The organism is Candidatus Venteria ishoeyi, assembly GCF_030378065.1.
GTDB classification, from domain to species: Bacteria; Pseudomonadota; Gammaproteobacteria; order Beggiatoales; family Beggiatoaceae; genus Venteria; species Venteria ishoeyi.
In genome coordinates this window covers 1-57,240 of sequence record NZ_JAUCGJ010000024.1, presented here as the reverse complement: position 1 = coordinate 57,240, position 57,240 = coordinate 1, and the positions used below count along the sequence as shown (strand labels likewise).

The 57,240-nt window shown below is 44.8% G+C and carries 59 protein-coding genes and 1 tRNA gene (1 of these 60 only partly in view); 30 read left to right on the top strand and 30 right to left on the bottom strand.

The features are described 5' to 3' along the window. Nucleotides 1-16, top strand: the end of a protein-coding gene (locus QUF61_RS09935; protein WP_289681501.1) for a TetR/AcrR family transcriptional regulator. It extends 587 nt beyond the left edge of the window; only the last 16 of its 603 coding nucleotides appear in the window; its start codon lies off the left edge, out of view; the stop codon is at nt 14-16. Nucleotides 17-30: 14 nt separating this feature from the next. On the opposite strand, the gene QUF61_RS09930 is transcribed toward QUF61_RS09935, so the two are convergent. After that, nucleotides 31-681 carry a class I SAM-dependent methyltransferase gene (locus QUF61_RS09930; protein WP_289681500.1) on the bottom strand — a complete coding sequence of 217 codons (651 nt, stop codon included), beginning with the start codon at nt 679-681 and terminating at the stop codon, nt 31-33. Between the two features lie 218 nt (nt 682-899). Here QUF61_RS09930 and QUF61_RS09925 point away from each other — a divergent pair, with 218 nt between their 5' ends. After that, nucleotides 900-1,193 carry a hypothetical protein gene (locus QUF61_RS09925; protein ID WP_103922645.1) on the top strand — a complete coding sequence of 98 codons (294 nt, stop codon included), beginning with the start codon at nt 900-902 and terminating at the stop codon, nt 1,191-1,193. Between the two features lie 478 nt (nt 1,194-1,671). On the opposite strand, the gene QUF61_RS09920 is transcribed toward QUF61_RS09925, so the two are convergent. The 7 genes from QUF61_RS09920 to QUF61_RS09890 form a co-directional block, all read right to left on the bottom strand. Beyond that, nucleotides 1,672-2,046 (bottom strand): hypothetical protein, encoded by a 375-nt coding sequence (locus tag QUF61_RS09920; RefSeq protein WP_103922643.1) that lies wholly within the window; start codon nt 2,044-2,046, stop codon nt 1,672-1,674. 317 nt (nt 2,047-2,363) lie between these two features. Then, nucleotides 2,364-4,187, bottom strand: coding sequence for a type VI secretion system baseplate subunit TssF (tssF, locus tag QUF61_RS09915; RefSeq protein ID WP_289681499.1), 1,824 nt, complete (start codon nt 4,185-4,187; stop codon nt 2,364-2,366). Between the two features lie 46 nt (nt 4,188-4,233). Then, the gene (locus QUF61_RS09910) at nt 4,234-5,058 is read right to left on the bottom strand and encodes a cytochrome C assembly family protein (protein ID WP_177428718.1); all 825 of its coding nucleotides are present in this window, start codon (nt 5,056-5,058) and stop codon (nt 4,234-4,236) included. Nucleotides 5,059-5,537: 479 nt separating this feature from the next. Continuing rightward, a complete protein-coding gene (gene dcm, locus QUF61_RS09905; RefSeq protein WP_103918307.1) occupies nt 5,538-6,812 on the bottom strand; it encodes a DNA (cytosine-5-)-methyltransferase in 1,275 nt (424 codons plus the stop codon). Continuing rightward, nucleotides 6,805-7,827: a restriction endonuclease gene (locus tag QUF61_RS09900; RefSeq protein WP_103918306.1), complete on the bottom strand. Its 1,023-nt coding sequence runs from the start codon at nt 7,825-7,827 to the stop codon at nt 6,805-6,807. Before QUF61_RS09900 ends, dcm begins: the two co-directional genes overlap by 8 nt. A 299-nt stretch (nt 7,828-8,126) precedes the next feature. Further along, on the bottom strand, nt 8,127-8,366 hold the full coding sequence (locus QUF61_RS09895; protein WP_103918305.1) for a hypothetical protein: 240 nt from the start codon (nt 8,364-8,366) through the stop codon (nt 8,127-8,129). 42 nt (nt 8,367-8,408) lie between these two features. Beyond that, nucleotides 8,409-9,299: a phosphoribosylaminoimidazolesuccinocarboxamide synthase gene (locus QUF61_RS09890; RefSeq protein ID WP_289681498.1), complete on the bottom strand. Its 891-nt coding sequence runs from the start codon at nt 9,297-9,299 to the stop codon at nt 8,409-8,411. A gap of 90 nt (nt 9,300-9,389) precedes the next feature. Here QUF61_RS09890 and hemE point away from each other — a divergent pair, with 90 nt between their 5' ends. Next, on the top strand, nt 9,390-10,454 hold the full coding sequence (gene hemE / locus QUF61_RS09885; protein WP_289681508.1) for a uroporphyrinogen decarboxylase: 1,065 nt from the start codon (nt 9,390-9,392) through the stop codon (nt 10,452-10,454). 223 nt (nt 10,455-10,677) lie between these two features. Here the strand turns inward: hemE and cysZ are convergent, their stop codons facing one another. Both cysZ and QUF61_RS09875 read right to left on the bottom strand, forming a co-directional pair. Further along, a complete protein-coding gene (gene cysZ, locus QUF61_RS09880; RefSeq protein WP_289681497.1) occupies nt 10,678-11,424 on the bottom strand; it encodes a sulfate transporter CysZ in 747 nt (248 codons plus the stop codon). Nucleotides 11,425-11,580: 156 nt separating this feature from the next. Beyond that, nucleotides 11,581-11,886, bottom strand: a complete 306-nt coding sequence (locus QUF61_RS09875; RefSeq protein ID WP_146066935.1) for a hypothetical protein — start codon at nt 11,884-11,886, stop codon at nt 11,581-11,583. A 209-nt stretch (nt 11,887-12,095) separates the two neighbouring features. On the opposite strand from QUF61_RS09875, the gene tgt reads away from it, so the two are divergent. The 9 genes from tgt (at nt 12,096) to QUF61_RS09830 (ending at nt 20,516) form a co-directional block, all read left to right on the top strand. After that, the gene (gene tgt, locus QUF61_RS09870; protein WP_103922637.1) at nt 12,096-13,205 is read left to right on the top strand and encodes a tRNA guanosine(34) transglycosylase Tgt; all 1,110 of its coding nucleotides are present in this window, start codon (nt 12,096-12,098) and stop codon (nt 13,203-13,205) included. A gap of 402 nt (nt 13,206-13,607) precedes the next feature. Then, on the top strand, nt 13,608-14,714 hold the full coding sequence (locus tag QUF61_RS09865) for an Lcl domain-containing protein (protein WP_289681496.1): 1,107 nt from the start codon (nt 13,608-13,610) through the stop codon (nt 14,712-14,714). A gap of 37 nt (nt 14,715-14,751) precedes the next feature. After that, nucleotides 14,752-15,036, top strand: coding sequence for a BrnT family toxin (locus tag QUF61_RS09860; protein ID WP_286019619.1), 285 nt, complete (start codon nt 14,752-14,754; stop codon nt 15,034-15,036). Beyond that, nucleotides 15,023-15,250: a BrnA antitoxin family protein gene (locus QUF61_RS09855; protein ID WP_103922635.1), complete on the top strand. Its 228-nt coding sequence runs from the start codon at nt 15,023-15,025 to the stop codon at nt 15,248-15,250. The genes QUF61_RS09860 and QUF61_RS09855 overlap by 14 nt, the downstream gene beginning before the upstream one ends. Before the next feature lie 112 nt (nt 15,251-15,362). Beyond that, nucleotides 15,363-16,010, top strand: coding sequence for a V-type ATP synthase subunit D (locus QUF61_RS09850; protein ID WP_103922634.1), 648 nt, complete (start codon nt 15,363-15,365; stop codon nt 16,008-16,010). Nucleotides 16,011-16,013: 3 nt separating this feature from the next. Continuing rightward, nucleotides 16,014-17,306, top strand: coding sequence for an efflux RND transporter periplasmic adaptor subunit (locus QUF61_RS09845; protein WP_289681494.1), 1,293 nt, complete (start codon nt 16,014-16,016; stop codon nt 17,304-17,306). Nucleotides 17,307-17,334: 28 nt separating this feature from the next. Further along, nucleotides 17,335-19,143, top strand: a complete 1,809-nt coding sequence (locus QUF61_RS09840; protein WP_103922632.1) for an N-acetylglutaminylglutamine amidotransferase — start codon at nt 17,335-17,337, stop codon at nt 19,141-19,143. A gap of 174 nt (nt 19,144-19,317) precedes the next feature. Beyond that, nucleotides 19,318-19,680: a response regulator gene (locus QUF61_RS09835; RefSeq protein WP_103922631.1), complete on the top strand. Its 363-nt coding sequence runs from the start codon at nt 19,318-19,320 to the stop codon at nt 19,678-19,680. Between the two features lie 419 nt (nt 19,681-20,099). Next, nucleotides 20,100-20,516, top strand: coding sequence for a bacteriohemerythrin (locus tag QUF61_RS09830; RefSeq protein ID WP_103922630.1), 417 nt, complete (start codon nt 20,100-20,102; stop codon nt 20,514-20,516). A gap of 23 nt (nt 20,517-20,539) precedes the next feature. On the opposite strand, the gene QUF61_RS09825 is transcribed toward QUF61_RS09830, so the two are convergent. Beyond that, entirely contained in the window at nt 20,540-21,109 is a 570-nt protein-coding gene (locus QUF61_RS09825) for a hypothetical protein (protein ID WP_289681493.1), read from the bottom strand. A gap of 232 nt (nt 21,110-21,341) precedes the next feature. Beyond that, nucleotides 21,342-22,457 carry a tRNA epoxyqueuosine(34) reductase QueG gene (gene queG / locus QUF61_RS09820; RefSeq protein ID WP_289681492.1) on the bottom strand — a complete coding sequence of 372 codons (1,116 nt, stop codon included), beginning with the start codon at nt 22,455-22,457 and terminating at the stop codon, nt 21,342-21,344. 213 nt (nt 22,458-22,670) lie between these two features. Between queG and pcnB the strand changes: the two genes are divergently transcribed. Further along, nucleotides 22,671-24,107 (top strand): polynucleotide adenylyltransferase PcnB, encoded by a 1,437-nt coding sequence (gene pcnB, locus QUF61_RS09815; RefSeq protein WP_103922627.1) that lies wholly within the window; start codon nt 22,671-22,673, stop codon nt 24,105-24,107. Nucleotides 24,108-24,271: 164 nt separating this feature from the next. On the opposite strand, the gene QUF61_RS09810 is transcribed toward pcnB, so the two are convergent. The 3 genes from QUF61_RS09810 to QUF61_RS09800 form a co-directional block, all read right to left on the bottom strand. Next, nucleotides 24,272-24,712, bottom strand: a complete 441-nt coding sequence (locus QUF61_RS09810) for a DUF29 domain-containing protein (RefSeq protein WP_289681491.1) — start codon at nt 24,710-24,712, stop codon at nt 24,272-24,274. Nucleotides 24,713-24,805: 93 nt separating this feature from the next. Further along, complete coding sequence (locus QUF61_RS09805; protein WP_103922625.1) at nt 24,806-25,081, bottom strand: BufA1 family periplasmic bufferin-type metallophore; 276 nt, start codon at nt 25,079-25,081, stop codon at nt 24,806-24,808. A gap of 203 nt (nt 25,082-25,284) precedes the next feature. Then, complete coding sequence (locus QUF61_RS09800; RefSeq protein ID WP_289681490.1) at nt 25,285-26,031, bottom strand: sulfite exporter TauE/SafE family protein; 747 nt, start codon at nt 26,029-26,031, stop codon at nt 25,285-25,287. Nucleotides 26,032-26,114: 83 nt separating this feature from the next. Here QUF61_RS09800 and QUF61_RS09795 point away from each other — a divergent pair, with 83 nt between their 5' ends. Continuing rightward, nucleotides 26,115-26,756 (top strand): adenylate kinase, encoded by a 642-nt coding sequence (locus QUF61_RS09795; protein WP_289681489.1) that lies wholly within the window; start codon nt 26,115-26,117, stop codon nt 26,754-26,756. 111 nt (nt 26,757-26,867) lie between these two features. Here QUF61_RS09795 and QUF61_RS09790 read toward each other — a convergent pair whose 3' ends face one another. Then, nucleotides 26,868-27,617, bottom strand: a complete 750-nt coding sequence (locus QUF61_RS09790) for a hypothetical protein (RefSeq protein WP_103922622.1) — start codon at nt 27,615-27,617, stop codon at nt 26,868-26,870. A gap of 241 nt (nt 27,618-27,858) precedes the next feature. Here QUF61_RS09790 and QUF61_RS09785 point away from each other — a divergent pair, with 241 nt between their 5' ends. From QUF61_RS09785 to QUF61_RS09775, 3 genes are all read left to right on the top strand, one after another. Beyond that, complete coding sequence (locus QUF61_RS09785) at nt 27,859-28,860, top strand: endonuclease/exonuclease/phosphatase family protein (RefSeq protein ID WP_289681488.1); 1,002 nt, start codon at nt 27,859-27,861, stop codon at nt 28,858-28,860. Nucleotides 28,861-28,932: 72 nt separating this feature from the next. Next, nucleotides 28,933-29,601 carry a Crp/Fnr family transcriptional regulator gene (locus tag QUF61_RS09780; RefSeq protein WP_289681487.1) on the top strand — a complete coding sequence of 223 codons (669 nt, stop codon included), beginning with the start codon at nt 28,933-28,935 and terminating at the stop codon, nt 29,599-29,601. A gap of 118 nt (nt 29,602-29,719) precedes the next feature. Next, nucleotides 29,720-29,947: a YgaP family membrane protein gene (locus QUF61_RS09775; protein WP_177428717.1), complete on the top strand. Its 228-nt coding sequence runs from the start codon at nt 29,720-29,722 to the stop codon at nt 29,945-29,947. Nucleotides 29,948-30,142: 195 nt separating this feature from the next. On the opposite strand, the gene QUF61_RS09770 is transcribed toward QUF61_RS09775, so the two are convergent. Further along, nucleotides 30,143-30,940, bottom strand: a complete 798-nt coding sequence (locus QUF61_RS09770) for an enoyl-ACP reductase FabI (RefSeq protein WP_289681486.1) — start codon at nt 30,938-30,940, stop codon at nt 30,143-30,145. A gap of 184 nt (nt 30,941-31,124) precedes the next feature. Between QUF61_RS09770 and QUF61_RS09765 the strand changes: the two genes are divergently transcribed. Continuing rightward, entirely contained in the window at nt 31,125-32,162 is a 1,038-nt protein-coding gene (locus tag QUF61_RS09765) for an Rpn family recombination-promoting nuclease/putative transposase (RefSeq protein WP_289681485.1), read from the top strand. Nucleotides 32,163-32,329: 167 nt separating this feature from the next. Here the strand turns inward: QUF61_RS09765 and QUF61_RS09760 are convergent, their stop codons facing one another. The 7 genes from QUF61_RS09760 to QUF61_RS09730 all read right to left on the bottom strand — a co-directional run bounded on the left by QUF61_RS09760 (nt 32,330) and on the right by QUF61_RS09730 (nt 41,809). Further along, on the bottom strand, nt 32,330-33,043 hold the full coding sequence (locus QUF61_RS09760; RefSeq protein WP_103922619.1) for a metal-dependent hydrolase: 714 nt from the start codon (nt 33,041-33,043) through the stop codon (nt 32,330-32,332). Nucleotides 33,044-33,125: 82 nt separating this feature from the next. Then, nucleotides 33,126-34,154 (bottom strand): chemotaxis-specific protein-glutamate methyltransferase CheB, encoded by a 1,029-nt coding sequence (gene cheB, locus QUF61_RS09755; RefSeq protein WP_103922618.1) that lies wholly within the window; start codon nt 34,152-34,154, stop codon nt 33,126-33,128. 1 nt (nt 34,155) lies between these two features. Beyond that, complete coding sequence (locus QUF61_RS09750) at nt 34,156-37,041, bottom strand: response regulator (protein WP_289681483.1); 2,886 nt, start codon at nt 37,039-37,041, stop codon at nt 34,156-34,158. Further along, nucleotides 37,038-37,730 carry a chemotaxis protein CheW gene (locus tag QUF61_RS09745; RefSeq protein ID WP_103922617.1) on the bottom strand — a complete coding sequence of 231 codons (693 nt, stop codon included), beginning with the start codon at nt 37,728-37,730 and terminating at the stop codon, nt 37,038-37,040. Before QUF61_RS09745 ends, QUF61_RS09750 begins: the two co-directional genes overlap by 4 nt. Before the next feature lie 11 nt (nt 37,731-37,741). Continuing rightward, nucleotides 37,742-39,025, bottom strand: coding sequence for a CheR family methyltransferase (locus QUF61_RS09740; RefSeq protein ID WP_289681482.1), 1,284 nt, complete (start codon nt 39,023-39,025; stop codon nt 37,742-37,744). Between the two features lie 178 nt (nt 39,026-39,203). After that, the gene (locus QUF61_RS09735) at nt 39,204-39,689 is read right to left on the bottom strand and encodes a chemotaxis protein CheW (protein ID WP_103922615.1); all 486 of its coding nucleotides are present in this window, start codon (nt 39,687-39,689) and stop codon (nt 39,204-39,206) included. Further along, nucleotides 39,689-41,809: a methyl-accepting chemotaxis protein gene (locus tag QUF61_RS09730; protein ID WP_289681481.1), complete on the bottom strand. Its 2,121-nt coding sequence runs from the start codon at nt 41,807-41,809 to the stop codon at nt 39,689-39,691. The genes QUF61_RS09735 and QUF61_RS09730 overlap by 1 nt, the downstream gene beginning before the upstream one ends. 179 nt (nt 41,810-41,988) lie before the next feature. Between QUF61_RS09730 and purT the strand changes: the two genes are divergently transcribed. Continuing rightward, nucleotides 41,989-43,167: a formate-dependent phosphoribosylglycinamide formyltransferase gene (purT, locus tag QUF61_RS09725; RefSeq protein WP_103922613.1), complete on the top strand. Its 1,179-nt coding sequence runs from the start codon at nt 41,989-41,991 to the stop codon at nt 43,165-43,167. Nucleotides 43,168-43,257: 90 nt separating this feature from the next. On the opposite strand, the gene QUF61_RS09720 is transcribed toward purT, so the two are convergent. The 3 genes from QUF61_RS09720 to QUF61_RS09710 form a co-directional block, all read right to left on the bottom strand. After that, nucleotides 43,258-43,992 (bottom strand): ComF family protein, encoded by a 735-nt coding sequence (locus QUF61_RS09720; RefSeq protein ID WP_289681480.1) that lies wholly within the window; start codon nt 43,990-43,992, stop codon nt 43,258-43,260. Nucleotides 43,993-44,372: 380 nt separating this feature from the next. Continuing rightward, nucleotides 44,373-44,930: a DJ-1 family glyoxalase III gene (locus tag QUF61_RS09715; RefSeq protein ID WP_103922712.1), complete on the bottom strand. Its 558-nt coding sequence runs from the start codon at nt 44,928-44,930 to the stop codon at nt 44,373-44,375. A 32-nt stretch (nt 44,931-44,962) separates the two neighbouring features. After that, nucleotides 44,963-46,417: a PhoH family protein gene (locus QUF61_RS09710; RefSeq protein ID WP_103922610.1), complete on the bottom strand. Its 1,455-nt coding sequence runs from the start codon at nt 46,415-46,417 to the stop codon at nt 44,963-44,965. Nucleotides 46,418-46,553: 136 nt separating this feature from the next. Here QUF61_RS09710 and gspG point away from each other — a divergent pair, with 136 nt between their 5' ends. Next, nucleotides 46,554-46,979 carry a type II secretion system major pseudopilin GspG gene (gspG, locus tag QUF61_RS09705; protein WP_103922609.1) on the top strand — a complete coding sequence of 142 codons (426 nt, stop codon included), beginning with the start codon at nt 46,554-46,556 and terminating at the stop codon, nt 46,977-46,979. 304 nt (nt 46,980-47,283) lie between these two features. On the opposite strand, the gene QUF61_RS09700 is transcribed toward gspG, so the two are convergent. Together QUF61_RS09700 and QUF61_RS09695 are read right to left on the bottom strand one after the other, a co-directional pair. Further along, complete coding sequence (locus tag QUF61_RS09700; RefSeq protein ID WP_103922608.1) at nt 47,284-47,655, bottom strand: DUF5615 family PIN-like protein; 372 nt, start codon at nt 47,653-47,655, stop codon at nt 47,284-47,286. Then, nucleotides 47,639-47,881, bottom strand: a complete 243-nt coding sequence (locus QUF61_RS09695) for a DUF433 domain-containing protein (RefSeq protein ID WP_103922607.1) — start codon at nt 47,879-47,881, stop codon at nt 47,639-47,641. The genes QUF61_RS09700 and QUF61_RS09695 overlap by 17 nt, the downstream gene beginning before the upstream one ends. A gap of 322 nt (nt 47,882-48,203) precedes the next feature. Here QUF61_RS09695 and rplM point away from each other — a divergent pair, with 322 nt between their 5' ends. The 10 genes from rplM (at nt 48,204) to QUF61_RS09645 (ending at nt 56,844) form a co-directional block, all read left to right on the top strand. Beyond that, a complete protein-coding gene (gene rplM / locus QUF61_RS09690) occupies nt 48,204-48,632 on the top strand; it encodes a 50S ribosomal protein L13 (protein WP_103922606.1) in 429 nt (142 codons plus the stop codon). Nucleotides 48,633-48,670: 38 nt separating this feature from the next. After that, nucleotides 48,671-49,057 (top strand): 30S ribosomal protein S9, encoded by a 387-nt coding sequence (gene rpsI, locus QUF61_RS09685; RefSeq protein ID WP_103922605.1) that lies wholly within the window; start codon nt 48,671-48,673, stop codon nt 49,055-49,057. Between the two features lie 149 nt (nt 49,058-49,206). Then, nucleotides 49,207-49,280 (top strand) — tRNA-Gln (locus QUF61_RS09680). Nucleotides 49,281-49,409: 129 nt separating this feature from the next. After that, entirely contained in the window at nt 49,410-50,021 is a 612-nt protein-coding gene (locus QUF61_RS09675) for a flavin prenyltransferase UbiX (protein WP_103922604.1), read from the top strand. Further along, nucleotides 50,018-50,533 (top strand): FKBP-type peptidyl-prolyl cis-trans isomerase, encoded by a 516-nt coding sequence (locus tag QUF61_RS09670; RefSeq protein WP_103922603.1) that lies wholly within the window; start codon nt 50,018-50,020, stop codon nt 50,531-50,533. The genes QUF61_RS09675 and QUF61_RS09670 overlap by 4 nt, the downstream gene beginning before the upstream one ends. Nucleotides 50,534-50,583: 50 nt before the next feature. Further along, complete coding sequence (locus tag QUF61_RS09665) at nt 50,584-51,444, top strand: ethylbenzene dehydrogenase-related protein (RefSeq protein WP_289681479.1); 861 nt, start codon at nt 50,584-50,586, stop codon at nt 51,442-51,444. Nucleotides 51,445-51,502: 58 nt separating this feature from the next. Then, entirely contained in the window at nt 51,503-52,981 is a 1,479-nt protein-coding gene (locus tag QUF61_RS09660) for a GAF domain-containing protein (RefSeq protein ID WP_289681478.1), read from the top strand. 177 nt (nt 52,982-53,158) lie between these two features. After that, complete coding sequence (locus tag QUF61_RS09655) at nt 53,159-54,052, top strand: Rpn family recombination-promoting nuclease/putative transposase (RefSeq protein WP_289681477.1); 894 nt, start codon at nt 53,159-53,161, stop codon at nt 54,050-54,052. A gap of 156 nt (nt 54,053-54,208) precedes the next feature. Continuing rightward, nucleotides 54,209-55,678 carry a class I SAM-dependent DNA methyltransferase gene (locus tag QUF61_RS09650; protein ID WP_289681476.1) on the top strand — a complete coding sequence of 490 codons (1,470 nt, stop codon included), beginning with the start codon at nt 54,209-54,211 and terminating at the stop codon, nt 55,676-55,678. Beyond that, nucleotides 55,675-56,844 carry a restriction endonuclease subunit S gene (locus tag QUF61_RS09645; protein WP_289681474.1) on the top strand — a complete coding sequence of 390 codons (1,170 nt, stop codon included), beginning with the start codon at nt 55,675-55,677 and terminating at the stop codon, nt 56,842-56,844. The genes QUF61_RS09650 and QUF61_RS09645 overlap by 4 nt, the downstream gene beginning before the upstream one ends. A gap of 129 nt (nt 56,845-56,973) precedes the next feature. Here QUF61_RS09645 and QUF61_RS09640 read toward each other — a convergent pair whose 3' ends face one another. Then, nucleotides 56,974-57,129, bottom strand: a complete 156-nt coding sequence (locus tag QUF61_RS09640; protein ID WP_289681473.1) for a hypothetical protein — start codon at nt 57,127-57,129, stop codon at nt 56,974-56,976. Nucleotides 57,130-57,240 lie beyond the last annotated feature (111 nt).

The following is a 57,240-nucleotide window of genomic DNA, read 5'->3' as shown; positions in this document are numbered from 1 at the left end:
TGTGAAAACCGCTTAAGCTATTAATTTTATTCAACGGCTATAACGTAGAATATACCCCTTAAACGGTTGTTTGAAATGCTCGGTATTTTTGGGCTTGCTCTGCTGGTGTGAATACCCCAGACTCACCATTTTTTTACTGAAACGCGCATGTTGGCGACGTCCCGGATCAATAATAATAACTTCACAATGCGGGTTGGCATGTTGATTAATAAAACTGGACAATAATTCGATATGTTCCTGCTCATACAGCAAATCGCTGCCGATAATGAGATCAAACTTGCCCAGGCCGCTATCCTCATCAGCCCAGCCAGTGCGCACGAACGGTATGACCTTATCTTTATTAAGCTGTGTATTTTCCAGCAGAAAACCTTCCACTTCGGGATGATAGTCTGTGGCTGTGATATCAGCCAGCCGGTGATTCAATACCAGGCTTGCCAGTGCAATCCCGCAGCCCACTTCCAGGATTCGCTTTCCAGCAATCTCATAATCAAACATGAGATGTGCCAACACTTGACTCGAATCCCAGATAATACCGAACAAAGGCCAGGTTGCTGAAGATATGCCTAATTTTAAGGCCACATCGTCCACATCCTCAAACTGCTGCTTATCTCTTAAAGTGCGGATATGAATATCCACATCATCAAATTCAATGGTTTGGTAACGGACGCGTAACGAAGACATAAAACCCTATCTGGTTGATAATACGCAACATACCGGGGGAAACTTATACACTGCGCAAAATGACCACTATACAGGTATTTTGCCCAGTGAGGTTTGGAAATCAATCATTTATACAAAACTACTGCGATTGCAACATCTTATATAATGGCTGTATGCTGTATTTTCCGTAAGCTTCAAATGTATAATCTTAAAACTTTAACAACAAGGCAGGGCAAGTCATGAATCCAAAATACCAACAAGTAGCAGATATGCTGTATCAAATGCTGGGTCCCAGTATAGGCAAGTTACGTGAAGACTTGAGCGCGCAAGGCGTTGCAGTAGAGCATATTTCCAAAGAAACCATGAGCGTGGAGCTAATTGCGCAAGTTTTGGTTCAAGCCCTGGCACAAGAGCGTCTGGCCTTTTCCGAACAAGGTGATTTAGAAACTGCCAGTCAACAGGCACTCAAGGTTGTGCGTGATAGCCTTATTCAATATCGCCAGAGTAGCGTGCAAGATGAGGTGCGGCATTAAGCAATGGATGTTACGCACTATCAATGATTTAGTATGAGATAGAAGTGGTTTTTAGCGGTACAGCCGCTAACAGAAACTTAACTCAGATTAATAATATTGGAATAACCTGGTATGCAATTGCTGGTGCGCGAAATAACCGCAAATCGCATAAGCAAGCCCCGCGCCGCCATATTCTATATAGCGATGACACCAGGGATGCAGCAACCACAATAAAATAAATAAAAATAATAATGCTGCCAGGATAGATCTGACAGCGCATAAATGTAAATAATAACAATTTGACCAAAATCCTTGTCTTAATGGTTAATTATTATTATCGGTATTTACCGATTGCTGTACTAGGAGGCTGTCCGAGAATAGCAAAATTAAATTATTTTGCTAAATTTAACCCCTTATTTATCAATAACTTAAAAATCCAGTTTTTTGAAAAACTAAGTTCTCGGACAGGCTCCTAGTAGCGTCCCCATTACCAAAACAACTATAGTGGAGAACATATTTTTTCCATTTTTTTCTTTAGTTTTCTCAATTTATTCTGAGTTTTGATCAATTCTTTATCTTTATTTTTCCAATTTCTAAATGCGGCTGTTTGTGCGGCATCAAATGCAGCAAGTACTTTATTTTCAGCTCCAGACATTACTTGATCTTCATATTCTTTCGCCTTTTTAGTTGCCATTTCTAATAAAGGTTGAGTTTCTTTGTTTAAGTTAAACGCTTTATAGGAAATGTCTTGTAACTTCTGTGATGCCTCAACACAATCAGTAAGGTCATCTATGTCATCAGCCTGTGCAGGTATTGCTGCAAAAGTAAGACCAAATGTTAATGAAAGGATGCCCGTTATGGTTAAAATACGCATGGCTTAATTACTCCTGAATATTATTAAAATAAGATAGTTACATCTATATGATGTGATTTTCAGTTTAACTATAAATCCTGCATATAACAAGTAATTTCAGGAAATTTTCTAAATGAAGTTAATTTTTTTTCTATCTGTCCAAATTGTGATTATAACTGCATTGTAGAATTAGCAAATGAACACCGCAATTTATGTCTAGGGGTTATTGTATAAAGGGATTTGCGGGAATTGCAAAACCAGTAAGAGTGCCTTTATGTTTATGCAAGTTGCAGAACTGTTATATTAAAATAAAAAAAGCACGTTTCGACGTGCTTTTTTTATAATAAAGTTTTTTCTCCCGTTCTTGACGGCCACTTTTTCCAGATACCTTCTTTGCGCGTATTTTTAATGACCAGACGTGTAAATGAATTCGCCGAAGTATACAGCGGGAAGAAGTGATTTAAGACGCTGGCCAGCAAAAACGCGCTGCTGCCCACATACAACTCATCATCAAATTCCAGGGTGATTTCAAACCCCCTGACAAACCCCCGCCAGGCATCCGGGCCAAGGCGCTCAACACTTTGTTTACAGGCTAAGCTGCGAATGCCTGCAACCTGCCGATCAATGGGTTTATGTGGCGCGGCAAACTGATATAAACGTAATAATTCCCGCAATGCCAATAAACTTTCTTCACTGTTTGCAGTTAAAGACAAATGATTTAAAGATAAATGTGAAACCAAACGCCATACGCTGTCACCGCGCAGTGGCGGGTCAAGTTGCGGTGTGGGTTTATTTAAACAGGTGATATGGGTTAAAGGCGCAACTGCTTCGATTTGCAAAGAAGCATTAGCAGGCACCTGTTCAGCCAAATGGCGATTGGTGCATAAGGTGTGTGCAAACACCGTATCCTGCGCGGGCTGGTTGGGCGTGAAATCCAAATCCATAAACGTGATCAGTATTTCCGTACCGGGCAGATCCGCACGTTCTGAAAAAATTCTGCACCCGGACCAGAAACTGCGGTGTTCTTTGCCCTCCATATCGTGACGGAAGGAAAAATAAGGTTGAATATCCCGGCTGGTATCGGACTCATCACTGATTGCGGACAAACGACGAATACTGTGGATTTCCGTGCTGTGTTCACGGCGTAAATCCGGGATCAGGCGATATTCAGTCTGGCGCTGATGGATGCGTAGCGGCTCGGTGAGTTGGTTAAATAAATTAATAATCGGCGTACAACCCAGACGGAAATTCTCGGCATCAATTAACAGCTTTTCACCAGGGCGCTGATTAAGCATAAATAATAAATCAAAATATTCATCGCCTTCTGCGGCATTGAGTTTATCGAGCTGCGCGATATCAAAAAATAAAAATTTCTCTGGAAAAGCAAAATATTCCTGTAGTAAACGATAAGCCGGGTGCGCGTGTTCAAACGCCGGTAATACCTGATCGTGAAACCCTACCGGGGTCAAAGCATCTAAAGGCAAACACACCGGTGTGGTTTGATCTTGTTTGAGCAAAGCAATCTGGCAGACATTACAGAATAACAACTCATAAAGCTGGCTCATGTCCGCCCATTGCCCGTGCAAATGAAAACGTAATTGCTGACATAACAAGGTACTGAGGTTGACGCCATCCATCACCTGCAAACGCAAACGCAAGACCGTCGTGACACTGGTATTGCTATCCAGGAAATCATAACGATTGGTTGGTTCAAAACCGGCAAATTTCACCGTAAACGGCCACAGTTGCACCGGATAACAGGTACGAAAACGGCAGGTGATTTCTTCTGTGGACTTGATAAATAAAGGCGTGTGTTTTGGCAGATTAAAGCCTTCCACCAACAAACCCTGCTCGGCATCTACATCAAACTGCGCAATCGACATGGAAGGAATCGGAGCCAGATAATGTGGATATAAATTTTCCATTAAAGCGGTGGTAAAAATGGAAAACTCACTATCGATATTATATTGAACCCGTCCGGTCAGCAGCGCAAAACCTTCCAGCAAACGCTCAACATGCGGATCAGGGGATTCATTTTCCCCCAGTTCCAGGCGCGCGGCAATTTTGGGATAACGCTGGGCAAATGACATACCACTGCGGCGCAAATAAGCCAGCTCCTGCATGTAATAACGCAATAAGGCTTGATCTTCGGTTAATTTCATAAAAACCTCCTTATTCTGGAAAGTATTTCCAATACTGATATGTATTTTATACGACGAACTCCAGCACCAGTTTACTGCCAAAATAGCCCAGCATCAGCACAAACACCCCACCAAAAATCCAATACAGCAGTAAACGCCCACGCCAACCATAACGTCTGCGTCCCCACAATAAAACAGCAAACAGCAGCCAGGCGATAATTGATAATAGCGTCTTATGTACTAAATGCTGCCCAAACAGGTTTTCAATAAATAAACCGCCTGTCACCAGACTGATAGAAAGCAACACCATCGCCACCCAGATGACTTGAAGCAGCAAGTTTTCCATGACTTGTATCGGTGGCAGATGGGTCATGATTTTCATGGGTTTTTTGTGGTGCAGATAATATTCTTGTACATTAAGAAACAACACCAGCAAAGCTGACAGGCAAAATAAACTATAGGCCAAAATAGAGATTAAGACATGCAGGGTCAGGCCCATGCCGGGATGCTCGGGTAATAAGCGGGTATCGGGCAGCAATAAAGTAAAAACGACCATTAATATGACGAAGGGAAATAAAACCAGCGCCAGGTTTTCCAAAGGACGCGAGAAACTCATTATCAGCAAAGCCAGGGCAATCAACCAACTCACCATAGAGGCGGCGTTAAAAAAGCCCAGGCTAATTCCAGCACCTGCATGAATCTGGAAATACAATAAAATCGTGTGTAACAGCACGGCTATGCCGCCCAGCCAAAGAAACTGCACATGCAGCCTGTCTTTTTGCAAGGCCCATTGCGGCAACCAGGACTGAAAAATACTTTGGAATAACGACAGACGAGTACTTGCTGCCAGATATAAAGCAATAACGATAAAACCAATAATCAGATTGTCCATAGCAAGTCTTTTATTTCGCCTATTCAAGGCTGTTGTTATTTCATTGTAGAGACGTAGCAATGTTAAGTCTCTACGTTAGTTATTTCCACGTTTTATCTATCAAAATCGTTTCCATCTATTCATCCCGGGAAATAAAAATAGTCGCCCTGAATACTTCATCGCGCCTGTTTTTACGCCTTAAAGATGAATAAAAATTCTGTGTGCTCTAGGTACATTGTTGCGTAGAGGCGGTTTGTTTGACCAAAAAGATCAATATAGCCAAAAATGAAGCCTCTGTGTAATACATGATTTTATTAAAATCTTTCACAGTCAATACATCATGACAACCCTTTAATTCTATTGCATTCAATTGACGAAAATGCGCAAAAGGCATACATGCCAAGCTATCTTGTTTATTATCGTCTAGCATCAGCGGAAGATAGAAGCTGCATAGCGAGGCATGAGCGGCACAGCTTTTGGCTGTCCGCTGGATACTTTTGTTAGCTATTTTTTATATTATGCTCAATGAAATCTTGTAAGACGGCTTTAACAACTGGAACTGATACACCATTTCCCATTTGCTTATAAACGGCACTATCGTTCTCTAAAAGTTTATAAGTATCTGGATAGCCTTGAAGTCTCGCACATTCTCTAGGAGTGATACGCCTAGCAACATTATTCTGGACTATACCTAGTCGATTAGAATCAGATGCAGTTAGAGTAATTGAGATTCCTTCAGGATCTAAAAACTTAAATACCTCAAAGGACATATTCCCACAGACGGGATTATATTGACCATCATAACAGCTTAAATAGCCTTTTTTTATAAGTGATAAAGTAACTTTATTAAAGTCCTTAGCGTGATAAAAAGTTTCAATTTGATCTCTAGTTAAACGCTTTCCATCTTGATGTGTGCCAAATATTTTTTTTCTGCGATTGGATATAAGAAGATTCATAAACTCTATTTCGTTAGGGGTACAAATACCTTTCACACCTAATTCCCATGAATGCAATGAATTACCACCGCGATAATCTATCAACCTACACCCATTAAGTTGGGTGAAATCACTGCCGACTACATTTTTAAGCTTGCTTGTGAAATCGGGGGAACAAATGTATTTAGAATCTGGATTTTTTTCCAATATATTTTTAACAGTTTTGGGTTTTATTTTTTCTTCTTCAAATAGTGATGCCTGAAAATTATCTGTACTTAATTTGAATTTATGAGTATCAGCCGCACCAAGATCACTATTTAAAGTAATATTTAGTTTTCTATTCATTACACCAAGAATATATATTCTCACTCTATTCTGCGGAACATCATAATTACTAGAGTTTAATAAAAGATAATCAACGGAGTACCCAATAGCTTCTAGTTTCTCTTTAATTGTTTGATAAGTTCTTCCTTTATTGTGAGTAGTCAACCCTCTCACATTTTCCAATAAAAGATAGTTAGGTTTTTTTTGATTTAGAATTCTTTCAATATCGAAAAAAAGCGTTCCTCTAATATCACCAAACCCTTTTCTTTTTCCAGCATATGAGAATGATTGACATGGAAAGCCAGCTAACAAAAAATCAAAATCAGGAAATTCATTAACTTCTTTAATATCTGAATAAGGATTTTCACCAAAATTTAGTTCATAAGATATACAAGCATTTTTATCTATTTCAGAACTAAATACACATTCGGCATCTATTCCAAGCTCTAAACAAGCTTGCTCCATTGCTAGTCGTATACCACCAGTGCCAGCAAATAAATCAATAAATTTAATCAAGTGTTTCACCTATCCACTTTGAAAGAGTATCAAACTCTTGATTTGAATAAGCGACTGTACAATCACTATTAGCACAAATATTAGATATGGCTGATTTTCTTTGGAAATTACCTGCACCATCTAAAACGTAAGCAATTTTATGACCGTTTGAATGCATAAGATTTATACGATCTGCTGCTTGCCCTGATTTTCGTTCAATAGTGCTATTTGTTGTAACTTGAAAACTAACTTCTATTCCTACTTTTCTATCTCCTTTTTCCACAACTATATCAAAGGGCATACCACTTTCTTTTTTATATCCATCTAATGCAATATATCCATTACTGATCACACAATAGTTATAACCCAATGATTCTGATAAATGTTTTACTATTTCTTGTTGGGCAAGCTGACCTAAAGAATTTGCAGTCGCACCACCTGTTATACGGCTTACATTTATATAACGTTCTTTAACATATTTTTCTAAAACTTCTGCCTCCCCTAATAATGTGCCAATTTCACAAGCTAACAAGCCAGCCTCTTCATTAACAGTTGATGTTGAACCAAACATCAATAGGATAATCATGTCTCTGTACAGGTCAGATAGTATTTTTACTTCAATTAAACCTTCGCCATCTATAAATAGTTTTTTGTTGCCAAGACCACGTACTGGAAGGCATTTAAAATCGTAAATATAATTATTTGAGTTCCATGAGAATTCTATGGAATGCTTGCTTTTTCCAGACTGAAAAATTGAGGAAAAAGCTCTACCAAGCCTTTGTATTGGTTCACCACCATAATCAGCGAGAACACATAGATGTTTTAGAAATAAGTTGGCTGGGAATTCAGAAGCCTCAAGAAGATCAAAAACTTGATATGGATTTTTCTTTGAGAGTGAGATAATTTTTAAGAAATCGTCTTGAGTTTGTAGTAGCTTTGGAATAACACTAATTGCTGCATTTGCTTTATTCAGGTGTTCAGGCCACCACAAAATAGCATTTTCTTCTAACTCTCTAATATTTCTATTAAATTTCATCTGTGATCCTGAATTTTATAAATATACTTATTTTCTCATATTTTACTAAAAGTTGCCTCGGTATTTTTCCAGGAATTCCCGGTTGCCTTGCAAGTCATTGATAAACCAAGTTGTATTTTTACAACTTAGTGAGCACTAATATTCTAATATACATTCAATATCAGTGTGTTACATGATTCTGACCGGGAACTGCTGGTATTTTTCTGACAGCTAACTTTACGTATCACCCTGAAAACTCTGAAACAGTCCATAAGTTATTGATTTTAGGCGGCACATATCCATGTAAGACATTGATTTCATTAGAGGCAAAAAAGTTCTTCGGAGTTTTCAGATATCGCCACTAAATCAATACTACACGCATGAGAAAAAACTTCCCGCTCGGTTTCTACCGCAAACCCCCAGCGTTTAAATAAATCCCCATAAAATGTTTTGGTTGTGGCATCAAAGCTGTTTTTTTGTTGCGTCATAATAAATTTTGAAAAATTTTTATCTATTTCGGGAATGCCTACAGAGCTTTCCCGAAATACCGGATTAAGCACTTTGGGAAATCCGCTATACCTCATTCCCAAAGCTATTACTGTTCAGATGTTCTCGATTAAGCGCGTCTGCGCTTCACGATATTTTGCCGCCGTTTTTTCCTGGATATCAGCAGGTAATGCAGGGCCGGGCGCTTGTTTATTCCAATCCAGGGTTTCCAGATAATCACGCACAAACTGCTTATCAAAGCTGGGGGGATTTTTACCCGGCTGATATTGATCCGCAGGCCAGAAACGTGAAGAATCCGGGGTCAGGGCCTCATCAATTAAAACCAGATTATCCTGCGCATCCAGACCAAATTCAAATTTAGTATCGGCAATAATAATACCACGTTGTGCCGCGTATTCCCGCGCCTGGCTATACAGTTGCAAGCTGACATCGCGTACCTGTTCGGCTAAATCCTGCCCCAGTTTTTTTACAGTATAGTCAAAATCTACATTTTCATCATGCTCACCAACATCAGCTTTGGTTGACGGGGTATAAATCGGCTGTGGCAGTTGATCCGCCAACTGTAAGCCTGATGCCAAATCAATACCACACACGGCACCGGTTTTTTGATAATCCTTCCAGCCCGAACCCACCAGATAACCGCGTACAATCGCTTCCACCGGCAGGGGGCGTAATTTTTTCACCACGATGGCCCGGCCTGCAATCTGTGCCAGTTCCTCTGCCGTGCATACCTTATCCAGCGGATAATCCACCAGATGATTGGGAATCAGGTTTTCGGTCTGGGAAAACCAGAAGTTAGATACCGCAGTTAATACCGCGCCTTTACCTGGAATCGGATCGGGTAAAATAACATCGAACGCGGACAGGCGATCAGTGGTGACAATCAACAAATGCTCATCATCAACCGTATAAATATCACGGACTTTACCTTTCTGAACCAGCGGCAGGCTGGTTAATGTGCTTTCATATAAACTACTTGCTTGCATAATGTTTCCTTGAAATTTTCTTAGTAGTAGCACCTGTGGCGCAAAACCGCTATTATGGGGATTTTGTTGCAACGACTCAAAGCCTTAATGATGACACAATTACAAAATGATCGTTTTTTACGCGCCCTGTTACGCCAACCTGTTGATAAAACACCTGTCTGGATGATGCGCCAGGCTGGGCGCTATTTACCTGAATACCGCGCCACCCGCGAACGTGCTGGTAATTTCATGGCATTATGCCAGAATCCGGAATTGGCTTGTGAAGTGACTTTACAGCCACTGGAACGTTTTGAACTGGATGCCGCCATTTTATTTTCCGATATTCTCACCATTCCCGATGCAATGGGCCTGGGCTTGTATTTCAACGAAGGCGAAGGCCCAAGATTTGAGCGCCCGCTGCGCAATAGCCGTGATATACAGGCTTTAGGCGTACCTGACCCGGAAGATTCGCTGGCTTATGTGGTGGACGCTGTGCGCCTGATTCGCCGCGAACTGAATGGGCGTGTGCCTCTCATCGGCTTTTCTGGCAGTCCCTGGACGCTGGCCACCTACATGATAGAAGGCGGCAGTACCAAACAGTTCCAGTATAGCAAGGGTATGCTGTTCAATGAACCCGCTTTATTACATCAATTGCTGGAAACGGTTGCTGAATCGGTCATTGTGTATCTTAATGCGCAGATTCAGGCCGGTGCGCAGGCGGTGATGATATTTGATACCTGGGGCGGGGTCTTAACTGAACGTGATTATCAGGCATTTTCGCTGGCTTATATGCAAAAAATTGTCGCCGGTCTGCAACGTGAGCATGAAGGCCAGCGCGTGCCGGTGATTTTGTTTACCAAAGATGGCGGCGAATGGCTGGACGCAATGGCTGATACTGGTTGTGATGCCTTAGGTCTGGATTGGACAACCAATATTAGCAAAGCGCGGGCGCAGGTAGGTGAGCGCGTGGCCTTGCAGGGCAATATGGACCCTTGCGTGTTATACGCCAACCCGGAGCGCATTCGCGAAGAAGTTAAAGGCATACTGGCTGACTTTGGTCACGGTAATGGTCATGTATTTAACCTGGGCCACGGTATTCACCCGACCATCAACCCGGAACATGCCAAGGCGTTTGTTGATGCGGTACATGAATTCAGCGTACCTTATCACGTATAAATATAGTTTTTTAGATAATTAAATTTCTCACGGAAACCTGACAGGTCTTCAAGACCTGTCAGGTTTTTTGGCAGTTATTTACCTGAAAATCTATAAGTTGAAAACTGCACTTTTTGTCATTTTCAAAGTGGATGGGGTTTAATAATTTTTATTATTCGCATTAACTGCATCTGCATACGATAGGAAATAAAAATGTCTGACTCAGAAGCGCGATACAATCATTTTATTGCTGCTGCATAAATTCTTCCACCCACAAGCGCGTTGCACCAGCAACGGCAACCGGTATGACCAGTAAATTTAAACCAGGAATCAGGGTAATCAGGAATGTGCCGGAACCAAAACTCAGGCTTAATAAACGGCGTTTGCGTAAATACTCGCGCTGTGTCTTAAAATTCAGGCCATTATTGCCCATTGGATAATCAACATATTGCAGCGTCAACATCCAGATGGTGAATAAAAATAATAAAACCGGAGCAATCAATTGCAGGCCGGGAATAATAAATAAAATTAAAATGGGTAGCAGGCGCAACAGGTTATAAGTGAGTTTGCGCAGTTCATCAAGCAGGCTGCCGATAACCATCGCCCATAAAGTCGTTTTTGCCTCGCTGGGTTCTTGTCCGGTCAAGTGGCGTTCAACCGCTGCGGACAACAAGGCATTAAAAGGTGCGGCAATAAAATTGGCAATAAAAGTAAAGCCAAAAAAAACAAACATCACCACGCTTAAAATAAATAATGGCCATAATAAGATGCTCAACCAGTCCAGCCAGTTGGGTAGCCAGTTCTCAAAAGAAACAGCGAGCAAATCCATTTGCATACTTGTATAAATAATCAGTCCGGCAAATAATACGACATTGATCAGCAAGGGAATTAATACCCATTGGCGTATGCCTTTTTGGGTAATCAGTCCAAACCCACTGAATAAATGTAATAAACCGTCCAGAATATCAAATTTATATTTTTTGGGGGCCATTAAAACCTCATCAAGCTGAGTTCAATGTAAGCTTCTTTCAGCACTAAAGACGCTGAAAACCGCTTCCATCTCACAGTAAGTTATTGATGGTGCGTACCAGATTTCAGCATTTTTACTTAAAAAATCCTACATCTGTCAGTTTAAGTTCATTTAGCGTTATTTACTGCGACATGCTATGGTTGCCGTGTTGAGTTTACTTTTTGAACATTTGCTGGTATTCATACCAACGCACCAACGTTTACGTTTTTCCCAGAAACTGATTTTACGTTTCCCGGAATCGGAACAGCGCACCACATAACTGCGGTAAGGTTCACCACGCCAGGTTTTTGCTTTTTTACAATAAGCAATATTGGTCGCAGTACAGCCTTTGCCACTAGATTCTGCGGCAGCGATCAGGGGCGATACAAACAGCCATCCAGAAAGGATGGTTAAGCATACATAATAAAGGATTGATTGTCTCATAAATACCTCCCAACAGGTGTTTTTGGCATGGTATTAAAACACTGCCTACGCATTTTAATACAAAATGTTACAATTTAAATTATATATCACATTCCATCTTTTTCAACTACTTAGATATTAGTGTTAGGTAGTTATTGCAATTATAATTCCACACTTAAAATAAGTTGTATTGGAATTGTAACAACTTTTTACTATATGCCAATAAGCTCATGAACTTCACACTCAGTCATCAAGATCAACATGCCCGTCGCGGCACTTTACAGTTTGCCCGGGGCCAGGTTGAAACACCGGCTTTTATGCCGGTTGGCACTTATGGCACAGTTAAAGGGATGCGCCCGGAGGAAGTCCGCGCAACTGGCGCACAAATTATCCTGGGCAATACTTTTCATTTAATGCTGCGCCCCGGCATAGAAATTATTCAGCAGCACGGCGGCTTACATGGTTTTGCGCATTGGGACGGACCGATATTGACCGATTCCGGCGGCTTTCAGGTGTTCAGCCTGGGGAAAATGCGTAAAATCACCGAGGCCGGGGTGACGTTTCAATCACCCGTGGATGGGGCTACGGTTTTTTTAGACCCGGAAATCTCCATGCAGGTGCAACGTGCTTTAGATGCTGATATTGTCATGGTGTTTGATGAATGCACCCCGCACCCCGCAACTTGGGCGCAGGCTAAAGACTCTATGGAATTGTCTTTGCGTTGGGCTTTGCGTTCAAAAACCGCGCATGGTGACAATCCCCATGCTTTATTTGGTATCGTCCAGGGTGGCATGTATGAAGACCTGCGCGATCACTCGCTGGCAGGACTGAAAGATATCGGCTTTGATGGTTATGCCATTGGCGGTTTGTCGGTGGGCGAGCCGAAAGCAGACATGATGCGGATTTTGGAACATCTGGGGCCGCAGATGCCAACGCATCATCCGCGTTATTTGATGGGTGTGGGTACGCCGGAAGATTTATTAGATGCCGTGTGGCGTGGCATTGATATGTTTGATTGCGTGATGCCCACGCGCAATGCGCGCAATGGTCATTTATTCACCCGTCATGGCACGTTGAGAATTCGTAATCACCGCCATAAACACGACACCCGTCCACTGGATGAAAGCTGCGATTGTTATACTTGTCAGCATTATAGCCGCGCTTATTTGCATCATCTGGATAAAGCCAGGGAAATGCTGGGATCGCATTTGAATACCGTGCATAATCTGCATTATTATCAAACGCTGATGCGGGAGGTTCGCGCGGCTATAGAAAATCAGCATCTGGAAGCTTTTATGCGGGAAACCAAAGCGTTGTGGGCGGCGGGGTTGCCGGATTAAAGGTAACTACACCCTCGTTACTACCAGCAAAGGAGGCTGTGAAAGTATTCGAAAAATGTCTCCATTTTGACAAACCTTGTCTTGTAAGTCATTGTTTTGTCGTTTGCCAAACTCATAAAATCCGGCAAACTTTGAATACTTTCACAGTCTCAAAGACTCGTTTCCGTTTCCAGCCTATGCCGCCAGAATTTCCAGCAACAGCTTGATGTGTGATAGCCGCAGCGTTTTGCCAGCAGTGATATACCAACACTGTTCCTCTTAACTGCTTGTTATGGTTAATTCTTGAGTCAGTATAACAATGCTAATGCAAAAAAAGGTATTATATTAAAGTCCATTATTGCAAAACGACTAAGGGCTAACACTGTGCCAAGTTGCATTGGTCGTAACTCAAGGAGAAACTTCATGCAAAAAATCCTTATTCCCCTATTGTTACTCTGCTTCGTCGCACTTGCCGCACAGGCTTGGGATATTCCATTTCTGAATACCGATGAATCCAAAGCCGAAGAACTGTACAACAAGGCATTGGATTTGGAAGTGCAAGACCAATCGGACAAGGCATTGCTTTATTATCAAGATATTTTGACACGCTATCCTGATACCGAAACAGCAAAAGCTGTACGGAAGAAATTGGCAGAGGCAAAAGAGTCAGAGGCAGATGTTATTTACCAAAAAGTACTGCAAGCTGAAGCCAGACAGGATTTTACCCAGGCATTGGTATATTGCCGTGAACTCATTAACCGCTATCCAGATACCCGTAGTGCAAGCGAAGCGCAAAATAAACTGGCGGATTTGGAACAGGCGCAACAGGTGGCTCAAGCACGACAGCAACAACGCGAAGCTGAACAGCAACAACAAGAAGCTCAGCAAGCGATTAACGATCTGTATCAAAAAGCCCTGCAATACGAAGCTCTCCAGGATTTTAATAATGCCCGTTTGTACTATTTAGATGTGCTGAATCGTTATCCTGGCAGTTCCACTGCTCAAGCGGCACAAGCTAAACTTAACAAGCTGCCAACTAAAATAAATCGATATTTGGGTTATCCTGATGGCACAGCGAAAGATATGGTGACGGAGTTGATGTGGATGCACTGTTCGGTGGGGCAGAAATGGAATGGCAGTACTTGCGTAGGGAAAGCACAAAGATTCAAATGGGATGATGCCAAAGCGATTCATAAAACTTTTGCGGGTTACAACGATTGGCGTTTGCCGAGTATTAAAGAATTGCGCACCTTGGTGTATTGCAGTAATGGCAAGCCACATTATCTCAGCATGGGAAAAGATGCTAATAATAATTATTCAGGCTGTCAAGGCGAGTCTGGCAAAGATCATGATCAACCCACGATTGTAAAAGCTATTTTTCCAAATACACCAAGTGGTCGGTTCTGGTCAAGCTCGCCTCATGCAGATTATTCAAACTATGCCTGGTATGTGAATTTCAACTATGAAGACGACAACCACGGCTACCATGGTGGCAGCAAGCTTGTTCGTTTGATGCGTGACGGACAGTAACCTCTGCTTTTGCCTCCAGCAGTAAAGCAACATCACTATGAAATTTGAATGGAACGAACAGAAAAACCAGTTCAACCAAAAGAAACACGGTGTTTCTTTTGAAGAAGCGAAAGAAGTGTTTAATGATGCCTTGCACATCGCCAAATTAGACCACCGCTTCAGCTATTTCGAGGAAAGATGGATTACCATTGGTGCAACGCAAAAAGGTCATATTTTGGTGGTAGCTAACTTGTTTTTTTCTGATGAAGGGGAGGAGATTATTCGCATCATCTCCGCAAGACCCGCTAACGCAAGAGAGAAGAAATATTATGCGCACTATTGAACAACGGGCTGAGCTTGATGAGTTTGAATTAGCCGATGATTATGATTTCAGCAGCGGCATTCGTGGACGCTTTTATCAATCTAAAAAAGTCACCGCAACGGTTGAACTGGATAATGACGTATTGCTATTCATCAAGAAACAAGCACGAGAAAAGCACATGGATTATCAAACTTTATTGAATAGCTTGTTGCGGGATTATATGACAACGCAATAAGAGAAAGATGCCTTGCACATCTCCATTGTCACCGCGCAAGGCGTGGATTATTTGCTCACCTGGTGAAGCGGGTATCAGCACAAAACGTTTATCCCTGACAGAGTAAAACATCATGCCCAAACGCCTTAAAGTCGCGCCGACCAAAAGCGCCCTGATTCACCTGAAAAAGCAATTGCGGTTTCTGGAGCAGGGCCATGCTTTGCTGGAGCGCAAAAAAGAATTATTAACCCGTCTGGTTTATGAACAGTTAAAGACTTATAAAACCCTGCGCAATAAAGCCCATGATGGTCTTCAGCAGGCTTATTACTGGCTGGGCATCACTCAGGTGCGCACTGAGGAGCAAAGTCTGCAAACCCTGGGTTATGGCATGAAAGCGGCGCTGGAAGTGAACATTTTGCCACGCAGCAGTCTTGGCGTGCAATATCCCGGCGTGAGCACGAAGGTCTTGCCACTGGAGCCGATTGGTTTGATGGGCACCGACAGCAGTCTGGATGAAACCCGTTTGCATTTTGCGCAAATGGTGGCGATGCTGGCTGAACTGGGGGAAGCGGAGACGGCATTGTGGCGTTTGCTGGAAGAACAACGTAAAACCCAAAAACGGGTGAATGCCTTAAAATATAATGTAATGCCGCAGTATCGTGAAACCATTCACTTTATTCAGGCCGGACTGGAAGAGGAAGAGCGTAACACCTTGTTTCAGACCAAGCGGTTGGCAGAGTCTCAAGATTTATTTGATATCCTAAGCACGAATGGTCGTTAAAATATGAAAAAATGGTTATCCGCAATATTGGTGCTGCTGTTAGGCGGGGTGGGTTCTGCCTTTATGATCAAAAGCAAAGTTGTCAGCGCCCCCCTTAAAACTGAAGAAAAGGTTTGGAATGTTGATATACAATTAGCCAAGCCGGAATTGCACACCCCGCAAGTCAATTTATACGCACGTTTGGAATCACCACGCAGCGCAGCATTAACCGCTGCGGTGAATGCCGATGTGGTGAAAGTCCTGGTGCGGGAGGGACAGCGCGTTGCACAGGGACAATTGCTGATACAACTGGATGACCAGGATATGCAATTGAACCTCCAGCAAAAACAGGCAGATATTCAGGAAATTAAAGCTCTGATCCAGATTGAAAAAAATCGTTATGCCAGTGATAAAGCGGCCCTGCCCAAAGAGCGCAGCCTGTTAAAACTGGCTGAAAAATCTGCACAGCGCACACGCAAATTACGCAAGCAGCTTGCAGGCTCAGAATCTGCGGTGGATGAGGCTTTAAAGGCTGTTGAGCTACAGGCTTTAACCGTCAGTAATCGTAAATTAAAATTAAAAAACCATGCCGCAAATCTGCAACAATTAGAAGCGCAACATCAGCGGGCTTTAGCCGCATTAACGCAACGCCAGCGTGATGTAGGGCGCACCCGGATTCACGCGCCGTTTGCAGCAATCATCAGCACACTTGACGTATCTATCGGTGATCGCGTCGCAGCGGGGAAATTGCTGTTAAATCTGTATGATCCCAGCGCGCTGGAAGCGCGAGCGCAGATACCCAGACGTCATGAAGCGGCAATATCAGTTGTATTGGCACAGATGCAAACCTTATCCGCCACAACGCAATTACAGGGTAAAGCTATCACTTTTAAGCTGGAGCGACTGGCGGGTTCCGTGCGTCAATCAGGCAGTGGGCTGGATGCTTTTTTTGTATTAGCGCCAGAAACTGCAACGCTGAATACACTGCGTCTGGGGCAGTTTATTAACCTCACGCTGAGTCTGCCCCCCATACCTGATACGCTGTCCGTACCTTATGAAGCGATTTATGCCGGTAATCAATTGTATAAGCTAAAAGATGGGCGTATGCATAATATTCAGGTGCAATTACGTGGGGAATCGTTGCAAACAAATGCATCATCGGCAAATGTAGAAGCCAAAATCATGGCACTGGTTTCCAGTCCTGATATTTCAGCACAGGATAAAATTATTATCACGCAGTTGCCTAACGCAATTCCGGGATTAAAAGTAAAACAAACCGAAGTACAAAAATCCAAACCGGATAATCCGGTACAATAAACCTTTCACTTAAACGCGATGTATTTTTATGTGTGGTATCTGCGGTGAACTAAGACTGGATAATGCCTTGCCGGATATGGGCAGGCTGACGCGCATGATGGATAAGTTGGCCCCACGCGGGCCTGACCATGCGGGCAGTTACAGCGATGGCGCACTGGCGCTGGGGCATCGTCGCTTATCGATTATCGACTTATCCCCGCGTGCGCACCAGCCTATGGTTGACAGCACTTTGGGCCTGGTGCTGGTTTTTAATGGCACGATTTATAATTACCGGGCATTGCGCAATGAATTGCAGGGACTGGGCTATCAGTTTTTTTCTGATGGCGATAGTGAAGTGATTCTGAAAGCTTATCATGCCTGGGGCGAACAATGCGTGACCCATTTTCAGGGCATGTTTGCATTTGCCATTTGGGATAACCGGGCGCAGAAACTGTTTTTAGCCCGTGATCGCATCGGTATTAAACCATTATATTTCAGCCATAATAGTCGCTGGTTCCGGTTTGCCTCCAATCCTCAATCGCTGTTAGCCAGTGGTGATATAGATACCAGTATCGATGCGGTTGCCTTGCATCACCAGCTCACCCTGCACGCAGTCATTCCTGCGCCAAGAACCATTTTAAGCGGTATTCGTAAAATTGAACCAGCCACCACCATGACCATTGATCGTCATGGGCGGCAGCATAGCCGAACTTATTGGGAACTGAATGCCCAGCGTCCAGAACAAAGCTTCAATGAAGGGCAATGGCTGGAACAGGCGCATACGGTGTTGCGCGAAGCGGTGGAAAAACGCAAACTGGCGGCTGATGTGCCGGTGGGGGTTTTATTATCGGGGGGGCTGGATTCCAGTTTGCTGGTTGCACTGCTGGCAGAATTGGGTGATGTTGAGCATTTACGTACTTTTTCGATTGGCTTTGAAGACCAGCCGGAAGAAAAAGGCAGTGAATTTGAATATTCCGATCAGGTTATTGAACGTTATCCAACCCAACACCAACGTTTAATTATTCCCAATAGCGAAGTGCTGGAGCGTTTGCCAGAAGCGGTGACGGCAATGTCTGAGCCAATGGTGGCGCAAGATGCCATTGCTTTTTATCTGTTGGGTGAGCGGGTTTCCCAGGAAGTCAAAGTGGTGCAAAGTGGTCAGGGTGCAGATGAAGTGTTTGCCGGTTATTTCTGGTATCCGCAAATGCAGTCCGCTTATGCGCATAAGCCCCCGGAAAATGCGGCAATGGCCCCGGAACATTATCTGGAGCATTTCAGAAATTATTATTTTGATCGGGATCACCCGGAATTTCTGGATACAGTACAAAGTCCGTATCATGGTGAGGATTATACCGGGCAACTGATTAAAGAGAAATTATCCCATCCCGGTGCCGATGAATTTCTGGATCGGGTATTACGTCTGGATGTCACCACATTAGTGGTTGATGATCCGGTCAAGCGGGTTGATAATATGACCATGGCCTGGGGTCTGGAAGCCAGAGTACCTTTTTTGGATCATCATCTGGTAGAATTAGCCGCGCAAATGCCGCCGGAAATGAAACTGCGGGAAAATGGCAAATATCCACTCAAAGCACTGGCTCGCCAATGTCTGCCTAATAGTGTAATTGACCGGCCCAAAGGCTATTTTCCTGTACCAGCACTGAAATATGTGCGTGGCCCATTTCTTGATTTTATGCAAGAAGTGTTATATTCAGACAGTTGTCGGCAACGAGGATTATTCCAATCAGCTTATGTAGAAAAATTACTGGCAGCACCGGAATCGTATTTAACCCGGATTCAGGGCAGTAAACTCTGGCATCTGGCTTTGTTGGAATTTTGGTTACAAACACATATATAATGAAACATGGCGGGTTTTTTGCTTTTATGTGTTGACAGACAGACTCAAAGTCAACACACTAGCTTACTTACAACAATTTTTCGTAAGTTAGGGTATCAAAAGTGTTACAATTTGAGGTTTACGGGTTAATTGAACCAATATTAATAAATGGCTGTATTTTAGGAGAGTACTCGGATGCCAAAAGTGCTGCTTGTAGAAGATAATGAAATGAATCGTGACATGTTGTCACGTCGCCTGAAACGCAAAGGCTTTGACATCCTGATTGCAGTTGATGGTGGGCAAGGTGTGGAAATGGCGCATGCGGAAAGCCCTGATCTGATTTTGATGGACATGAGTTTACCCGTTAAGGATGGTTGGACGGCAACGCGTGAACTGAAAGCGGATGATGCGACCAAACATATCCCTGTGATTGCACTGACGGCACATGCGATGTCTGGTGATCGTGAGCAGGCACTGGAAGCGGGTTGTGATGATTACGATACCAAACCGATTGAATTGCCACGCCTGCTCAGCAAAATTGAAACATTACTATCTTAAGTATTAAGTATCTTATCTAAGACATTGTAAAATCGATGATTTTACAATGTCTTGATTATTATAGGTGGATTAAGCACATTTTATATTGGTAGGCTTGGACACAAAATTTAGCCTCAGCATTTTTCAGATGCCATATAGCTGAAAACAGCATACATCTCACCATAGGAGTGAGGATGAAATAAATGCAGAAACTGGGCGCAGGATTTTTATTCATTTTCAAGGCGTGAAAACAGGCGCATAGCAAGCTATGTAACTGTTTTCACAACGCAGAAAATGGAGGAAAAGACCAGCCAAGTTGCTGAAGTTATAAAATTCTCACTCCTATAGCCAAATTGCTGCTTTTGTTTCTCATCAAAACACTTCAATAGCCACAAAATATCCCCTAAATTGTCTCAATATCAAAATATGAGGATTGTGACATGCCCTTATTCCTATGGAATGAAAAATACAGTGTTGGCAATGCGCGCATGGACAGGCATCATAAAAAAATGCTCAATCTGCTTGATAAACTCTATGAAGCAGCGCGACAAGGACAGGGGCAAAATGTCATTGAAGATGTAATTAAAAAGCTGGGTGATTATACGCAATACCATTTTCAAGAGGAAGAAGCTTTAATGGCGCGGATAAATTACCCGGATCTTCCCGCACACAAGGCAGCACACCAAGCCTTTATTGCTGATTTTGAAAAACTCCGTCAGGACATTCATAGGGGCAATGTTGATCATGCTGAAATTAAACTATCCAATATGATTGCGACCTGGTGGAAAAAACATGTTTTGAAAATGGATAAACAATATAAAATCTTTATCAAAAATCAAAACAAACAAAATCAATAAAGCTTGCGCCAAATTCAGATTTATCAGGTTTTTGAGCTAAGCCAAAATGGTTTCAGATGCAAATCTACTTCTTCCAACTGCTGTTCCAGCCAGTCAATATGTACCAGAATATTCTGTCTGACATAAGCTGAAACCGCATAATAACCACTCAGCATTAAACGGTTTTTTTCTGCCATCAGCATTTCAATTAATTGTAAACGACGGCTTAACAAGGCATTAAAGGCTTTATTTTCCGGTGCCTTGTGCATGTCTTTTTCCGGTAAAATACTCAGGCCAAAGTGTGCCAGAAAATTACTGCTGGCAGTGCCTGTTTTCAAGGTAAAATGGGTTTGTTCGGCAAAATGCTGTAATGGCCTGTCAGGCACCATAACCAATGGCAAGCTGCTTTGTTGTAACATCGCAACAAAGTCTTCAGCAAGTTTTGTTTGTTGAGCAATTATCAAAGTTGGGTATAAATTTTTTAAATAAGCACAAACTTCCGTTGTATCGGACTTCTCCAGATCAAATTGGTGATATTCTTTACCGGGCAAAACCTGTATGTCAATTATTGACCTGTCGACACAAAGACCAATAATTTTCTCTAATTCATGCATTATCGTTTCCGGGTTCTGTTGAAATAAGATACCAAACCTGAGTGCTTTTTGCTCCACACTGATTTTTGGCTAGTCCGAGAAAATATAAGGTTCAAACCAAGAACCAGCAAGTTGCAATTTGCATAACATCAGTTAGTTATGATTTTGCAAAAAACAGACCGAAACCATCCAGGTTAAATAACTTACCCCAAAAGGATTCAGGTAAAACAGTCCAGGATTAACGAAGGTATTGTTATTCTAACGCCCATAAAATATGCTCACGCAACATGTCATCAGACTCAATCAAACGTTGACTTAAGGCTTCACGTATCAAAGCATGATCGCTATGCTTTAGCTCATCAGCGCGCAAAGCATTACCCAGCGCAACACTGATATTACGCAACCAGCGCTGATAACCAATACGGCGAATTGCAGAACCTTCCGTGCGCCGTAAAAAACTGGCTTCATCCCAGGCGAATAACTCAAGCAAGCTGATATTGTCCAATCCCTGACGTGGTAAAAAATCCTTTTCAGCAGTCAGGTGTGCAAAACGATTCCAGGGGCAGACCAATTGACAGTCATCACAACCATAAATCCGATTACCGATTAACGCTCTGAGCTGCCTTGGAATCGCCCCATGCAGTTCAATGGTGAGATAAGAAATACACAAGCGCGCATCCACCTGATAAGGCGCAACAATCGCCTGTGTCGGGCAAACCTCCAGACAACGCTGGCAACGTCCACAATGATTTTGTGCAGGCGCATCAACAGGCAGTGGCAGATTGGTGTATAACTCCCCCAGAAAAAACCAGGAGCCTTGCTGCGCGTTGATTAAATTGCTGTGTTTACCTATCCAGCCCAGCCCGGCCTGTTCAGCCAGGGGCTTTTCCAATACTGGCGCGCTGTCGGTAAAAGCGCGATAATTAAATTTTTCAGCAAATTCACCTGATTGCTGCTGTATTTTTTTCGCCAGTTGCACCAGGCGTTTGCGCAACAGCTTGTGATAATCGCGGCCCAGCGCATAACGGGATACATAAGCCTGCAAGGGCTGTTGTAACTGCGTATCCATCTTGGCCATAGCCTCAGGCAGATAAGGGATGGCAACGCTGATTACCCGCAAGGTACCCGGTTCAAGCTCTGCTGGGCGGCTGCGCTTGTGCCCGTGTTTTGCCATATAATCCATGTTGCCATGAAAATCTTTTTGCAGCCAGCGTGATAAATGTTGTTCGGCCTGTTCCAGATTGGTATGGGTAATGCCTACACTCTGAAAGCCCAGTTGTTCGGCCCATTGTTGGATTTGTGGCTTCAGTTCCAGGCATTTTTCCAGTAAAGCAGGATGGGTTTCAGGAGATTTTGCTGTGGTATACATATCAGAAAACTAAAAAATCAGGCATAATAAAAGAATTAACCGGTGTTACGCAAAAGCTTCTTGCTTGCAGGTTTTGAAGGTTTAAAATGTAAAAAAACCATTTTTGCTTCATACTGGATTTCATTTGCGTTTTGCCTCCCCTAATTTTGTACACAAAATAGCGCCTGCGTAAAATCAGAGATTAAGCTAAAAAGGAATCGATTCAGGATCATAATGTCACCTTATCACCGTATTATTCAAGGATTGAAAAGAATTTTTCAAAAATCAGATCTGCACAGCACTATCACTTCACAAAGTGCGCTGGATCTGCCTCAAGTCACTGTTGCCGCCAAACACCATAAACCCGCGGTTATTCCACGCAACCAGCATACCATTTCCCGTAAAAAAATCAGCCCAAATGCAGTGAAAGTGCTGTATCGTTTACACAATGATGATTATCAATCATTTCTGGTTGGCGGCGGTGTGCGCGATTTATTATTAGGTAAATCCCCCAAAGACTTCGATATTGCTACGAATGCCCACCCGGAAGAAGTTGATAAATTATTTCGTAATTGCCGTTTAATCGGACGCCGTTTTCGTCTGGCACATGTGCATTTTGGCCGGGAAATTATCGAAGTTGCCACTTTTCGCGCCCAGCACGGTGACACTGCCGCTGCCCAGCCCCAGCCTACAGGAAAAATTTCCGGCGCGGGCGTGGTACGCGATGGCATGATTATTCGCGATAATGTCTATGGCACGCTGGAAGATGATGCCTGGCGGCGAGATTTTACAATTAATGCCCTGTATTATAATATCGCCAACTTTACGGTGGTAGATTATACCGGTGGTATGCAGGATCTGAAAGCCAAACGTATTCGTTTGATTGGCGATCCTCTGCAACGTTACCAGGAAGATCCGGTCAGAATGCTGCGTGCTTTGCGTTTTGCGGCAAAACTTGACTTCACCCTGGACAAGGACACGGAAAGCCCAATTTATGACATGGGGCATTTATTAAGCAATATCCCGCCCTCGCGTTTGTATGAGGAATGCCTGAAACTGTTTTTGGGCGGTCAAGGTAAAAAAAGCTTTGATTTATTAATCAAATACCAATTGCTCCCGCATTTATTCGCCAATGTTGAAAAACACCTGCAAAAATCGGAAGGTCTGGCGCTGATTCATGCTGCGCTAGACAGTACTGATCAAAGAATTACGCAAAATAAACCGGTAACACCCGCGTTTATTTTTTCCGCTTTATTGTGGGAACCCCTGCAAACCCAAATGCAGATTTTAGAAACGGAAGGCATGAACAAACAAGATGCCTTGTTTGAAGCCAGTCACCAGATCGGTGGTCGCCATCATCAACAAGTCAACATTCCCAAGCGCATTGCTTTGAATATGCGGGAAATCTGGCATATGCAATTGCGTCTGGAACGCAACCGCCAAGGCAAACGTGCGATTAAACTGCTGGGGCATCCGCGTTTTCGGGCAGCTTATGACTTTTTAGTCTTACGTGCCAAGGTTAATCCAGAATTGCAGGATTTGGCTGACTTCTGGACACAGTTTCAGGAAGAAAACCCACAGGAAGTGGCGAGATTTACCGAACCTAAAAAACGTCGACCTTATCAAAAACGCCGCAGGCCACAAAAGAAAACAGATGAATCATCTAAATAAGCTGAGTTTGGGCTAAGCTTCTTTCAATTTGCTGGTTGATAAAATTTGAAGAAATCAGACTGAAAACCGCTTATCCCTCACGCTAAATCATTGATAATGCGTGCTGGATTTAAGTGTTATTTATTTAAAATAACCTGCAAAAAAGAAGCTTTTGCAAACCCCCGTTAGTTTGGAAAAAATGCTTTATCACAGATTTGTTGTTCACTAAACGGGTTGCTTGCAGGAAAAGTCTTACGCTCCAGCCCCGTCTCATCAACTGCGTCAGCAACGGCTGCTTCATACTCATCCTGAATAAAGCTGGCAACTTCTTTTTTCAGGCTGGGACTATCACGTAGAATTTTTGCAATGGCAATACGCCCATTACGAATGGATTGTCGCCAGCTATTGCCTCTAAAATTTGGTTGATACGTCCACTTTAACAAATGCAAAATGACATTACGCAAATAACTTTCCAGAGCGCGCCGTTCCCGTTTGCTCATATCTTCCAGCTCTTCTGCAATGTGAATTGGATCGATATCAGTAAGCAGACCATGACGCAATAAGTAGCTGTTACGTTCTAACCAGGAACATAAATCGTGCTCGTATAATTGATTAAGTGAATCCATGTCTGATACCCCAATAAAAAAGCAGATTAAAAAATCTGCTTTTTTATTATCAACAAACTAAACAACTGGCATAATGCCAAAGCTCAAGTGTGTTTATTTAGCTTTTTTTGCACCTTTTACCGTGCCACCTGTGAGTTTTTCACAAGTACCTTCAGGTACATAAACCCACTCTTCTGCCTCACTATCTGTTTTTGCCATACCCGCACAAGCATGGGCGCTGGTACCACAATCATTCTTACCTGCTTTAGCAACGCCCATACATTTTTCAAAACCGGGCTTACCGGCCAGCGCGCTGGTACTGACAGCGCTCAAACCCAAAGCCATAATGCCAGCGAATACTAAATTTGCAGTGCGATTAAATGTCATCATAAACAGACTCCTTAAAGGGATATTATTAAATAATCATCTGATACAACTTATCAGCCGTATCATAAGAGACATGCTATCTGGAAAAAAATTTTCATGCAACATGAATAAAAATTATCTTTAACAAATTTTGCCAAAATCTATCGGTTGCAAAAATGCCTGCAAGGCTTTCCCGCAACCAGTTGCTCTGGAAAATTTGCTGTTTTTTAATATCCATACCGCACCAACACCGCCAACGCGCTCAAAGCTGATATCCATAAAACTGCCCGGCGCATGCGTCCGGCATCAACCCAACGCGCCAGAGGACTCGCTAATAATAAACCCAATATGACCCCAGGCAGTAGCAACACCCCCGTCGCCAGGGTGAAACCATCCAGTTGTCCAATTGCTGCAAAAATCAGCAGCAACACCAGATTGCTGGTGAAAAAATAAACCGATAAGGAACCACGGATTACCACGCCAGAGGCATGTTGGTAGGTCAGCGCCACGGGCGGCCCGTTCATCGCCATCGTCACCCCCATAAAGCTGGAGGCTATACCCATTGGCAACAACCAGCGAGGAACGGGGCTGAGACACAAATGTGAAATACTCAATCCAACTGCAAGCAAGGTTAGCCCCGCAAACAGCAGCGCCATGTCACGAATTGGCAGCAACATCAGCGCAAACGCACCCAAGGCATAGCCCGGCAAATTGCCCAGATAAATCCAGCTCAATCCTTGCCAGTCCGCACCGTGGCGGTCACGCCAAAAGACCAGCCCCGTCATCAGCAGCGCCACAATTGAAATCGGCACCGGGACCAATTTTGGATCAATCAACATTAATATTGGTGCAGCGATCAGCGCAAAACCAAACCCTACCGCGCCTTGTATCATCGCGCCCGCAGCAATGGCAACAAGCGCCAAAGAAAGCTCTAAAGGCCCATAAAGCTGCCAAACCTGTATTAGTGTATCCAAATATACTGTCCTTTAAAGATGAGAAAAATTGATGTTCGCGTATAATAGCGCCTTTATTTTTTTAAAACTCAGGAGCTTATTGAATGAAATTAATTTTGTTGGGCGCACCCGGCGCTGGTAAAGGTACTGTTGCTAAAATGTTAACCGCGATGGACGGTTCCGTGCAGATTTCCACTGGTGACATTTTGCGTGGCGCAGTGAAAGATGGCACCGAACTGGGTAAAAAAGCGGAAGCTTTTATGAAAGCCGGGGATCTGGTACCTGATGATTTAATCATGGGTATTATGGAAGAGCGCCTGCAACAGGATGACTGCAAAAGTGGTTTCCTGCTGGACGGTTTCCCACGTACCATCCCACAGGCAAATGAATTAAAAGAACTGCTGACACGTATTAACGTTGAGCTGGATTTTGCTGTTGAACTGGATGTACCGCGTGATGTCATTTTAGATCGTTTAACCACCCGCCGTACTTGTGTAGGCTGTGGCGCAATCTATAATGTTAAAAGTATGCCACCTAAAGTGGAAGGCGTGTGTGATAAATGTGGTGCTGACGTGGTACAACGTGATGACGAAACCGAAGCAGCGATTTCCAACCGTCTCGACGTATACAATGAAAAAACTGCACCACTGGTGGATTTCTACAGCAAAGAAGACATGTTGCTGAGCATTACTGCAACTTCCAGTGACGTTGTGGTTGCTGCGATTAAAGAAAAACTCGAAGCATAATTTAAGAAACCTTTCAGGTTTTCTAAATCCAGAAGATCTAAAAAAGTTAAGATATAAGCCGGTGCAGGTTTGCAACCTGCACCGGAACGTTTCCCGATAATGCCACAATGCTTAGCGATATCCCGGTGGTGGCTGAGCAAAACCATTATCCCTTTCCCGGAAATGGCGGCGGGAATGTGGCCTGCAATGGATAATACCTTTACGGCATAAACTCCTGCGCCACTCATATTGAATAAAGTGCCGACTGCTGGCATGTTTTTGCGCGCGAAACTTGACCTTGCGAGATGGCGAATATTCCTCTTCACCAAACCCCGTCCCTGCACCAGCTTCAGGGCTTGGTGTATGTTGACGCCACTTCTGGCTGCGATATTTATGTCCATCGCGTCTGCGCTGACGTTCTGGATAAACCGCTACCGCAATAATCCCAATATCTGCCGTATCATTCCAGGTGTCTGCATAAGAATCTGCGGCATCGGTGAAATAAAACCGGTTAACCCGGTTTCTGCCCGTGCGCCATCCACTGTAGCTGGCCTCTTCCCCCGCATTCAGCACATACATACGCTCGCGCCGTGATAAGTTAGAATGCCGACCGGAAATAATATTACGCCCATCCACAGCAACCACCAGACCAATGCGCCGCTGACTGCGATTATAGATGCGTATATTGTAAGCAGCATCCCGTTCTGCTTCCAAATAAGCACGATGTCTGTTACCGTGCCGGGATGATGCCGGATACATGGCAAAAGCCCTGCCATTGTCATCCACGATAGTAATATCAATATCATCAAACGCCCAAACCATACCAGCGTTTAGCACTATAAAGAAAAATAACAAGTTTAATAAAGCTTTACTGTATTTCATCAGATGCCTCCATAAATTGTGGCAATAAGGAGCAAGAATTTTATAACTTCAGCAACTTGGCTGGTCTTTTTCTCCATTTTCTGCGTTCCGCCTGTTTGGACTTAGGCAGTTACATAGCTTGCTATGCGCCTGTTTTCACGCCTTGAAAATGAATAAAAATCCTGCGCCCAGTTTCTGTATTTATTTTATCCTCACTCCTAAGTAAAAATATTGTGATGATTATGCCATTAAGGGTTTCATAATGCGTAGATATATATCAATAGTTTTTAAGGGTTTAACACTGCTGGTGTTGACCGCCACCACGCTCAGTTTATTGGAGCATCAACTGTGGTTTTGCGCCCTGTTTTCTCATTTTCGCCCATTTTATGCGCTGTGGCTGGGCTTGGCGCTGTTATTACTCATCTGGCAACCGCGCAAGCCTCATGTTTATGTGGCTTTATTGGCCCTGTTATCAGGGCTGGCGCTGAACTTGTATTATGTGCTGCCCCAATCCCTGTTTCCTGGCATCGCTTCAGCCGCCCATACTTCGTTGACACCAATGCTGCGTATCACCCATATCAACCTGGATCGCCATGTACAGGATTATGGCCCTGTGCTGGCTTATTTGCGAGCGCGAGAGGATGATATTTTATTGCTTCAGGAAGTTACACCGCGTTTACTGGCACAACTCCCCAGCGCCTTACCCGCTTATGACATCATCATTCATAAAGCACTGGAAAGCAGTCATGGCTCGGCGATTTTACGCCATCGCCAGCGCCCCATCACCGTGCTGGCAAAGCAGGAATGGTATTTACCTGCATCCAGTCTCCGTCCCTTATTAAGTGTACAATTGTCTTATGCGGGGCAGAACATACAAGTGCTCAGCCTGCATACCACGCGTCCGCGTCTGGCGTTTAATTTTGAGGATAAGGCCTGGTTCACGGGTTTTTATCAGAATGAAGAACTGGCAGCCGTTGCAGCCTGGAGCCGGGAACAACAGGCTCAGGGTCTATCTACGCTAATTTTAGGTGATTTCAACACCACGCCCTGGGCAGGTAATTTTCAGTATTTTTTACAGCAGGGACAATTGCAGGATGCAGCACGCCCCTGGGGCTGGCACGCCACCTGGCCGTCACCTTTACCCGTATTACCTATAGACCTGTGCAGCCACAGCGCGGATTTGAGAGTAAATAGTTATCAGATCGGCCCACATAACAGCGGTGACCACCGGGCTTTACATATTCAACTACAACTTAACTCATAGTTGAACTTTTGCTACAGAACACTGCTTCTATCATTGTACAATAGCAAATCGGTACATTAAGAAAAGAGGCTCATGATGTCTGTTCAAAAAACCTTAACCCATCTGCCTTTCTACACGGATTTAAGTCAGGCAGGACGTGAATCATTGCTGCAAGGGGCAAAATACAACGCTTGCGCGGCAACTGAGATCATTTTACATAAAGGGCAACGGGTATCAGGTGCCTATATGGTGTTAAATGGGCGCTTACGGGTGTATTCCATTTCCGCAAATGGCAATGAAGCCACCCTGACCTGGATTGAACCGGGTGAAATCTGCGTGTTTTCATTGAATTGCCTGTTTAATAATTTACTCTATCCTGCCTGGGTGGCAACCGAACAAGATACCGAAGTCGCAATGATTCCCGTTGCACTTTACCGTGAATTATTCAAGCACGAGTCTTCAGTGCAGGATTTAACCGTACATAGCCTGTCCATACTCGTTTTCAGATTAATGGAAGAACTTGACCAGGTGCATGGGCTGCGACATAAAGAACGCTTAGCCAATTTTTTATTGGTGCGGGCTTCTTCATCAGGCACATTAAACATTACCCAACAGCAATTGGCGCAGCATTTAGGCACCAGTCGCGAAGTCATCGCCCGTTTGTTGCAAAATTTTGTTGCAAAGTCTTATGTACGCACGGGGCGCGGTTCGATTACCTTATTGGATACGAAAGGTTTAAGTCGTGTGGTAACAGATAAGTAAACTTGGATTCTTTTTTAAAAGGTGGGCATTTTTTTAAGCTAATGTGACTAAAGTTACATTCAATCATGTGCTTCTTCGATAAGCTAAACATTCATTTATTCTTAAAGAGGAAATAATCATGAATTCACTGCTTAGTTTTATGGCTTCTCCTGCGGGACGTATCATTCGTATATTGGCTGGCGGCGGGCTGATCGCCTGGGGTCTGTTGGGCGTTGGCGGCAATAATGGCATGATGCTCGCTGCTATCGGCGCATTACCAATGCTGACCGGAATTTTTAATATCTGCTTATTTGCCCCTCTGCTGGGTGCACCACTGAGCGGCAGTAAAGCTTCCGAGCACTCATAATCTCAGCAATAGATTTTCATCCTCACTCTTTATCTGCTGGAAACGCCAACATTCTATCAGCTTCCCGGGGATGCTGATATTCTGACAGCACAGCGGCAATGCCGCTGTAACTGCGGTTTGCCGTCTGGAAGACGGCATTCCCGGCAAACGAACCTTCAAAATCGTGTGGAAGTTTTTTTAATAAAGCAAACCCAACTACTTAGCTTCGTCTGGAAACGGCTCCATACCGATCATGTGATAACCACTGTCCACATATAACACTTCGCCGGTAATACCGGAAGACAGGTCGGAAGACAGGAAAGCTGCTGTATTACCCACCTCATCAATGGTCACATTACGCCGCAAGGGCGCGGCTTTTTCCACATGATTTAACATCTTGCGAAAATCTCCAATTCCCGCTGCTGCCAAGGTGCGAATCGGCCCGGCAGAAATTGCATTCACCCGATGTCCTTCCGGCCCCATGCTATAAGCCATATAGCGTACATTGGCTTCCAGGCTCGCCTTTGCCAAACCCATGACATTATAATTCGGCATCGCCCGCTCAGCCCCCAGATAACTCATGGTAATCAAAGAACCCTGACGGCCTTTCATCATTTCCCGTCCGGCGCGCGCCAAAGCGGTAAAGCTGTAAGAACTGATTTCATGGGCAATATTAAATGCTTCCCGGCTGGTTACGTCAACAAAATCACCGCTTAAGGATTCTTTTGGTGTAAACGCCACGGAATGCACAATAATATCCAGCCCGTCCCAGGATTTTCCAAGCTCGGTGAAAACCGCTTCAATGTCTTCATCTTTACTGACATCGCAAGGCAGCACAATATCAGAATCACAGACTTTAACCAGTTTCTCAACGCGCGCTTGCAGCTTTTCACCCTGACAGGTAAATGCCAGCTCCGCGCCTTCGCGATGCATCGCCTGCGCCACGCCCCAGGCAATAGAACGACTACTGGCAACGCCAACAATTAAAGCTTTTTTTCCCGCTAAAAATCCCATACTGATTTTCCTTTAATCTGTTTAATTAAAATTACGCCATCATAACATGCTTCAAGACGGTATAAAAAATTGCCGGTTTTACTGATCATACGTAAAATCAGGCGCGTATCCGTTTTAATGTGAAACAAAGACTCAAAATCACAATGACCCAATACCCGCTTTTACAAAGAGATATGCTAGACTTATGCATATGCCTGAACATGATCCCAGTTATAAAAGATTATTTTCTCACCCCCGCATGGTGGAAGACTTATTGCGAGGCTTTATCCATGAAAACTGGGTGGATGAACTGGATTTTACGACGCTGGAAACTGTCAAGGACAGTTTTATCAGCGATGATTTACGGGCGCGGCATGACGATATTATCTGGAAAGCACGTTGGGGCAAAGCTGACTTATATGTTTTTCTGCTCCTGGAATTTCAGTCCACGCCAGATAATTTCATGCCGGTGCGTTTGTTGGTTTATGTCGGCTTGTTATATCAGCATCTCATTGATTCCAGGCAGTATAAAGCAGGGGACAAGCTGCCACCGGTATTGCCTGTCGTCATTTATAACGGCGACAAACGCTGGAACACGCCAGCGGATATTCGTGATTTGATTGCCCAGGTGCCTGAAGATTTGGAAAAATATCTGCCGCATATGCACGCGCTAATATTGGACGAAGGTGATTTCCCGGAAGTTCAATTACGCACCATGCACAATCTGGTCGCAGCGCTGTTTCGTCTGGAGAACAGCCGCAATGGTAAAGATAAACAAGCGGTGATTGAAAACCTGCGCTGTGTTTTAGCATTATTGATTGACTGGCTGAAAGAACCGGAACAGGCCGGGCTGAAGCGCGATTTTACCGTCTGGTTGCGGCGGGTGTTAATTCCCGCCCGGATTCCAAACACGCCATTACCTGAAGTAATTGAGTTACAGGAGATGAATGATATGTTATATGACACGGTGCAAGGCTGGTATCGGGAAGCAGAGGCGCGTGGTGAAGCGCGTGGTGAAGCGCGTGGTGAAGCGCGTGGTGAGGCGCGTGGCGAGGTGCGGGGTGAAGTACGCGGTGAAGCAAACTTGCTCATCAAATTATTGGAACTTAAATTTGGCTCACTGAATGAACAGGTGCAGAAACATATTTACAGTTTGGATAGTGAAGCTTTGGAAAAATGTGGCCATCGTTTACTGACTGCGCATTCCTTACAAGAGGCACTGGGCGATTATTCCCTGCATTAAGGAACAAGAATTTTATAACTTCAGAAACTTGGCTGGTCTTTTTTTCCATTTTCTGTGTTGTGAAAACAGTTATATAGCTTGCTATGCACCTGCTTTATGTCTAAAAGTGCGATTGTATCGTTATAGCCTGGCGTACACGAAATGAATACAACATTTTACCCACTCAGTCAAAGTGCAAACCATGTACCCTGTGGCAGTAGATGACTACCCAGTTGCTGCCAGGTGTTAGCATTGCTCAAAGCATCTGTTACGGGAGAAAAATCTGGGGTCATGAAAAATAGCAGCAGTACAAACCCAAGCATCATGCCTGAGTTGTTGAGATGACGCGAGTCAATCAGCTTTAATGCGGTGCCAAAAGAACGCTTCAAACGCCGGTTTTCAAAATCTACGCTGTAGATTTCATCCAAAGCCAGGTGGATGATATAACCCAGTAACAGGAAAAAACCAACCAACCAGGCAGTGAGGCGCGGTGCGTCAAATTGGTGATAGGCGATAGCCGTGCCGAGAAAACAAAAAAACAAGGCCGCAGCCAGGGAGTGAAAAATACCCCGGTGCGAAGTCAAATCACTGAACATGCGCCAGGCTAGATAACGTACCGCCAGATAGGTTGCGCCCCACACCAGCCATAGTTCCAACACGGAATAATGAGCAGCTTTAAAAAACATTGCCAGAAAAGCCAGCAACAGCCCCAGCGCGGTAAACATCAGGCGCGTGGGCGTTGAATGATCCAGATCAATATCCGGTAATAAACCACCAATGGTACCCAGCAGAGAGAGTATCGCCACTTCCTGCACTGAAGCCAGTCCCGCGCCCAGGCATAAGGTTGCCACCATGCCACTGCCAATGGCAGCAACCCCTAAATGCATTTTAAAATTTGCCATAGCTCAAGATCATTTATTAATAGTTAACATGAAATGAAGACCGTTTTCAGTACTATCAGCACTGATTGAGCCTGCGCCAAACTCAGATTATTTTCCGGGAAAATTGTACCAGGGTACTGGCAATTTGTTCCAACGGTAGGATTTTCATTGCCGCGCCTAAGTCTTTAGCCGCTTTGGGCATACCGTAAACCACGCTGCTGGCTTGATCCTGGGCGATGGTATACCAGCCTTTTTTTTGCAGGGTGGACAAACCTGCCGCGCCATCACGCCCCATCCCCGTCAATAATACGGCAATGCCGCTATCCGGCCCATATTGCGCGATGCTGTTAAAAAAAATATCAACCGAGGGGCGGTAATGCAAGGCGAGCGGCTCACTGGTATAAGCAAAACGCGCCTTCTCATTAACAATCAGATGTTTGTTATTGCCTGCCGCGAGGTAGACCCGTCCCCGCCGGGGTGCTGTATTGGCGACTGCGCTTTCCACCGGCATTAAACATTGTTTTTTCAACCAGTCGATGAGGTTTGTGGAAAAACTTTGTTCCAGGTGTTGAATAATAATAACGGCGGCATGAAAATTTTCCGGTAATTTTTTCAAAATTTCTGCCAGGGCTTGCGGCCCCCCCGTGGAAGAGCCGATCAGCACCAGAGGCACTTTTTCAACAGGCACACTGCGCTGCCGTACTGATGTAGCATGAGCATTTCTGGTGGGTGCCGGGCTTTGTCCTTTTTCAGTACCTTGTAGATGCGATAAAATACGTAATTTTTTTTGCAGGAGTTGGTATTCGCAGGAATAGTCGTTATGACAGGAAACTACATCCTTTGCACCCAGGCGCATGGCTTCAAACACTTTACTGGCAGCGCGTTCGGCATCCGGCGTCATTAATAAAATCTGACACGGGGTGTGGGCCATGATGTGCCGGGTCATTTCTACGCCATTCATCTCTGGCATATCCAGTTCCATCAAAATGAGATCGGGGGGATCTTGTTGGCAGTGCGCAAGCCCGGATTCAGCGCTTTTGGCAACCCAGGCAATTTCATAAGTCTGCAAGCGTTGAATCAAACGGCATAAGATGTCAGTGCGCTGATGCTTGATAATTCCTATACGCATCATTTTACACCGTCTCGCCAATCAGGTCGATAACTGCGCCCAGAAAAGAGTCATCCTCAAAACTGCTTTTGGTTAAATAATAATTTGCACCGGCTTCCATGCCTTGCATCCGGTGTTTCTCACTGTCTTTGTAAGATACAATAATCACTGGCAGACGCGCAAGACTTTCCGTCTGGCGAATGCGGTTGACCAGTTCAATGCCATTTAAGCGCGGCATATCCACATCAGACACCACCAGGTCATAATTATCGCTGCGCACTGCATTCCAACCGTCCATGCCATCAACGGCAACATCAACGCGATAGCCCTGGTTTTCCAACAGCTTGCGTTCAGTTTCACGTACTGTAATCGAGTCATCCACCACTAAAATATGTTTGCGGCGCAGGTTGAAATCTTGATCTTCAACTTTGCTGATTTGCCGCAGGCGGCGCTGGCGCAGCAGCTTATCAATGGAATGTACCAAATCTTCCACATCAAAAATCAACACCGGGGTGCCATCGAGCATAATCGAAACCGCACTGATATCCTGCATAGTGCCCAAGCGGGGATCCAGCGGTCGCACCACCAGATCATATTCGCCAATAAAACGATCCACCGCCAGCCCATAAGCGCTAAAACGATCACTGACCACGACCACACTGATTTCCGCTTCTTTATGTGCAGGCGGCGTATCCAGTTCTAAAATATCATGAATATTCACCAGCGCGATATTATTGTCATTAAAACGGAAGTATTGGCGATCTTCCACCAATTCAATATCTTCATATTTGAGATTCAGGCAGCGTTCAATGCGCGCCAGGGGAAAGGCATAAGGCTCGCCAGCGATTTCCACCAGAAAGGTACGGATGACGGATAAGGTCAGAGGCAGTTCCAGATGAAATTTCAAACCGTGTCCGGGATGGTTTTCAGCACGTACCACGCCACCAACCTCATGCACCATGCTGTGTACCACATCCAGGCCAACCCCACGTCCAGAAATTTCCGTTACATTCTGACTGGTGGAAAATCCTGGCAGAAATAAAAAGTCCAATAACTCAGATTCTGTCAGGTTGCGGATGATTTCTTCTCCTGCCAGCCCCTTATCCAGAATTTTCTGTTTCAACGTGGTGGGGTTAATACCGCAACCATCATCACTCAGGCTGAGCATTAACATACCGGAGCGGTGGCTGGCTTCCAAAGTGAGCTTCGCTACTTCCGGTTTGCCTGCCGCCAGACGTTGTTCAGGGTTCTCGATACCATGATCCAGGGCGTTGCGCAGCAGATGGTTTAAGGGGGCATCCAGTTTTTCCTGAATGTCCTGATCAACTTCAGTGGATTTGCCAATAATTTCAAATTTGACTTTTTTACCCAGACTACGCGCTAAATCCCGCACCATGCGGGGAAAACCTTTTGCACCATCAGCAAAGGGCCGCATCCGCACGCCGATCATTTCGCGGTACAGGCGATCAGCGTGGGTGGAAAAATTACTGGTAAAGCTGTCTAAGGCATTAAATTGTTCACCCAGATAGTGGGTGCATTCTTTATTTTTTTCCCGTATCCGTATCGCCTGCTTAATCAGGTAGGTATCTGCGCGTTGCGTAATCAGTTCATTTTGCAGTTGTTCCAACTCCGTGGAAATCTCCATATGGCTGCGTTTAAGTGCCAGTAAATCAGCATTAAAAGAGGGCAGCCAACTGGCACTGACGACCACTTCTCCGGCAAACCCCACCAAACGCTCAATTTTTTTTGCCGTTACCCGTACCGTGCGATCTTCGGATGTTGTTGGATTGGGTGTTTTTTCAGGTAGATTGTTATTGCTTGTTTCAGCTTGCGCTAAGACCTGGGGAACCGCCGTGACCTGGGGTTGAGTCTCGGTGGTTTCAGTCGCGGTAACTGGTGCAGCAGTCGTAACCGGTGCGGTGCTTGCAGCCACCAACTCCCCAGCACAAATCTGGCGCAAACCTGTCACCATCGGTGCCAAAGCACCCTGCACATGCCCCCATTGCGCTGCATCTTTTGTTTCAATTGCCTGCCCCATGCGTTTGAGCATGTCCACACTATGTAATAAGAAGTCTATAGCCTCTGGCGTAAACAGGATTTTATCTTCCTGCGCCGCAACAAAACAATCTTCCATGTGATGCGCTAATGTCACCACATTATCCAGATTGATAACCCGCGCCCCACCTTTTATGGAGTGCGCGCTGCGCATAAGAGTTTCCAGTAATTCGGCTGATTCCGGATGGGTTTCCAGTGCCAGTAATTCTTCGCTCAAAATATCGGAATGGGTTTCCAGTTCATTCAGAAACAGCATTAATAAACTGCTGTCAACTTTGGGTAAAGCCACGCTGGGTGCATTGATGGCTTTGGGAGCGAGCGTTGTTTTAGCCGTGTTTTGTTGCTGCAGTTGCGGGGGGGCTGTTTTGGGCGTGGCATTTTCCGGGTTTTGCGCTGTTGCTGATTGTACCAGAGTGGCTGGGGTGGTGGCTGGGGTGGTGGCAGGTGCAGCCACGTTTAAATCCTGGGACAATTGTTGGCTCAGGTTTTCCACCACCGTCACCTGGCTTTGTAACCAGTCTGCCAGTTGTTCCGCTGGCTGCTCGGCAAGTGCATTTAACCAGCTTAAACCAGCTTCCAGTATCTGCTGGTGTTGGGGCAGCCAGGTCTGCTTATTACTTTTAAACGCTTTAAGCCAATCCCGCAGTCCGGTGCTTAATGTTTCTGCCAGCACGCAATTTGCCAGACGCGCACCGCCCCAGATGGCGTGTAAGGTTTGTTGCCAGATTTCCAGGGTTTCTTTTTCCGGCGGCGTTGCTGGTTGCGCATTCAGGGTTTCCAACTGACTGATTAAGTCGCTGAGAAACAGGCGGCTGAGTTCTAAATCAGGCGCGTTATCAATGGGGGACTCGCTCATTGCACACTCCTGATTAATTTATAAAACAACAGCTCTTCATCCAGTAAAGCCACATGCTGCTCATTCCAGGCAAAAATACCGCGACTGAAACCCACGCCGGTCTTACCGACGGAAACCGGGGCATTGCCCATTTGTTCAGGGTGTATGCGCTGGGTGCCGTGAATCTCATCAACTGGAAAAACCCAATGTGCATTATTCTGGGTGATGACCAACATGCGTTTACTTAATTGTTGTTGCTGTTGTAGCGGTTGCTCCGCATCAGCAATGCCCAGCAATGCCTTCAGCGACACGCATAACTGCACCTCACCATGCACATTAACCAAACCTATCAGCACCGGATTATTACGATGAGGCAGGCGGTGCAGTTTGCCCGATTCCACCACTTCAACAAATAACAGCGAAGGCAATGCCAGCCATTCATCTTCTATCCGAAACAATAATAAGGAGTGGGTGTTTGCGGGGGTGCTGGTTTTTTTAACCGATAAAACCTGCGTCCATTGCTGGCGGTATTGCTCAGGTAAATCCTGTTCCAGCAAATTGCGTCCCGCCTGGGTGAATACTTCGCAATTACGGCAATGAATCACGTCTTTTAATTGTGGGCAGGTTGGTGCTGCATCACCCCAAACACCGATTTCTTTCCAGCAATGGGTGATTTCCGTGATTGCAAATGTGTCGTTGTTATCATTCATAGCATCATCTTTTATGACTGTTTCTGTCGTAAACGCTGTAAACGCTTACGATATTGTGCTGCCACATTATAGGCGTGATGTTGTTCTGCCAGAAATATCAGATGCTGCAAGGCTTCCTGGTGCTCAGGGTTTAAATACAAAACCCGCTGAAAACTTTTTTCTGCCAAATCATGAATATCCTGTGCCTGATAAATCACGCCACATAAAAAATGCCCTGTAATACTGGTCGGTTGCGAGGCCAAAAAATCCAGGCATAAATGTAAGGCTTTACCCAGTTCACCTTGATCGGCATAAACCTGGGCTTGTTCTAACTGTAAATCTGTTTGTTTGGCGTTGCCACAATGGGTCACTTTTTTTTGCTGGCTTGGCGCGGCAATGGGCTTTGCTTGCCTGCTAATGCCAGTACTGTGTATTTGAGCAGGCATACTTGCCATTTTTACGGGTGAAACGGGCAAGGGCATACCAGGCTTGGCAGCTCTTTTGCTTGTACAGGATGCGCGACGACAGGCAAAAACCCCACTGCGCGGAACTGGCTCAAAACCACCCTGAGTGATTAAACTACGCTCAGCATGTCCCACAAATAGTAAGCCATCTTGCTGCAAACTATTTTCTAGTTTTTTAATCGCATGTTTTCTGGCATGAGCGGTAAAATAAATTAATAAATTGCGGCAAAAAATAAAAGGGTATTGTTCATCATGCGCTAATATTGTGCTGCTCAATAAATTGCCCTGCCTGAAATTCACCTGTGCCTGTACACTGGGCAGGACATGGAAACGCACCTGCCCATTTTCCATATAACTGCGTGAAAAATAATCCTGTTGCGCGTCTTTAGCCACTTTCGTGCGAAATGATGATGCGCTGTAACAAGCCGTGCGGGCATGTGCCAGCACTGGCTCGCAGATGTCAATGGCATCGATCTGAAACTCATCGCTGCTAAGACCTGCGGTAAACAAGGTCATGGCAAGAGAATATGCCTCTTCTCCGGTAGAACAAGGCATACACAGTATTTTCAGTGGTTGAATCAAGCCTTTTTTCGCGCGCTCACTGACCACTTCCGCCAGGAATTCAAAAGCCTTATGATTTCTGAAAAAACTGGTTTCCGGTATTACCACCGCATCAATTAATAATTCCTGTTCTTCATCTGAATTTTGCAATAAACGCAGATATGCATTTTCATTCAGGTGGCACGCTTGCATACGTCGAAATACGGCCTGCGAAATCAGGGTATGCCCGACGCTTTTAATATCCAGACCAATCTCTTGTTCCAGAAAACCTTCAACGCTGAGATTCAACATGATGTTTATATATTGGGTTTATCTGTTTATACCGTTTTCTGTTGATACTGCAAAACCAGTCCCAACGGGGCGTAATACTTATAACCCAGAGCAGTGCTCCAGGACAGCCTCCTAGATAGCTAGTCATTATTGAATCAAGCCGTTTTTGTGCACGGCTTGTGCCTTGTTCCGCCTTCGCTCATGATGGTTTACCAGTCGTTTCTGATGGCGTGTGATTGTCATGTAATTGATGCAAAAACTGAAAGTTTTCTGCCAATGCATCCAGATCAATACACTGTATCATCTGCTTGTCTTCCATGATGACTTCTCCCAGATAAGGCGTTTCATCAAAATTCAGTGGCGGCTTGATAAATGCGTCCAGTGGTTTTCGCACGGCTTCTGTCACCCTTTCTGCCAATAAGCCTAAAACCTGAGGCTGTTGTTTCTCGTCCACATAATCCACTAAAATAATGCGACTGCTAAGGCGCATACGACATGCCTGCCCATGTACCAGATGGCACAAGTCAATCACGGGTACCAATAGCCCCCGGTAATTAAAAAAACCGGCAAAGTATTCCGGTGTATGCGGCACTTGGTTTAAGACAACAACGGGAGAAATCTCACGCACTGCCGTGTACTTAATCAAGTACATGGTCTCGCCCAGATAAAACACCAGCACCAGCATCAGTCATCCACCACTTTGAATTTCAGCGCTTCATTTTGCAACGCGGTAGAGGCATCGTTAAGCTGCTTGATGGCGGCATAGGATTCGTTTAACACCTCTACGGTCTGCTGCATTTCATCTTTTAAGGTGGATACCGAACTTTTGATCTGCTGGGTATGATGCGACTGGTTACGCATGGCAATATTGACATTTTCAAAGCTGGGTGACAGGGTTTGCACCTGATCAATAATCTGTCCTAACTGGGTGCTGAGTTTACCCACATCACCGACGCTATGGCGCACATCGGCAATAAATTTATCCATTTCCATCACCCCGGCGGACACTGCATTTTGCATTTCTTTGACCATGCGATCAATATCCAGCGTCGCTACTGCCGTTTGATCCGCCAGACGCCGGATTTCTCTCGCCACCACGGTGAAACCGCGCCCGTATTCCCCGGCTTTTTCAGCTTCAATCGCGGCATTTAAAGACAATAAGTTGGTTTGATCAGCCACTTTGGTAATGGTGGTGACAACGCCGGTAATACTTTTGGCTTTATCGTTAATCGCCCCCAGTTTGTCAGAAATTGAACGCGAAGCCGTTTCCATCTGGCGCATGGCAGTTTCCATACGCGCCAGGTCTTCCTGTCCATCACCGGCAAATCCCGCCGTTTCCTGAGATGTTTTAGCAACCTGCTGCATGGTGCCAGCCAGTTGATTGGACAGATCAGCAATATCCGCCACCGATTTTAAAATACGACGAGTGGAGTCCAACTGCGAAGACATCACCGATTCATGTTGCTTGGTGGTCGCCGCCAACTGGGTTGAAGATGAAGACACTTTAATGCCTGAGCGTTGCATTTCGCCAATTAAGACATTCAAATTGTTGAGCATGGCCTGCATGGAAATCAATACCACGCCCACTTCATCGCGGTTATACACTTTTAATTTATGGGTGAGATCACCATCGGCAATCTGCCGGGTCAACTGCACAACCTGTGACAAACGATACTGAATGCTGCGTTGAATCATAAATGTCAGGCCGATGGCAAATAACCACAACACAATGCTAATCACAATAAACCAAAATCCTTTAGTTTGATAATGGCTGATGCGACTTTCCAATAATTCAATTAAGGTGGTATTGACACTTTTCTCAAGCTGTAAACCCGCATTCAGCACAGCCTGGGTTTGTTCAATAAGCACTTTAGTATCCAATGTGGTGCTGACATCATCGCTAAAGGTCTGCAAACTGCTGATCAACGCATTGACCCGTTGCTGATGTTTTTTCTGTAAGGGTTGCAATTGCGTCTGTAACAGATTGTTCAAGCCATAAAACCCCACATCTTCAGCCTGAGCTGTCATCAGTGCTTGCTGTATTTGCTTGTTCAGCATTTGTAAATAATCTATTTGCGTATGTATTTGCAGACGCTTTTTCCAGATTTCCGTCAGTTTGCTCTTAACCAATTCTGCTTGCTTTTCTGGTTCTACCGGTTTGGTTTGCGTGACCGGTTCTTTTTCTTCGGTCTTTTGTTCAATACTGGTCGCCGGTTGTACATTTTCCTGTTGATACCACATTAACCAATTTGCTAATTGATATTGTTTTTCCGGCAAACGCATTAAATTAATATCCATCAGATAATAACTGTCCATATCCGGATCGATAACCAGATGGGAAACATTGCCAATATAACGCATTAATTTGAGCGTTTGCGACATTAAATTATCAAGTGCCTGATGGCGACTGTTGCTATCCATAGTGGAAAAACCTGTTTTCAGGTTTTTCCATTGTGCTTGTAACTGGGAAGGGGCGAAATAGGCCTTATCCACCGCTTTTAGCTGTGCTTCATCCAAGGCCAGATGCGTGACCTGCATTTGTGTGGACAAGCTTTCCAGCGCTTGCTCAACCGCAGCTTGGGTTTGCTTGCCCGGTTGCAGTATGTTTTGCGATAAGGCAAAAGAAAAATGATAAAGTGGATTCAGCCAGCGCACGCCATCTAATTCCTTACGGGCTTTACTTACATCCTCGTGAATGCCACCCAGCGCCAGCGTCATGAGCAAAACGACAATACCTGTAAACAACAGATTGCTGAACCACAATTTATGACTGAATTTTAAAGACCAAATTCTGCCTTTTGCCATTTTGAATCTCTCCTGCTACCACGCTCGAAATGGTGAATTTCATTATTTACCCAAAGTATACACGCGGTCAGCAATTTAGCCTATGATCAAATAATAAATACATGAATTGATATCATGATTTCGCTACACTGGATGCTTACTTACAAGATTGCCTTTTTTGTTAAACAAGGATATTGAGTATGAACATAGGTACGCCGCTATCGCCCACCGCAACCCGCGTATTATTTTGTGGTGCCGGGGAACTGGGTAAAGAAGTTGTGATTGAACTCCAGCGCCTTGGGGTTGAGGTGATTGCCATTGATCGTTATGCCAATGCCCCCGCCATGCAAGTTGCGCACCGCTCGTATGTGATGTCCATGCTAGATAGCGAGGCACTGCGTAAAGTGATAGAAATTGAGCAGCCACATTTAATTGTGCCGGAGATTGAGGCGATTGCAACGGATACCCTGGCGGAATTGGCACAGGAAGGTTTTACTGTGATTCCCACCGCACGCGCCGCGCAATTGACCATGAACCGTGAGGGCATTCGCCGTCTGGCAGCGGAAGAATTGGGCTTATCCACTTCGCCGTTTCGTTTTGCGCAAACCCATGAAGACTACCTGGCGGCAGTTGCAAGCATTGGTTTACCTTGCGTGGTCAAACCGATTATGAGTTCTTCCGGTAAAGGCCAAAGCACGCTAAAAACCCAGGCGGATGTGGAAAGTGCATGGACTTATGCCCAGGAAGGTGGGCGCACCGGTAAAGGCAAGGTGATTGTTGAAGGTTTTGTTGAATTTGATTATGAAATCACCTTGTTAACCGTGCGCCACTGCGCTGGCACAGATTTTTGCGCGCCTATTGGTCATGTGCAAATCGATGGCGATTACCGTGAATCCTGGCAACCGCAAGCGATGTCTGAAGCGGCGCTGGCACAAGCACAGCATATTGCAAAAGCCGTGACGGATGCGCTGGGCGGGCTGGGTTTATTTGGTGTGGAGTTATTCATTAAAGGGGATGCAGTGTATTTCAGCGAAGTGTCACCACGTCCTCACGATACCGGCTTGGTGACATTAATTTCTCAGGACTTATCAGAGTTTGCCCTGCACGCACGCGCAATTCTGGGCCTGCCTATCCCCAACATCCATCAGCACGGGCCATCAGCCTCTAAGGTGATTCTGGTGGAAGGAGAATCGAATCAGGTTGAATTTGGCAACCTGGAAGCCGTGTTGGCACAAGCGAATACTCAGTTGCGTCTGTTTGGCAAACCGAAAGTGGCAGGTAAAAGGCGCATGGGCGTGGTGCTGGCACGCGGTGAAAGTGTTGAGGCAGCGCGTACAATGGCGGCTGATGCGGTGGCAAAACTCAAGGTGAGTTTATAACTGGGGTGGTAAAATCTATCGATTAGATGTTCGATGCCTGATGCTCCAAGGGGCTGATATGCTACGCCCCGATTCCCCCCATGAATGTATCTAAAAACGCTGATTTCTGGCGCAACACCAAACGGTCACTTTCTCCGCACCGGCATGACGCACTGTTTTTGCGAGTTCCGAAGCAGTTGCGCCAGTGGTCATGACATCATCAATAATCCAGACATGCCGCCAGTGCGCAGGCAAGGGCTGTACCTGAAAAATACCACGCACATTGCGCTGGCGTTCCTGGTACGTTGTCAGTTCCGCTTGTGCGTGTTTTTTATTGTGGCACGACACATGCCGGGTATCAATGGGCAGAGGATAGCGTTTTTGTATCCAGCGCGCCAGTTCCACAGCCTGGTTATACCCCCGCCGTCGCAACATCGATAAGGGGGAAGGCACGGGTAATAAAACATCCGGCAATTCGTCTAATGGCAACTGCTGCGCCATAAAAGTACCTAAATAACGTAACAGTTCCAGACGGTAATGATATTTGCCTGCAAGAATCAATTTATTAACCGGATAAGCGTATTGAAAAGCAGCTTGCGCGGTATCAAAGCCGAGTTTTTGTTTTTGACAAAATGGACAGTGCTCTGCCCCTGTTAAATGCACGGGCAATGCCTGCGCACAACGTGGACAAGCATTGCCGATCCGGGGCAGATCCTGTAGACAATCAGGACAAATAATATCGGCATTTAAGCTGTGGCATAAAAAACAATGCTGAGACAATGCCAGTTGCGCAAACCCGGTCTTAAAAAAGCCTTGAACTGATTTTAAATAACCTGATTTCGACATAGGCTTCTTGCAGCGCTTATGGCGCTGAAAACCGCCTCTGTCTCACGCTAAGTTGTTGATTGTTCGTGATAGATTCCAGCATTTTTATATTGAACTCAGGTTAAGGAGTGAGGATGAAATAAGTGCAGGAACTGGGCACAGGATTTTTATTCATTTTCAAGGCGTGAAAACAGGCGCATAGCAAGCTATGCAACTGTTTTCACAACGCAGAAAATGGAGAAAAAGACCAGCCAAGTTTCTGAAGTTATAAAATTCTCACTCCTAAGCCTTGCCCAAACATAAACGTTAAAGGATGCCTTACGGGTAGTACTGTATGCGTAGTGGTTTTTTCACTGAGGGATAACACCCCTTCAAGGGGTGTTATCCCTGAATCATGTTGCTCAGGGACGTACCAAACCAGCTTCCACCTTATCCCGGGTTATTTTATCCGTGAGGCGTTCAATCAGGGTCAGGGCAAAGTCCATCGCCGTGCCCGGCCCTCTGGAAGTGATCACCTGTCCATCCTCAACCACTGGCACATCAATATATTGCGTATCGGACAAGCCCATCTTATTTAATACACCGGGATAACTGGTGGCTTTTTTATGTTGCAGCAGTCCGGCATCCGCCAGCACCTTGGGCGCGGCGCAAATGGCCGCTACGGTTTTATGATTGGCGATTGCAGCCTGTAATAATTGATGAATACGCGGATCGGCATTCAAGAAGTCAGCTCCCGGCAACCCGCCCGGCAACACCACCATATCAAATGCCGTATCCATGACAGCGTCCAGCGTGGTATCGGGTATTAATACAACGCCACGACTGGCTTTCACCGCTTTATCATCCAGTCCGGCAGTAGTAACCTTGATCCCTGCGCGCCGCAATAAATCAATAATCGTCACTGCTTCCAGTTCTTCACAGCCCTGTGCCAAAGGCACTAATACATTGATTTTTGACATAACAAAATACAAACCTCAGTTAATCTGAAAATCTATAATACTTCTGTTGCAAAATCAGCCAAACGCGAGCGTTCTCCACGTTTCAGCGTGATATGACCGCTGTGTGACCATTGTTTAAACCGATCCACCACATAGGTCAAACCGGAGGTGGTTTCGCTGAGATACGGCGTATCAATCTGCGCGATATTACCCAGGCAAACGATTTTAGTACCTGGCCCGGCGCGGGTAATCAGGGTTTTCACCTGCTTTGGCGTCAGATTCTGCGCCTCATCAATAATTAAATAACGATTTAAGAAGGTGCGACCGCGCATAAAATTCAACGAGCGGATTTTAATCCGGGTATTGATTAAATCAGAAGTCGCCGAGCGTCCCCAGTCACCACTTTCATTCATACCGGAAGGATTGAGCACTTCCAGGTTATCCATCAGCGCGCCCATCCACGGCGTCATTTTTTCTTCTTCAGTACCCGGCAGAAAACCAATATCCTCGCCCACTGGCACGGTGACGCGGGTGACGATAATCTCCCGATACAATTGCGCATCCAGAGTTTGCACCAGTCCCGCTGCCAAAGCCATCAGCGTTTTACCGGTACCGGCAACGCCTAATAGCGTCACAAAATCAACTTCCGGGTCCATCAACAGGTTCAGCGCAAAATTCTGTTCGCGATTACGGGCGGTAATACCCCAGACACTGTGATGATGGCTGTGATAATCACGCGCCACCTGAATGGTAACGACGTCTTCATCATCACGGTTCTTGATAATACCGTCAAAAGGCTGGTCGCCTTCACTATAAATACATTGGTTTGGATAGGCCTGCGCCAGGGCATCTTCTTTGAGTTTATAAAAACTAAACTCACCTTCCTGCCAGGAAGTCAGTGAGCTGTCTTCAGTATGGCGTTTCCAGAAGTTTTCCTCCAGGCCATGCGTACCGGAATACAGCAGATTAACATCGTCCAGCACCTTGTCGTTATAATAATCTTCTGAGTATATCCCCAGCGCATAAGCCTTGACCCGCAGATTAATATCCTTGGATACCAGGGTGATATTTTTATCCGGGTAAAGCTCGCCTAAACGTAAAGCTACATTTAAGATGTTATTGTCCGGTTTTTTTCCTGGCAGATTATCGGGTAATACATCTTCCAGAATCTGGGTCTGGAAAAATAACTGTCCATTATGCGGCGTATCAACTGGATCCTGAATCTCATCATTTTCATCAAAAGAACCAAAAGTTGATAGTGGCAGCCCCTGATCAATGGGTTTTCCAGCATGATTATGTATCAGATCAGCCAGAAAGCGCGTGACCTGGCGTACATTACGCGCCACTTCCGAAGTCCCTTTTTTACCAGCATCAAGTTCCTCTAATACCACCATAGGCAAATATACATCATGTTCCTGAAAACGGAAAATCGCAGTGGGATCATGCATTAATACATTGGTGTCCAGCACAAATAAACGACATTTTTGCTCTTTTTTTTCTATGGTCATGATTTTTCTCCGAACAATTAAATAACAGAGCCTGCGCAAAATGAAGCTTACGCCGAACTCAGGTTAAGTATAATAATACTGATATTAACAGACCTGACGGGTTTTCAAAACCTGCAAACAATACGGAAAAGTCAATATGAATAAAGCAGCAGGGTTTACCCTGATAGAAGTGATGGTGGTGGTGGTGATTCTTGGCATACTGGCAGCTTTGGTCGTGCCCAAGATTATGGACCGCCCGGATGAAGCACGGATTACCAAAGCAAGGCAGGATATACGCGCCATAGAAGCCGCCTTAAACCTGTATAAACTGGATAATTATAACTACCCCAATACCGATCAGGGCCTGGAAGCGCTGGTGCAAAAACCCAGTACCGAGCCATTGCCCCGGCAATGGAAATCCGGCGGTTATTTAGATCGCCTGCCACAAGATCCCTGGGGCGGGGAGTATTTATATCTGAGTCCCGGCGTACATGGAGAAATTGATATTTATTCTCTGGGCGTGGATCAGCAAGAAGGCGGCGAGCAGCGTAATGCTGATATTGGTAACTGGATGCTGCGTTGATTTAAAGGAGGCCAAGCCTTGGCTTAGGAGCGAGAATTTTATAACTTCAGCAACCTGGCTGGTCTTTTTCTCCATTTTCTACGTTATGAAAACAGTTACATAGCTTGCTATGCGCCTGTTTTCACGCCTTGAAAATGAATAAAAATCCTGTGCCCAGTTCCTGCACTTATTTCATCCTCACTCCTTAGCCTCCTTTAGAACCGGTTTCTGTTTCGGAAATGTTTGCAAGGTTTTTTCGGAACTTCAAGCTCTTTTACTTGATGAACTGAATTGATATAAATCTGAATGCAAGGCAACAAATTATTTAACCCATCCCTAAAGGCAATCGTCGCACCCGAATTCTTTCATCTTGCACGGTTACTACAACACCTTGCAGCAAGTCTTGAGCACAATGGTTCAGCACGGTTTTTAAAAGCGCCACGACAGCTTTGGCTTTCAACCCTTCAATACGAATGCGGATCACCGATGGCCAGGTTAAACCTTTTAAGGCAAGTAAAGCATGAAAGTCAGCATCCAGTGTTACGATGACATATCTCTCATGCTCTCCAAGCTCAAGAATTTTCTCATCTTCTGCCGTTGCATAACCGATATCTCCCACATGGGTTGCGGAAATTCCCTCTTCATTCAGCAGTTTCGCTGCTGTACGAGGAAGTCCCTGATCAAGCAGCAGTTTCATAGTTTACAGGCAAGCTGATAATCCGGTCATCAAGGCAGGCGGCGGTATAGTGTAAAGCCTGAAGAATATCTTCCTCTTCCAGTTCAGGGTATTCTTGCAGCAATTCCTGACGGTCGGCATAAGTGGCAACAAGTTCTATGACCCGCCTAACCGTAAGGCGCATATTACGAATACAGGGTTGTCCGTTTATTTGCGCGGGGTTGACTGTAATGCGATCAAAAACCATCTGTTTTCTCCAGTGACTCATTCAATCATAACGGTAGCTAATATTATAGTGCAGGATTAGCCGATATTTATATAGGAGTGAGAATTTTATAACTTCAGCAACTTGGCTGGTCTTTTTCTCCATTTTCTGCGTTATGAAAACAGTTACATAGCTTGCTATGCGCCTGTTTTCACGCCTTGAAAATGAATGAAAATCCTGTGCCCAGTTCCTGCACTTATTTCATCCTCACGCCTTAGATTAAATTTAAAACTTGACACATACCTTCTATCCCAGTACCATTTGCCGCCTTTCAGTATCACCAAATAGAACGAATTTATTGCTCATGAAAACCTTTAGTGCAAAGCCTGAAACTGTAAAACGCGACTGGTATGTTGTCGATGCCGATAATAAAGTGCTGGGTCGCTTTGCTACCGAAATCGCACGTCGTCTGCGCGGTAAGCATAAACCAGAATATACACCTCATGTTGATACCGGTGATTATATCGTCGTTGTTAATGTTGAGAAATTACGTGTCACAGGTAATAAGTACACAGATAAAATGTACTATCACCACACCGGCTATCCTGGTGGTATTAAAGGCGTGAGCTTTGACAAGATGCAGGACAAACATCCTGAGCGTATTCTTGAAAACGCCGTAAAAGGCATGTTACCTAAAGGCCCACTGGGTCGTGCAATGTTTAAGAAGCTGAAAGTCTATTCAGGCTCCAGCCATGAACATACTGCACAGCAGCCTGTTGCCTTAGAAATCTAATTTTTCGTTTAACTTTATTACTCAGATAAGCATTCATTATGGAACAGTATTATAGTACCGGTCGTCGTAAAAGCTCCACTGCGCGTGTTTTTTTACGTCCTGGCTCTGGTAGCATCACCGTCAATGGTCGTCCGCTGGATGAGTATTTTGGTCGTAAAACCTCACGTATGGTAGTACGTCAGCCTTTAGACGTGACCGAACTGCATGAAAAGTTTGATATTACCGTAACCGTAAAAGGTGGTGGCAATACTGGACAAGCCGGTTCTATCCGTCATGGTTTAACCCGTGCTTTGATTGAGTATGATGAAACCCTGCGTCCATCCCTACGTAAAGCAGGTTTTGTAACCCGCGATGCACGTAAAGTGGAACGTAAGAAAGTGGGTCTGCACAAAGCCCGTAAAGGCACACAGTACAGCAAACGTTAATACTGTTTTTTGCCTCATCCAGCATTGTTTACAATGCTGGTACGGAATGAAAATAAAACCCCAAAATCAGAGGATATATTATTCCTGCATAAACAGGAGTCTTCTGGTTTCAGGGTTTTATAAAATTTTCATTCCTATAGATTTTCTATTGGGGGATCGTCTAGCGGCAGGACTACGGACTCTGACTCCGTCAACCAAGGTTCGAATCCTTGTCCCCCAGCCAATTCTTATTTTTTCCCTCCTTCAATTCCAGCACTATACCCAGTAACATAATTAATCTCGTTTTTGTTCCAAAATAATGACCACCAAGTCCTGAACAAAAACTGGCGCAAAACTTTTTCTGGAACTCCTTATGAACCCTGCAATTACGCTGGCAATGACAGGCGCATCCGGCGCTGATTATGGCTTACGTTTGATGCAGCAACTGTTAAAAGCGGGAGAGCAGGTTTATTTATTAGTATCTGCCCCGGCTTTAATCGTGATTAACACGGAAACCGATTTACACCTTCCCTCGCGTCCGCAAGAAATTCAAGCCCAATTAACTCAACATTTTCAGGTAACTGATGAACAACTCCAGGTCTTTGGGCGGGAGCAATGGGGCGCGCCGGTTGCCAGTGGCACTAATGTACCGCGAGCCATGGTGGTTTGCCCTTGCACCAGCGGCACGCTGGCGGGCATTGCCGCTGGTACCAGTCGCAACCTGATTGAACGCGCCGCCGATGTCATACTCAAAGAGCAGCGGTCTTTAATTTTAGTACACCGCGATACCCCTCTATCTGTTATCCAATTGGAAAATATGCTGCGTCTGGCGCGTGCTGGCGCGGTAATTTTACCCGCAAACCCCGGCTTTTATTACCACCCGCAACAGACCCGTGATTTGGTGGATTTTGTGGTGGCGCGAATATTGGATCAACTCCACATAGAACACCAGCTGATACCACGCTGGGGAGAAAAAGACGCATGAGTGAGCAGGTCGTGCATTTTGTACGCAAACCCCGTTATACCCGAATTCGGAAAAATAAAGTGGTACGTCTGAAATATGCTTTATTTGAGATGCCGCACAATGATATTCTTGAATATCGGGATGATTTGTATTATCTGCATGGCGGCTATGGCGGTATGCCGGAAAAAGTCGAGGAAGCACTGGAATCCAAAGAAGTGGGCAGTAAAGTAGAGATTACGCTCAACCCCATTGATGCCTTTGGCGAGTATGACGAGCGTTTGCGCATGACCGATAGTTTTGATGCTTTCCCTCCCGAAGCGCAAACCGTTGGCACCGAAATGGAAGCCGAAGTTGAAGATGGCAGTTTACATAAATTTGTCGTAGTTAAAGTTGAAAACGGTTTGATTACGGTGGAAGGTAATCATGCTTATGCGGGTAAAAAATTACGTTTTGTCTTGGAAGTGCTAAATATTCGCCCTGCTACTGATAAAGAATTGCAGCGGGGGTATACTTTGCGTAGTGAGCAGGGTTAAGCAATCTGACTTCAATATCTGATATATTTTTATTACGATGGAGGAAGCACATGAAATACCCATTAACTTTCTTAATCTGTCTTAGTGCATACGTTATGCGTACTGCATCAGCGTTGACAATATCCATTCCAGAACTCACGAGCCAGCCGATAGTGGATGGCATGGATGATGACTGGTCCAAAGTGACAGCGGTAAATATCCCTTTACATAAAACCAAAGCCGACGGGATCTCCAATGTACCACAAGTACAACTGAAAGCCGGTATTTATGGCGATCAGGTGTTTTTTTATATGGTTTGGGATGATGACAGTCATGACATCATGCACAAGCCGTTTGTATGGGATGACAACCAACAAAAGTACATCACCGGGCCACAACGCGAAGATCGCCTTGCCTTGCAGTTTGAAATGACAGGAAACTACACCACGGACTGGTTTTCCGGTCAGTCATTTACTGCGGATATGTGGCATTGGAAAGCTTTTCGCAGTAATGCAACGGGTAACGCCAATGACAAAATGACCATAATCAGCCGTCAAAAACTGCTGCGCACTTATAAAGGCATGGCAGCAGATGGTGAGCCACTCTACATACAACGACCGATGGATGCGGGAAACAAACCCTACAAAACCAAACGTTATCGCAAAAAGCAGCAGGCGCTGATGCCCAAGTATATTATTAATGAACAGGCTAAAGGCTCAATGATGGATGTCAAAGCCAAAGGCATTTGGAAAAATGGGAAGTGGCATTTAGAGTTGAGCCGCAAGCTGAATACAGGGCATGACGATGATGTTGTTTTTGTGCCAGGTAAAGCGGTAAAAGGTGGTATTGCCGTATTCAACCACAGTGAAAGTGATGACCATATGATTTCCGACACCTTGATTTTCCAGTTTCAAAACAAACAAACTGAATAGGCTGAGTTCGGTGTAAGCACGATATATCGCATTCACCATTGAATGGCATATCAAAATCATGAAAAATAACACACTGCAACACTGGTCCTTACAGTGCTTAGCTGGTTTGAACATGCTGAGTTTAATTGTTTTATTAGCTTTGGGCGGTTATTTGCTTTGGGGTCAGTTACAAGCGGTTGAAGCGCATAACCAGGCTAATTTACACAATGCCGAAATCAACAATAAACGAGTGGAAGCCGCATTAAAAACAACCCTGCCCTTATATTTACTTATCAAAGATACCCGCGAGCTTGTACGACACTTCAAATATGAATTTTTTTTATTGGTACTGGACTCGGATCGTACAGATGATACAACACAGGAAATTGTACAACAGCTTATTCAGCAAGGTGAAATAATCAAGCAGCAATGGCCGGCTGATATTTTACCGATAATGCTGAGTGAAATTCAGGAAGAACTGGGTATTTTGCAAGATATTGGCGAAGAAGCGTTGAGCACAATGAGTTCAGGGGTGCGGCAACAACTGTTGGATGATTCGGAGGATGTGGTTGTTGAAATCGAGCAGCATTTTCAGAAAATTGAAGACGAATTCAATCAGCGTATCACGACAGCATCCGCTTCAGCCCATCGCAGCACAAGCGGGACTGTTGCTGAAACCCGCAGAATATCTGATATTCTGCATCAGCTTAATTACCATATATTACTGATTTTTATCAGCCTGATAGTCTTTATCGGAGGCGCTCAGTTTTTTTTCAACCGCTTGCTTTATCAGCGTTTGAGCCGCTTGGCTGAGTATTCCAGCCAGATTGCGCAGGGACATTTTCAGGAAACAATACCGCTTCAGGTCAATGATGCCACTGGCAAACTGGCGCAGGCGCTACGCACTATGGCGCAACGTCTGCAAGAAACACTTGAGCAATCCAAGCAGGCGACCAGTGATGCTTTAGCCGCCAAAGCCGCCGCTGATAAAGAAATCTGGCTGAAAAATGCACTGGCACAGTTAAACCAGGAAATGCAGGGCGAGCAGGATACGCAAAAACTGGCTGAAAAAGTGATTATTTGCCTGAGTCATCACCTGGATGCCAAAGTTGCCGTATTTTTTATTGCAGCCACTGTGGAAAACGATGCGCAGCCCGTGTTAAAACGTGTGGCTGCTTATGCGCATCAAAACACCCCCTCAGCACCGGAAACCTTCAAATTTGGTGAAGGTCTGGTGGGTCAGGCCGCAGAACAAAAGCAAACCCTGGTATTCAAAGAACCGCCACAGGATTATTTATATATCCAATCCAGCCTGGGAGGCAGCCTGCCACGCGCTATCCTGGTGCAACCACTGCTCTACGAAGAGCATGTTAAAGGCGTGATCGAGCTGGGCTTTTTCAAAACCTTGAGCGACTTAGAGCGAACATTGCTTAAACAAGCCATGCCTGCAATTGCCATCACTTTGCATTCACTTGAAGCCCACGCTCGACTGGAAAAAATTTTACAACAGCAGCATCATGGCAACACAAACAAACACCGACAACTGCCATCAGGCTAAATCAGCATCCAACCCTTCACTTTGCAACTACGCCTCTAGCAGCGCATTCCTTACTGCCCCGCTATTTTGGAAAATGGCGCAGCAGTAGAGATATGCTATGATATTTGCGTTTAATGGTGCTTTTGGCAGATAGTGCTGCGCTTACCCTCCCCATATTGCTGTATTGGATGCAAAAAAATGACAAGAAAACTTATCAGCTTTGATTGGGCAATAAAAAAAATTCTCAGAAGCAAGGCAAATTTCGGTATTCTTGAAGGTTTTTTATCTGAACTGTTAATGACTGATATTCGTATTCTGGAAGTGTTGGACAGCGAAAGCAATCAGGAAGCGCAAGATAATAAATTTAACCGCGTAGACATTAAAGTTAAAGATGGTGACCAGCGTATTATTATTATCGAAGTGCAATATTCCCGGGAATTGGATTATTTACAGCGCATTTTATACGCCAGTTCCAAAGTGATTAGCGAGCATTTGGAAAAAGGCGCAGCTTATGCGGATGTGAGTAAAGTCATCTCAGTGAATATCCTGCATTTTGATTTAGGCAAAGGCGATGATTACGTTTATCACGGTACCACCCGGTTTATCGGTTTGCATAACCATAGTGAACTGCAACTCAGCGCGGAACAGAAAAAACTCTACCAGGTAAAAAAAATTGCTGATCTCTATCCTGAATATTATCTAATTGAACTGCGAAATTTTAACGATGTTGCCAAAGATGCATTGGATGAATGGATTTATTTTCTTAAAAATGAAGAAATTAAAAATAAATTTAATGCCAGGGGACTCAAGCAGGCGAAAGAGGTTCTGGATGTACTGAAAATGGATTCCACGGAACGTTTGGCCTATGAGCGGCATCAGGAACAATTACATTATGAAGCCAGCATGTATGAGTCCACTTACGTTTTAGGCAAGGAGGAAGGCATTGTCATCGGGGAAGACAGAGGCATTCAAAAAGGCGTGTTAATGACGGCTGCAAAATTGAAACAAGCGGGTATAGACAGCGAAACGATTGCAGCAGCAACAGGACTGTCAATGGCGCAAATCGCCTCACTTAACCTGACTGATATTTAAAATTCCAAACACTTTTTTGATCCATAAACCAGTGTGGTAGGGCGGATAAGCGCCAGCGCCATCCGCCATTTCGGTGCATCCCAAAATGGTTTGCCAGTGGGAAATGTGATATTTTCCAACAGAACGAATTCCTGATAACGAGAAAATAAAAACACTATGTTCGAGCAAACCTTTAAAAATATTGATGATGTCCTTTGGAAAGAGGCAGGCTGTACCACAGAACTGGATTATACCGAGCAGACTTCCTGGATGCTGTTTCTCAAGTATCTGGATGATTTGGAGCAAGAAAAATCCATGCAGGCCGAGCTTAAGGGCAAGCCGTATACATACATCATTGAAGAGAAACACCGCTGGTCAAACTGGGCGGCACCGAAAACCCCACAAGGCAAGTTGGACCATAACAATGCCATGACCGGCGATGACCTAATCGCCTATGTCAACGGTAAGTTATTCACTTATCTGCACGGCTTCAAGCAACGCGCGTCCAGCGCGGACACCATCGAATACAAGATTGGTGAAATCTTTGGCGAGATAAAAAACAAATTCACCAGCGGCTACTCGCTGCGGGATGCGCTTGGGGATATTGATAAACTCAGTTTTAACTCGCAGCAGGAAAAGCACGAGTTATCCCATATCTACGAAACCAAAATCAAAAACATGGGCAATGCAGGGCGTAATGGCGGCGAATACTATACGCCGCGACCCCTTATCCGCGCCATGATACAGGTGATTAAGCCGCAGATTGGTGAGCGTATCTACGATGGTGCTTGTGGCTCGGCGGGTTTTTTGTGTGAGTCCTATGGCTATTTGCGTTACGACCAGGCGGGAAAGCTGGCAAAACTGACCACCAGCCAGCTTAAAAAACTACAAACCCAAACCTTTTACGGCAAGGAAAAGAAAAGCCTCGCCTACGTCATTGCCATCATGAACCTGATTCTGCATGGCATAGAAGCACCCAATATCATTCACACCAATACGCTGACAGAAAATCTGGACGATATTCAGGAAAAGGATCGTTTTAATGTCATCCTTGCCAATCCACCCTTTGGCGGCAAGGAACGCAAGGAAGTACAGCAGAACTTTACCATTAAAACCGGCGAAACCGCATTTCTGTTCCTGCAACACTTCATCAAGAACCTCAAAGCCGGAGGCCGTGCAGCGGTGGTGATTAAAAACACCTTCCTGTCCAATTCCGACAACGCCTCCAAAGCACTGCGCCAGGAACTGCTGGAAAGCTGTAAGCTGCATAGCATTCTTGATTGTCCCGGTGGCACGTTTCTGGGCGCGGGGGTGAAAACCGTGGTGCTGTTTTTTGAAAAAGGCGCGCCGACCCGCAACATCTGGTATTACCACCTCGACCCCGGTCGCAGCCTGGGCAAAACCAATCCGCTGAATGATAATGACCTGAAAGAATTTATCGAACTGCAAGCTGGTTTTGCCGATTCCGATGAGTCGTGGACAGTCAGCATTAATAAGATTGACCCGGAAAGCTTTGACCTGTCGGTAAAAAATCCCAACAAGGCGGAAGCAGAGCCGCTGCGTGACCCGGAAGTGATTATTAACGAGATTGAAACGCTGGATGCGGAGAGCGTGGAGATTTTGGAAGGGATTCGGGGGATGTTATGACACATGGATGGAAGATAGTCAGCCTTGGTGATGTCTGTGTTATTGAAAAAACAAAGTACAAAGATGATGAGTTGCCGTATGTTGGTATGGAAGACATTGTAGGCGGCATAGGTAAATTTGTAGGAAGTCGAGAGCCAAAGAAAGTAGGGAGTTCAACGTTTCAGTTTACACCTGAGCACCTCCTCTACGGGCGTTTACGACCTTACCTTAATAAAGTGCTGTTACCGGATTTTGAAGGACATTGCTCGTCTGAGATTTTTCCGCTTCTACCAAAAGCCGAGCTTGATAAGTCATTTCTTTTTTACTGGATAACAAGTGAACAGGTTGTGAAAGAAATTAACCATACTTGCACTGGTACGAGAATGCCAAGGGCTAATGTCAAGGAAGTGCTTAAATTCGATATTCCCATCCCACCAATCGAAGAACAAAAATGCATCGTCGCCATTCTCGATGAAGCCTTTGCCGGAATCGATACAGCGATTGCCAATACCAAAAAAAATCTCGCCAATGCCCGTGAGTTGTTTGAGAGTTATTTGGATTCAATCTTCACCGAACGGCCTGAAGGATGGGGTTCAAAGCGTTTTGGCGATCTAACTGAGGTGCAGAGTGGCGGAACCCCTTTAAAGTCAAAAAAAGATTATTGGAATGGAGAAATAGCATGGTATTCCTCTGGTGAACTTAATGATGTTTATACAAAAGCTTCCAATAATAAGATCACAGAACTAGGACTTAATAATTCGAACACAAAGTTGTTTCCAAGTGGTTCGCTACTTATCGGAATGTATGACACAGCGGCATTAAAAATGTCTGTTTTGGATCGTAAAGCTGCGTTTAACCAAGCTATCGCGGGTGCAAAACCAAATGCTGATATTGACCTTATTTTTATAATGTATGCGATAAATGCAGCAAAACCAGAAATCTTAAGTCTTAGACGAGGCGTGCGTCAGAAAAACCTTTCACTTGGAAAAATTAAAGACATCATCATCCCAATACCTGATATTGCGGAGCAAAGAAATATTGTTAGTGAAATATCTGCATTAAAAGAGCAGGTGCAACGTCTTGAGTATATTTACCAACAAAAACTCACATCACTTTCTGAACTCAAACAATCCCTCCTGCAAAAAGCCTTCTCCGGCGAACTAATGACAGGCGGGAAAACATCATGAATAACACTGCACAGCCGAACAAAACACCCCAAAGGGGTATATTAATACAGCCAGGGGTAACACCCCTGGACAGATACCCCGCACAATACCACGCCCTGAAAGGGCAAATTAAAAAAGGTGCTGGAAATTTTAATATGCCCCTTCAGGGCGTAAAACCATACCCACCGCATTCCAGGGACGTTGTCCCTGGCTATAATAATTCGCCCCCTTGGGGCTTTGGCGATAAATCGCGCTATCAACAAAAACCCTTCTCCGGCGAACTAACGACAGGCGGGAAAACATCATGAATAACACCACACCGCCGAACAAAACACCCCAAAGGGGTATATTTATACAGCCAGGGGTAACACCCCTGGACAGATACCCCGCACAATACCACGCCCTGAAAGGGCAAAT

Coding starts and splice junctions, on each gene's coding strand:
- QUF61_RS09920 (WP_103922643.1), bottom strand. CDS start 2,046: ATGCGTATTTTAACCATAACGGGCATCCTTTCATTAACATTTGGTCTT.
- QUF61_RS09835 (WP_103922631.1), top strand. CDS start 19,318: ATGCCAAAAGTGCTGCTTGTAGAAGATAATGAAATGAATCGTGACATG.
- QUF61_RS09840 (WP_103922632.1), top strand. CDS start 17,335: ATGTGTGGTATCTGCGGTGAACTAAGACTGGATAATGCCTTGCCGGAT.
- QUF61_RS09865 (WP_289681496.1), top strand. CDS start 13,608: ATGCAAAAAATCCTTATTCCCCTATTGTTACTCTGCTTCGTCGCACTT.
- QUF61_RS09925 (WP_103922645.1), top strand. CDS start 900: ATGAATCCAAAATACCAACAAGTAGCAGATATGCTGTATCAAATGCTG.
- QUF61_RS09715 (WP_103922712.1), bottom strand. CDS start 44,930: ATGTCAAAAATCAATGTATTAGTGCCTTTGGCACAGGGCTGTGAAGAA.
- QUF61_RS09810 (WP_289681491.1), bottom strand. CDS start 24,712: ATGGATTCACTTAATCAATTATACGAGCACGATTTATGTTCCTGGTTA.
- QUF61_RS09900 (WP_103918306.1), bottom strand. CDS start 7,827: ATGAAATTTAATAGAAATATTAGAGAGTTAGAAGAAAATGCTATTTTG.
- QUF61_RS09910 (WP_177428718.1), bottom strand. CDS start 5,058: ATGGACAATCTGATTATTGGTTTTATCGTTATTGCTTTATATCTGGCA.
- QUF61_RS09930 (WP_289681500.1), bottom strand. CDS start 681: ATGTCTTCGTTACGCGTCCGTTACCAAACCATTGAATTTGATGATGTG.
- rplM (WP_103922606.1), top strand. CDS start 48,204: ATGAAAACCTTTAGTGCAAAGCCTGAAACTGTAAAACGCGACTGGTAT.
- QUF61_RS09785 (WP_289681488.1), top strand. CDS start 27,859: ATGCGTAGATATATATCAATAGTTTTTAAGGGTTTAACACTGCTGGTG.
- queG (WP_289681492.1), bottom strand. CDS start 22,457: ATGTATACCACAGCAAAATCTCCTGAAACCCATCCTGCTTTACTGGAA.
- QUF61_RS09730 (WP_289681481.1), bottom strand. CDS start 41,809: ATGGCAAAAGGCAGAATTTGGTCTTTAAAATTCAGTCATAAATTGTGG.
- tgt (WP_103922637.1), top strand. CDS start 12,096: ATGAACTTCACACTCAGTCATCAAGATCAACATGCCCGTCGCGGCACT.
- QUF61_RS09780 (WP_289681487.1), top strand. CDS start 28,933: ATGATGTCTGTTCAAAAAACCTTAACCCATCTGCCTTTCTACACGGAT.
- QUF61_RS09675 (WP_103922604.1), top strand. CDS start 49,410: ATGAACCCTGCAATTACGCTGGCAATGACAGGCGCATCCGGCGCTGAT.
- QUF61_RS09750 (WP_289681483.1), bottom strand. CDS start 37,041: ATGAGCGAGTCCCCCATTGATAACGCGCCTGATTTAGAACTCAGCCGC.
- QUF61_RS09740 (WP_289681482.1), bottom strand. CDS start 39,025: ATGTTGAATCTCAGCGTTGAAGGTTTTCTGGAACAAGAGATTGGTCTG.
- QUF61_RS09770 (WP_289681486.1), bottom strand. CDS start 30,940: ATGGGATTTTTAGCGGGAAAAAAAGCTTTAATTGTTGGCGTTGCCAGT.
- QUF61_RS09650 (WP_289681476.1), top strand. CDS start 54,209: ATGTTCGAGCAAACCTTTAAAAATATTGATGATGTCCTTTGGAAAGAG.
- cysZ (WP_289681497.1), bottom strand. CDS start 11,424: ATGGCCCCCAAAAAATATAAATTTGATATTCTGGACGGTTTATTACAT.
- QUF61_RS09795 (WP_289681489.1), top strand. CDS start 26,115: ATGAAATTAATTTTGTTGGGCGCACCCGGCGCTGGTAAAGGTACTGTT.
- QUF61_RS09805 (WP_103922625.1), bottom strand. CDS start 25,081: ATGATGACATTTAATCGCACTGCAAATTTAGTATTCGCTGGCATTATG.
- QUF61_RS09640 (WP_289681473.1), bottom strand. CDS start 57,129: ATGATGTTTTCCCGCCTGTCGTTAGTTCGCCGGAGAAGGGTTTTTGTT.
- QUF61_RS09855 (WP_103922635.1), top strand. CDS start 15,023: ATGCGCACTATTGAACAACGGGCTGAGCTTGATGAGTTTGAATTAGCC.
- pcnB (WP_103922627.1), top strand. CDS start 22,671: ATGTCACCTTATCACCGTATTATTCAAGGATTGAAAAGAATTTTTCAA.
- QUF61_RS09765 (WP_289681485.1), top strand. CDS start 31,125: ATGCATATGCCTGAACATGATCCCAGTTATAAAAGATTATTTTCTCAC.
- QUF61_RS09775 (WP_177428717.1), top strand. CDS start 29,720: ATGAATTCACTGCTTAGTTTTATGGCTTCTCCTGCGGGACGTATCATT.
- QUF61_RS09700 (WP_103922608.1), bottom strand. CDS start 47,655: ATGAAACTGCTGCTTGATCAGGGACTTCCTCGTACAGCAGCGAAACTG.
- QUF61_RS09850 (WP_103922634.1), top strand. CDS start 15,363: ATGCCCAAACGCCTTAAAGTCGCGCCGACCAAAAGCGCCCTGATTCAC.
- hemE (WP_289681508.1), top strand. CDS start 9,390: ATGACACAATTACAAAATGATCGTTTTTTACGCGCCCTGTTACGCCAA.
- QUF61_RS09845 (WP_289681494.1), top strand. CDS start 16,014: ATGAAAAAATGGTTATCCGCAATATTGGTGCTGCTGTTAGGCGGGGTG.
- QUF61_RS09720 (WP_289681480.1), bottom strand. CDS start 43,992: ATGTCGAAATCAGGTTATTTAAAATCAGTTCAAGGCTTTTTTAAGACC.
- QUF61_RS09745 (WP_103922617.1), bottom strand. CDS start 37,730: ATGAATGATAACAACGACACATTTGCAATCACGGAAATCACCCATTGC.
- QUF61_RS09695 (WP_103922607.1), bottom strand. CDS start 47,881: ATGGTTTTTGATCGCATTACAGTCAACCCCGCGCAAATAAACGGACAA.
- cheB (WP_103922618.1), bottom strand. CDS start 34,154: ATGATGCGTATAGGAATTATCAAGCATCAGCGCACTGACATCTTATGC.
- rpsI (WP_103922605.1), top strand. CDS start 48,671: ATGGAACAGTATTATAGTACCGGTCGTCGTAAAAGCTCCACTGCGCGT.
- QUF61_RS09760 (WP_103922619.1), bottom strand. CDS start 33,043: ATGGCAAATTTTAAAATGCATTTAGGGGTTGCTGCCATTGGCAGTGGC.
- QUF61_RS09710 (WP_103922610.1), bottom strand. CDS start 46,417: ATGACCATAGAAAAAAAAGAGCAAAAATGTCGTTTATTTGTGCTGGAC.
- gspG (WP_103922609.1), top strand. CDS start 46,554: ATGAATAAAGCAGCAGGGTTTACCCTGATAGAAGTGATGGTGGTGGTG.
- QUF61_RS09825 (WP_289681493.1), bottom strand. CDS start 21,109: ATGCATGAATTAGAGAAAATTATTGGTCTTTGTGTCGACAGGTCAATA.
- QUF61_RS09665 (WP_289681479.1), top strand. CDS start 50,584: ATGAAATACCCATTAACTTTCTTAATCTGTCTTAGTGCATACGTTATG.
- purT (WP_103922613.1), top strand. CDS start 41,989: ATGAACATAGGTACGCCGCTATCGCCCACCGCAACCCGCGTATTATTT.
- QUF61_RS09655 (WP_289681477.1), top strand. CDS start 53,159: ATGACAAGAAAACTTATCAGCTTTGATTGGGCAATAAAAAAAATTCTC.
- QUF61_RS09790 (WP_103922622.1), bottom strand. CDS start 27,617: ATGAAATACAGTAAAGCTTTATTAAACTTGTTATTTTTCTTTATAGTG.
- QUF61_RS09735 (WP_103922615.1), bottom strand. CDS start 39,689: ATGCTGGTGCTGGTGTTTTATCTGGGCGAGACCATGTACTTGATTAAG.
- QUF61_RS09645 (WP_289681474.1), top strand. CDS start 55,675: ATGACACATGGATGGAAGATAGTCAGCCTTGGTGATGTCTGTGTTATT.
- QUF61_RS09660 (WP_289681478.1), top strand. CDS start 51,503: ATGAAAAATAACACACTGCAACACTGGTCCTTACAGTGCTTAGCTGGT.
- QUF61_RS09890 (WP_289681498.1), bottom strand. CDS start 9,299: ATGCAAGCAAGTAGTTTATATGAAAGCACATTAACCAGCCTGCCGCTG.
- QUF61_RS09830 (WP_103922630.1), top strand. CDS start 20,100: ATGCCCTTATTCCTATGGAATGAAAAATACAGTGTTGGCAATGCGCGC.
- QUF61_RS09875 (WP_146066935.1), bottom strand. CDS start 11,886: ATGAGACAATCAATCCTTTATTATGTATGCTTAACCATCCTTTCTGGA.
- QUF61_RS09670 (WP_103922603.1), top strand. CDS start 50,018: ATGAGTGAGCAGGTCGTGCATTTTGTACGCAAACCCCGTTATACCCGA.
- tssF (WP_289681499.1), bottom strand. CDS start 4,187: ATGAAATTAACCGAAGATCAAGCCTTATTGCGTTATTACATGCAGGAG.
- QUF61_RS09860 (WP_286019619.1), top strand. CDS start 14,752: ATGAAATTTGAATGGAACGAACAGAAAAACCAGTTCAACCAAAAGAAA.